Below are 56,002 nucleotides of genomic sequence, written 5' to 3'. Positions count from 1 at the left end.
GGTAGACGGGCGCCGCCGCCTGGGATGCGGACGCGCCTGGAAGGCTCGCGGCGTTCGTGACGTTCGAGATGAGATTTTGGAGGATCAGCTGCAGGGGGAACTTGTCAGGGTCGGAGATGAACAGCAGTGCCATGAACCACTCGTTCCAGTACGTGACCGCGTAGAAGAGCCCGAGCACGGCGAGGATCGGTTTGGAGAGCGGGATCACGATCTGGAAGAAGACCCGCAGTTCCCCGGCGCCGTCAATGCGAGCCGAATCGAGGATGTCCTCGGGCAGCTGTCGGAAGAAGCTGACTGCAACGAAGATGAGGAAAGGCGCCAACATCACCGGCAAGATCACCGAGAACCAGCTGTTCGAGAGGTTCAATCCCTGGGTCACCAGAAGGTAAAGCGGTACGAGTCCGCCCGTGAATAGCATCGGGATATAGGCAAAGACGGTGAGCGGTCGACTGATGCGCGGAAGCCGCCTGGCGATCACCCAAGCCAGCGAGGCGGTGCAGGACAGTGACAACGCCGTGCCGATGATGGTGATGAACAACGAAGCGATATACCCGTTGATCAGTGACTGTCCCGTGAACAGCAGTTGATAGGCGGCCACGGAGAACGGTGCCGGCCAGAAGCTGTATCCGTTGGCGGCGAGAACTGACTCGTCTGTGAATGAGCCGGCGAGGATCATCCAGAGCGGAATCAGGCAGAAGAGCCCGAAGATCGTCACACAGACATAACTGACCACCGTGAACGGTTCGAACGATCTACGACCGGGAAGCCGACTCTTCACGGGTGCCTTCGGCGGCGTCGCGCCCAGCACCGTCTCCGCTTCGAGATCGGTGATGGTCTGCGTGCGACCGGTGGCGATGAGGCTCATAGGATGCTGCTTTCCTTGTCGACGCGACGTTGCACGAGCACCGCGACCGAGACGAACACGAATCCGACCACGGACTGGAACAAACCGATTGCCGCTGTGGTACCGAAGTCGCCCACGGTGCGCAGCGAACGGAAAACGTAGGTGTCGATGACGTCGGTAGTCGGAAAGAGAGTGCCGTTGTCGCCGACGATCGCGTAAATCGTGGCGAAGTCACCGAAGAAGATGCGACCGACGCCGAGCACGATGAGGATTCCCATCGTCGGCAGGAGCAGCGGCGCTGTGACCGAACGCGCCATCCGAGCACGGCTCGCCCCATCGATTGCGGCGGCCTCGTAGACCTCTTCCGGAATCGAGGTGATCGCCGCCAGGAAGATGACGGAGGTGTAGCCACCGAGCTGCCAGACCTTGACGATGGTGAGGATCCACGGCCATGCCCCGGGTTGCGTGTACCAATTCACCTGAGGGAGGTCGAACACGTCCAGAAGGTTGTTCACCATGCCGCTTCGGCCCCCGACCCCCGCCAGCACCGCTTGAAGGATGATGCTGATCACGATCGGTGAGACGAAGTAGGGAAAGAAGATGACCGACTGTCCGAATCGCCTGCTGAAGTGACCCTTGATCTCATTCAGCATCACGGCCAAGAGCAGTCCGGCGCCGAGCGATGCCGCAAGGAAGAGCGCATTCAAGAAGATCGTGTTGATCACGATCCGGGGCGCGTCACCGCTCGAGAAGAAGTACGCGAAATTCTGCAGACCGTTCCACGGGCTGCCGAAGATTCCTTCACTGACGTTGAAGTCCTTGAACGCCACAACCAGGCCGGCCATCGGGCCGTAGGCGAACACCACGAACCAGACAACGCCCGGCAATGCAAGCAGCAGTAAGCCGAACGTTCCGCGACTCGTCGGCTTTCGACGGCGCGCCGGGCGAGTCGCTCCGGGGGCGGGAGCGCTCTTGACGGCCGCGGTGCCGGGCCCTACGTCCGCGACGGCGGTGCCTCGTTGCACTTCATGACTCCTTGTAGTCCTCACCAGTTCTTCGTGGAACTAGTTTCATAACGGCGAAGCTAGACCACCACACGAGCCATGTCAAGCGATCCATCAAGCCCGACGCGCATGCCTCCACGAAGGCGCTCGAGGGCCGAGTACGATCCCCAGCATGTCCACTCCAGACGAAGCGCAGGCGATCCGTCATGGCGGATCCCGCGGGCCTGCCCGAGTCAGCAGCGCGAATCTGCGAGACGTCGCGGCGCGGGCCGGCGTCTCGCCCGCCACGGCCTCACGAGTCTTCGGAGGCAGCCGGAGCGTCCACGTCGACACTCGTGCGAAGGTGCTGACTGCCGCGGCAGAGCTCGGCTACGTCGTAAACGGGCTTGCCAGAGCGATGACCGGCCGCGGGCCCGGTACCGTCGCATTCGTGGTCCGCTCCATGATCGGACCAACATTCGCGGCACTGGCCGCCGGCGCCGAAAGCGTTGCCACGGCGAACGGTCACTTGTTGTTGATCTCCACGACCGAAGGCGATCGGCAACGCGAGAGTGACCTCATCGCGACTTTGAGGGAACAGCGCGCACGCGCCGTCCTGTACGTCGGCTCGACAGAATCCGACGCCGAATTCGACACGCGCATCGCGAGCTATGCGAAGAATCTGGCCGACGTGGACGCGTCCCTCGTGTTGTGCGGCAGACCCCCGGTGACGACGGCACCAACGATCACGAGTGTCGACTACGACCATCGGGCCGGCGTCGGCGCTGGCATCGATGAACTGGTGCGCCTCGGCCACACTCGAATCGGCTACCTCGGCGAAGGCAAAGGCATGACGACCGCCGAGGTTCGACTCGATGGATACCGCACAGCCATGAAACGCCACCACTTGCCACATCCGAAAAGGCTCGTGCACGACGCCGCGAACAGCGAGGACGCCGGCCAAGCCGCAGCTCACGAGCTGCTGTCGATGGCCGATCGACCAACGGCGATCGTCGCGATGACAGACAACATCGCTGTCGGCACCTACCGAGCGGCGCGTGCGCTGGGCCTCCGGATTCCTGACGACCTGTCGATCGTCGGATTCGATGACGTGCCCATCGTCGGTGATCTCACTCCAGGGCTCACTACGGTTCACCCCCCGTTTTTCGAAGTCGGCGTTCGCGCGACCCGTATCGCGCTCGGACTAGAGCCCGCAGAGAATGTGCTCCTTCAACCCTCGTTCGTGCTGCGCGGTTCGACCGCGCCACCGAGGCGCATGTAGCTGCACGCTTCGTCATCTGCTGTGCTAGGAGGTCCGCCCATCGGGCGCACGGGCGCAATAGGAGGTTGCGCTCGCGACGGTTTGTAACTAGTTTCAATCCTCAGATACACCGCAACCCACGAACGGACAATGAGGATTCAATGACGAGTGCTACGGGCAGCACGACGACACTGGCATCCGCGCTCGTCGGGGTTCCGAAGCCGCCGATCGACTTCGCCATGACGATGAGTCCACCCGAACTCGCGACGCATCTGTTTGGAAACGGACTCGAGGCATTGCGCATCGAGGGCACGAGAGCGTTGCACAGCACCCCGTTCACCGTGCTCGACGACGACGCCCGACGCGCCCTCGAACAGGCCGAAGTTCTGATCGCCGCCTGGGGTGCGCCGGCCCTCAGCGACACCGACCTCGACCGCGCACCACGCCTGCGGTACTTGCTCTACGCCGGGGGCCAGGGATCCGCTTTGCTGCCCGACAGTGCAGGCGATCGAGGCCTCCAGGTGTCCAATGCCGGATGGCTCAACGCAATCCCCGTTGCCGAATTCACCGTTGCAATGATCGTGCTGGCGAACAAGAAGGCTTTCGAGGCGCATCATCTCTATCGCACCACCAGGTCACGCATCGACAGGGAGCTCGAGTTTCCGCGCGCCGGAAATCGCGAGAAGACCATCGGAGTCGTCGCCGCTTCACGCATCGGCCGGATGGTGATCGAACGACTCAGGGACCACGATCTTCGGGTGCAGGTCTACGACCCCTATCTGTCAAGTGCTGAGGCACAGCGCCTCGACGTGCGGCGCGTCGAACTCGACGAGCTGATGCGGACGAGCGACGTCGTTACACTTCATCCGCCGCTCAACGCATCAACCAAGCGCATGATCAACGCGGGCCTGCTCGCACAACTGCGCGATGGCTCCACTCTGATCAACACCTCGCGCGGCGACGTCGTCGATCAGGCTGCACTCCTCACGCAGCTGCGCACCGGACGGATCTCGGCGATCCTCGACGTCACCAGCCCTGAAGTCCTGCCACGCGATCACGAGCTTTACACGCTCCCCAATGTGTTCCTGACGCCGCACATCTCAGGCTCGATGGGCACCGAGATCCGGCGCCTTGGTGACCACGTTGCAACAGAACTCGAGCGGATCGCACTGGGCCGTCCGCTCGCGTTCCCTGAGGTCCTTCAGTGACCGACGAACTTCACATCGAGGAGCAGGTTCCGGCAGGCGCCAGAAGAGGCACCATCGTTGCCGTTCCAGGACTAGCCGAATCTGCCGGAACGTTGCGCAAGACCGCGCAGCATTGGGCGGAACGGGGATTCCGCGTATTGTCCGTAGACCCCCGTGGACACGGGCTCTCACCTCGATGGACGCCTGAACTGCTCCGGAATCATCCCGGTGACACGATCGTCGATGACCTGATCAGGGCACTGACGCCTCGGCTGGAGGGCGACTCCCTGATCCTCTTCGGTCACTCTGCGGGCGGTTCTGCAGCGGCGGCGGTTGCTGCGACACTGCCGTCGGGCCTCGTCGGCGTATTGCTGGAGGACCCCTTCTGGCGCCTTCCCATCACATCCCACCAAGACAGGAAGGTAGCGATGGGCGCGGCCGCGACCCTCGAGCACCAGCAAGCAATCACGGACTCAGAGCGTCGCGCCGAGATCACGGCCCGGTTCCCGAGATGGCCGATGGACGAGCTTGCCGAATGGTCGCTGGCAAAGCAGCGAATGGACGTCTCTCTCGTGCGCAATGGCGATGTCATCCCCACCCGCGCATGGACTACTCTCCTCACCGACCTTGCCAGGGCGTCCGTACCCGTGCATATCGTCACGGGAACGATCGCTATCGGTATCACCCCGAATCATCGAGCGATCGCACGTTCTCTCGGAGCCGACATCACTGTCGTTGATGGCGCAACGCACTTCATCCGTCGTGACAGCCGAGACGACTTCCATCGGATCGCTGACACCTTCCTCGAAAGCGTGGTCCCGACGGTATGAACACGAGAATCCCCGAGCCGGAGTGGACCGATCCGCCGTTCATCAGCATGTGGTTCGGCAACTTCTTCGAGCCGTTCTACTCGAATGCTGATGCGGTGCGCCGAGGGATCCGGGATGTCGCCGATCTCGGATTCACCTCCATCAACCTCGACTCCAAGCCGTGGGAGGACTTCTTCGCACGCTACCGCGGTGAGGAGGCGAGCCAGTATGTCGCCACTCAGGAACTGATGATGTCCGAAGCCGCGGCCAACGGCATGGACTTCACCTGTCTGGCGCTGTATCTATGTGGTGACAACCTGTACCCGGGCATCCGCGACGTGCCCCCGGTTCGCGGCGAGGAGTCGATACGACCGAACGGCGCTCCGATGGGCACCTACAAGTACTGGTCGCCGACAGCGCAGGCGACCATGGTCGAACATGTTCAGGGCCTCTTGCGTTTGTACGGCGACGGCATGCGGCGCGCTCCGGACGGCCGCGTGATCATGCAGACCATGTTCGACCCGATTCCTAAGCCCAGCTTCGATGCCGAGGGACGGGCGCACTACCTCCAGTGGCTGTCCACACGCTACAGCGGCGATATCTCACGTGTCTCCGCACGGTACGGCATCACGGCAACGAGCTTCGACGATCTCGAACCGTCCCAGTACTGGCTTCACCCAGGCGAACTCGACTGGGTCGGATGCGCGCTGCCAACCGTGGACGACCTCACGGGCCGCGGCCCGGACTTCAACCGATGGGTCGACAATCAGTCCTACCTGGGCGAAGTCATGGTTGAGTACTTCGCGACGATGCGCGACCACTGGCGATCGATGGTTCCCGAACTGTTCGTCGAACCTGTGCTGCACCAGTGGGGGTACTTCTTCAACCCACCTGGACAGCGTGACTGGCAGACGGGACAGCGTGCGCTGGACGTCTATCGCCTCGCACAACACGTCGACGGCGTACTCTTCATCACGGCACCGCTCAACGCCGAGAACCGGCCCGATGCTTCTGTGCTCAGCGTCGAAACGTCGATCGCGCGTACGGCCAACGGGGGACGCGAGTTCACGGCGGGCCTCTACCTCGGGCGTCACATCAACGAAGACGTCTATCGGTCCGTCCCGCCGGCGGAAGCCATTGCGACCCAGGTGGCCGGAGGCGCCAGAAGACTCCATGCCTACGGTTACAGCGGGCTGGATGACGGCGGTGTCATCTTCCGGATGGACCCCGTATTCAAGGATTCCCTCCGCGCGGGAACGGCGTGGGCGGCACAGGTCATGCCGTTGCTTCAGCAGCAACGGCACCGCGAGGTGGCCATCCTTTTCCCAGCGATGATGAGCTTCTACGAACCGCTCGAGCTCGACGAGAACGGTCGGCACCGAATGGATCTGCTCGGCTGGTATCAGCAGCTCACCGACCTCGGCTGGCACGTTGACATCGTGCATCCTGACCAGGTTGTGGCAGGCGCGCTCAAGGACTACAAGTACCTCGTCGTACCGACCGACAGCCTCTATGACCTTGGTGAGACCACCCAACTCGAGGCGAGCGTCCGTGCGTTCGCAGACCGCGGCGGCATGGTCATGCATGGACCGAACTGTGGCCTGGTCAAGGGCGCCTTCGGCGTCACAGAAGCACCTGTTCCCTTCGATTGCCTCCGCTGGGACGAAGATCTGATCCCACACGGATGGTCAACCGTTTCCTTCACCTCGGACGGCGAAGTGCTCGGCCGTTACATCGAGACCGGTCGCCCAGGGATCTTACGCACGTCGGTCGGAAAAGGCAGCGTTCTCTCGTTCGGCTTCGAATACGGTTACGCCTACGCGCGACGCACGATGCCGATCGTGCCACCCGCTTACGGACGTCGCGAGATGCACCCACTCGTGCTCCTCGACCGCACGCCCGTAGAGATCGAGATCGGCGCATCGCCGTCGGCGCTGATGAAACCGATCCGTGGCGTCGAGTTCGCAATCTTCGGCGACCGCGGAGTGATAGTGAACCACCGCGCCTCCCCGATCGATCTGAGCGATGTTCCGGCGCGACGGGTCATCCCCACTACGCCCTCGGCGCCGGGATCGCTCGCCGCCCACTCCGCCGCCTACGTCGAGATCCAGCTCTGAACTCCAGCGTGTACAAAGACACCAGTGGACAAACGCGGCCGCGATCTCCGTGTTCACGGTGGCGGAGGTGTGGTCTCGGGGCAGGTTGATCACGATGCGGTACTGGGTGGCCCGTTCCCGCAGGGTGATCATCGCCGAGACGAAACCGAGGCCGATGATGAGGTCGCCCTCCCAATGGCCGGGCGTCTTCTTGTCCTCAGCCTTGGCGGGGCGTTCGTGGATCATCATCATGTCTCTAATGCGCGAGCCGGTCCCATCGTGGTTGTGCCGCCACCGGTGCTTGCGGATCCGCTGCCCGGTGCGCAGCCGGGCCGCGTAGCGTTTGTGCAGCCCGGCGCCGTCTCGGGTCAGCAGGGCGCGGTAGATCGTTTCGTGGCAGATCCGCATCCGGGCATCGTCCGGGTGGGCCTTGCGCAGCCAGCTGCTGATCTCCTCCGGAGACCAGTGCCGGTTAAGCTTGCGCTGCTCTAGTTGCCGCAGTCGCGCATTGCCGAGGAGCTTCGGCGTCTTCAGGCGCGCGCGTTGCCGGTGCGCGTCGTGATCCGCGGTGGCCGGCAAGTAACTGCCGTCCGGGCCGGCGTGCCGGCCCAGCTCTCTGCTGATCGTGGAGGCCGAGCGGCCCAGCTGCGCCGCGATCTGACGCATCGAGAACCCGACCCGGCGCCGGTCCGATCAGCACCCGCTCCCGCAGCTCCAGATACCGGCCCGGACCGCCGGCAGCTGCTGCGTGAGGTGAAAGGCGAGGCGGGTTCTGGCGCAGGCGGATGCCGTACTGACGTGATACTCCGAGAATTCTGCATACCTCAACATTGGTTACCCTCTGCCGCATCAGCCGCCAGCACTCAGCGGCCAACTCCTTGCGACGCCTGAGCTTGCCGTGCAGGGCGATTGCCTGCTCCGCGTGACGGGCCGCCGTGAACAGCGCCTCCCGCTGCGCCGCCGCCTCCACGCTCCGCCGGGCCCGCGGGCCGGCCAGCCGCTGCATCTCGAACGCCTCCGCACGTGCTGTCCGCAAACTCAACCGCCGCGCGCACTCCCCGACGCGCACCCGCTCGCCGCGCAGCTGATCGAAACGACGCTGCACCCACCTCTGCCCGGTCACATGCGGGATCCCGGCCTCCCGGCTCACCGCAGCAGCAGCCATGGCCCCTTCCAACGCCGCCCAGAACCGATCCTCGACCTCGACCGGAAGCGCGCGCTGATGATACAGCCGCGGATGCGCAACCTGCGCCTCCCACTCCTCGACACGGCTCGAGCGCACTCCCATCTCCAACACAGCCTCCGGACCGCTCATCCCGCCACGCCGCAACTGGAGATACCGATCACGCAGCAGCCGGTACACCGACGAGGACGGGATGCCCGATAACCGGGCAGACTTCTTGATCCCTTCCCCGGACCTGATCGCAGCCAGAAGCCGCATCGTCGCATGAGACGACAAAGACAGATACATCAGCGAACACCTTCAATCGGGTGTTGCGTCGATCAACTGAATCCCGCGTACGCCAACTGCAACGTGATTCGTGCGGTCGTGGGTCATCGCCGCGGAAGGTCGGCGAAGGGTTTCTCGAAACGGAGACTACGAACGGAGACGACGGGACAGACAACGGCATCGATCGAGTACGAGGAAGAAACGACGGAAGCGGAACCACGGAGCAAAGGAGACCCACGGATCGAAAACGGCAATGCACGCAGGCACTTTCTGTGAGGTGCGCGCCAAAATCGGCGGTTTCGATGAAGAACAAGTGTGAGGGGTGGAATTGCGCGTTGGAAGCGGGGTAAGGCTTCGCAGGGGGTGAAGCAGGCCGTCGCGTACGCCTTCGGCGGGGTCTGCGACGCCACCCTTACTGCAAAGGACGCTGCCGGTGTGATCGCTGCCGCGGATTACGCGGACGCGTTGATGAACCGGTACATCTGCCAGAACGGCGCCATCCGGGACGATCTGCTGAGTCGGAAGCAGTTGCGGGCGTGGGTGGACGGAGTAGATCCACTCACCGATGAACGCCGCGGCCGTGACCTCGAGTCACCCGTCGCTGACTTGGTCCTTGATGCGACGGTGAACGCGCCGAAGTCGTTCTCCATCGCCGCGCTTCTCGATCCCGAGTTGAATACGGCGTATGAGGATCTGCAGGACCGGTTGCGGGACCGGATCATCCACCTCTGGCAGCAAGACCTCAACGCTCGCCGTGGTGCTGGCGGTCTCATTCGGGAGGACCTGGCCCGGGTTGAGGTGGTGGAGCTGAAGCATGAACGGTCCCGGTCGTTAGATCCGCACAAACACCGCCACCTCTGGTTGAACGTCAAAGTCCAAGGCCAGGACGGTCGTTGGTCGAACTTGGACACCCGGGTGGCGTTGCGGTTCCAGAACGTGGTGAACGCCGAAGGCGACCTCGCCGCACGCACCGACCCCGCGTGGATCCGCGCTCTCGCGGCCAAAGGATTCACGCTCAACACGGACGGCGAGATCGAGCAGCTGGCGCATTTGGTGCGGCCGTTGTCGAAGCGGTCAGCGCAGATCGAAACCAACCGGGCAAAGCGGCTGGAGTGGTGGCGGACACAGCATCCGGGTGAGTAACCGTCGCGGGATGTGTTGAATCAGATCGACCGATGGGCATGGGCCACCAACCGACCGAACAAACCAAAGGACTTGGATGAGGACGACTGGGCGGCCATCATCCGCGATGAGATCCACACCACCGACCCCACCATGACCGCACGGGCAGCGGTGGCCGTGACGCCGGTCAACGTGGCGGACATTGACCTGGACTTGGTGGCCGCGAAAGCGGTGGTGGATGCGGATGGTCGCTCCACCGGGACCGGCGGACGGTTCAGCGTGTTCGATGTCCGCGCGGGCGTCCTCCGCGCGTTGTCCTCTACGGGCTTGGTGACCGATCGCGACGATCTCACCTCCTTGGTCGACGAACTCGTCCAGCAGGCTGTGGCGGCGCACACGGTGCGGCTCCTCAATCAGGACGAGGTTGTGCCCGATCACGTGAAGCACCTCGTGGCCAGCGAGACAGTTGTGGCGAAGTACTCGCTCGCCAATCAGCTGTCGCTCTTCCCCGAGAGTGGAGAACCGCTCCCGACCGAAGCCGTGCAGAAGATCGCAGCGGTCGTTGACCCTGGCCGCGCCTTGGACTCCGGCCAGATCGACGGTGCGCGCGACATTGCAGGGACCAACACCCTCGTGACCGTGATCGGTGCGGCCGGGACCGGTAAGACCACGATGTTGAAGGTGGCCGCCACGGCTCTCAAGCTGCAGAACCGACGGATGGTCGTCGTCGCGCCGACGAAGAAGGCCGCGACCGTGGCCGGCCGCGAAGTCGGCAGCGACTCATCCTCACTCCACCAACTGCTTCACGCGTGTGGGTGGCGGTGGAACGAGGACGCGAGCGGACGCACCGTCTGGTCACGACTTGCCATCGGCGAAATCGACCCGACGACGCAGCAACCCTTCGATGGTGTCCCGGACGAGGAGTTGCAGCAGGGTGACCGGATCGTGATCGACGAGGCCGGAATGCTCGACCTCGACACCGCCAACGCACTCGTCCAACTCGCCCGCGAGACAGGCACTGGCATCGCCGCCGTTGGCGACCCGAACCAAGCCCTCCCCGTCGGTCACTCCGGTGCCATGGCACTACTCCGACACAACAGCGCGGAGATGGTCGAGCTTCTGGATGTGCATCGCTTCAAGGATCACGCATGGGGACGGTTCACGATCGAGTTGAGACGTGCTCAGACGGCAGCGGACCGCCAGAGCCTGGCAAACCGCCTGGTGGAGACCGGGCACGTCCAACTCGCCGACAACACCAGCGCGGCCGAGTCGACGATGACCGATGCATGGTTCGATGCGATGAGCCGACGGGAAACGATCTCCCTCATCACCTCCACGCACGCTGAAGCACAAGCAGTGAGTGAGGCGATCCAAGCACGACGCCTCAAGGCGGGCGCCCTCGCGACCGGGAAGGTCGCCGTCGGACAGGCCGGACAGACGCTCCTTGAGGGCGATGTCGTGCAGACGCGTCGCAACAACCGGTCTTCGGGAGTCGAGAACCGGCAGAACTGGATCCTCCACCGGATCACCAACGAGGGTCTCGTCCTGGCAAGCGTGAACGACTCAACCCAGTTCCGGAAAGTCAGCCACGACTACGCCGCACAGCACATCCACCTCGGCTACGCCTCCACCGTCTACGGTGCACAGGGAGAAACCACCGACCGCTCCCTCGTCGGACCCGGCGTCGACGCCGCCGGCCTTTATGTGGGACTCACTCGCGGACGTCTCTCCAACAACATCGTCCTCACTGCCCCGACTCCAAAGGCTGCGGCCGCTGAGCTTACGGAAATGATGCAACGTGGCAGCATCGAATCCACCATCGATGCCTCCCGCACCGCCGCACGCGACGAACTCCACCGCGCAGCAGCACCCCTGTCCGCTGGACAAGCAGGACCCGGGAGGAAGTCCGCACCAGAGCCGAGCCTCTAAGGCAGCCGATACGTACGGCAAATCGGCACTGCTACCCGATTCCGCGCCTCTATGTCGCCTTCTCGGGCAACATACGTGATTAGCGCAATCCCGTGCGCGTCCGCGAGCCGCGCGGCGTCGATGAGGCAACCGCCGGAGTGAAACACCAAGGCACGGCGCCCATCGGATGCGGACAGCGCGATCGCCCGTTGCACAAGAGGTACCTCGATGTTGCCGATCCGGTTCTGAACCAGTGCGACGTACCGTGAGCTGTACAGGTCACAGACCCCAGCGGCGACCCGCGCAGCGATAACGGTGTCCCGTTCGCCGAGGTAGACCATCCAGTCACGACAAAACTCCAGTGCAGCGACCTGTGACGAACCCACTGGTCGCGGGCCCGGACGCGAACGGGAATCGCTCATACTCCGAGGCTCCCCCACGGCTGGGACAAACACTAGCTACCGAGGACCACTGAGACTCCAGGCGCCGGGATGCGGCATCATGACACTGCTTACCGCTCGTCTGCGTAACTCATAGGCTCTTCGAGGAGCTCGTAGATAGCGGGCGAGTACCAGCGTGCGCGGCCTCCTTGGCCGTGCGTTCCGAGGCCCCGCAACCACCCGCGAGCCTCAGCATTCTTGATGAGGTTGCGGGCGCCCTGGTTTGTGAGTTCGAGTTCGCGTTCAACGGATGCCACCGTGACGAAGGGGTTGCGCACGATGAGGTCGACGAGGCGGGGCAAGCTCGAGCGTTCCTTGACGGCCTCATTGTGGTAGCGCTCGCGTATCTCGACCAGCCGGCGCGAACGGCTGACGGCGTCCTCGGCTTGCGCTTTGACGGCGTGTAGGAAGAAGACCAGCCAGCCGTCGATATCGCCCCGCTCGCGCACCGCCTGCAGTCGCTCGTAGTACTCCTCGCGATGTGTTTCGAAGTAGTTCGAAAGGTAGAGCAACGGAAGAGGGAGTCGACCCCGTTCCATGAGTAGGAGGTTGATCAGGAGCCGACCGATGCGGCCGTTGCCGTCCAGGAACGGGTGGATCGTCTCGAATTGATAGTGCATGAGCGCCGATTGCACGAGCGCCGGCAACGCCCGCCCATCCTCGTTGACGAATCGCTCCCAGTCGGAGAGTAGCTCGCCAAGGTGACGAGGCAACGGTGGGACGAATGCGGCATTCTCTGGTGTCGCGCCCGCCCGGCCGACCCACACGGGCGAGCGTCGAAACTCACCAGGTGACTTCTCCTCACCCCGAACACCTGCCAAGAGCGTCGCATGGACCTGCAGGATGAGTCGCTGGGTGATGGGCAGCTCAGCTGCCAACTCATAGGCCTGACGTGTCGCTTGGAGATATCGAAGTACCTCCGCGGTGTCGTCGTTTCCCGAGCCGGCTTCGATCTCAGACTGAAAGACCTCGGAGAGAGAAGCTTGCGTACCCTCGATCCGAGAGCTCGCCAGCGCCTCACGGCGCAAGTACGGGCCGATGAGCAGGCTCGGGTCTGCGATGAGCATGCCCAGCCCCTGAAGGAGCCCGAGAGCGGCATCTGCCTCCGACAACGCGGCGACGGCGCCGGTCGACAGGTCGAGCTGACGGGGGATGGGCTTGGGCAGGTAGTAGGTGAATCCGCTCTTGTTACCGGCTTCACGCGTAGCGCTGCCGAAGATCGAGTCCACGAAGCGTGCCGCATCCATACCCACAACTTACAAGAGAAGTGCCGCTTCACTTGGAGCGTTGCGGCTTCAGTGCAAGGCGAGTTGGAGCGTAGTCGCAGCTGTCCAACTAAAGTGGCGGTTTCGTTGGAGTTCGGCACCGACGCTCCAAGTCGAGTGAGAGTCTGGCGAACGCGTGCCGGGATCATGCCTGGCACACACCCAGTCGGTTCCGCCGGCATGTGCACACCCCTGTGTGCAGTTCCATTGATCTGCCCCGCAATCGCAGCAATCTCTGGACGCCAGGGACTGCTTCCCAAGCCGGAAAACAGTATGACTCGGCCTTGACTGTCGGGGTCATCAGAGAGAGTGGGCGCGGAGGTGCGCGCCAGATCTCCGACCAAACAAGAAGAACTAGTAGGAGTCGGTACCAGACAAAGCAGTCGGAGGAAGAGATGGGAAGCATCACAAGCTACGAGACCAGGCAAGGCCGGCGATGGCGGGTCCGCTACCGGAAGCCCGACCACTCTCAAACCGATAAGCGTGGATTTCGAACGAAGCGCGACGCTGAGCTCTTCATGGCGACCGTCGAGATCTCGAAGGGGCAAGGAACATACCTCGACCCGTCACACGCTCGCGTCACGGTCGGCGAACTCGCTACTGGATGGCTGGCGAACAAGGAGCATGCGCTCAAGCCATCCAGCTACTCCCCCATCCGCACTGCGTGGCGTGTCTACGTCGAGCCGCGTTGGTCAGGTACACCGGTCGGCTCCGTCCGACCATCAGAGGTCGAGAACTGGATCCGCGAGCTCGGACTGGGAACGGCCACTACTAATCGGGTGCGTCAGTACAAAGGCCCCCGCTCGCCAAGTGTCGTGCTTCGCGCCGTCGGCATACTCGCCGGGATACTCGACACCGCCGTTCGGGACGGGCGGATCCCGTCCAACCCGGCACGGGGGTCAAGCAACCTCCCGCGTAAGGCCTCCAAGAAGCCCCGCCGGTACTTGACGAACGAGGAAGTGTTCCGCTTTGCACAACACGCGCCCGACACGACGCGCGCCGCTCTCATCCTGACGCTCTCGTACACGGGCATCCGTTGGGGCGAGGCTGTCGCGCTACGACCCGAAGACATCGATCTCCAACGGCGGCGCATCAACGTGCGCCGTACGGCAACGGAGGTCGATGGTTACATCCAGGTCGGTCCTCCGAAGAGCTGGGAGTCGCGGTCAGTGCCGTTCCCTGCGTTCCTCGAGCCGATCCTGGAACGCCAGCTCGAGAACAAGCCCACCGACGAGCTCGTCTTCCGCGCGCGACACGGCGGATTCCTCATGCGCCCAGATACGAGCCATTCACGGCAGTCATGGTGGCTGACAGCGCTGCGAGAAGCCGGCCTCGAACGGCTCACGCCACACGACCTCAAACACACCGCTGCGAGCCTGGCCGTCAGCGCCGGTGCCAACGTCAAAGCACTGCAGCGGATGCTCGGGCACAAGTCCGCATCCATGACGCTGGATACCTACGCTGACCTCTTTGAGGACGACCTCAGCAACGTCGCCGAGCGACTCAACGAGCGCGTCGTCGCTGACAGCGGCATCACGCAGATTGTGGGCAAAATGTGGGCAAACGGTCCGTCTGCCTGAACCCGGCTCCCCGAACATCCGCGTAACTCCACGGATCTCACGACACTCGCAACGGTGCCCCTGGAGGGACTCGAACCCCCAACCGTTTCCTTAGGACGGAACTGCTCTTCCATTGAGCTACAGAGGCTGGCGCACTCATCCTACCGGTCGGTCGACATCGTTCGTGGGCTTCCAGGTGCCAGCGCTGAAGCGGAACGCAAGCGGCCTGTGCCGAGGCTATGCGTATTTCACTCAGACTATGGCTGTTGTCCGTAGCCTCGATGCCACACCCGAAGTCTCGATTCCGCAGCCAAGTCTCGATGCTGCAGCCGTAGTCTCAACGTCGCTTCAGTTCCATAGGCCCGACGTCGAGCTCGCGAGGCGGACACCGGGCGTGTGATTCCGACCGAGCGGCAGCGGGGCATCCTCACGCGGCCGGCTCCAGGTATCCCTGCCACTCGGGCTGCGCGTGCTCGACTCCTCGCACCATCCAGGCCGGATCGTGCGGCATGCGCGGTGTGAACGTGAGCGACCAGCCCATCTCGCTCGCGGTGCGGTCGCCCTTGATGTTGTTGCAGCGCAGACAGCAGGCCACGAGGTTGTCCCAGGAGTCCGCTCCCCCACGGGACTTGGGCAGCACGTGGTCGATCGTGGTCGCGTTCTTGCCGCAGTACGCGCAGCGGTGGCCGTCCCTGCGCAGCACGCCTCGGCGCGACACCGGAACGGCGCGACCGTGGGGCAGGTGGACGTAACGGGTGAGCAGGATGACCGACGGACGGTCGAAAACCGTGTCGACGGTCCAGACAGGATGCTCGGCATCCACCTCGATGATCGTCGCCTTCGCGCTCATCACCAGCGCGAGCGCTCGCTTGAAGCTCACGACGGCCAACGGCTCATATCCCGCGTTCAGCACCAGTGTGCGCATCGACATCCTCTCGATAGACCGGAATGGCTTTCCGTGTCTCTCGCGTTCGACCGCTCCGTCGCCGGGGATCCGGCGTCACAGCAACAAAAAAGGCGCCGTCACGAAGACGACGCCTAGTGATTCCACACACAGTGGTGGTGGAAGCAGTGGTGGCTGTGATGCCGATGGTTTCCCATGGGGGAAGCTTCTCCAGGACGGGCTACGGATGAACGTGGCCAGAATGACAACTGACTAGGCCAACAGGGTAACGCAGGATCGGCGCACCACGCCCTTGTGGCACGCCGATCGCTGGCCTGTGGTAGCCCGGCGTTCACCGCCCGGCCGGCAGCCGGTCACGCGACCGACCGCGTTCGCGATCAGATGCCGTATCGCACGATGTAGAAGTCGTCGGTCCAGATCGGCCGAATCGAGATGCTGCGACCCACGTCGGGCGCATCCATGATGTTGCCGTTGCCCGCGTAGAACCCGTCGTGCGCTCCGCCGAGCATGATGACGACGTCGCCGGGTTGCGCATCCTGAATGGAGATGCGCGTTCCCATCGCACCCTGGGCCGAAGCCGAGTGCGGCAGCGAGATGCCGAACTGGGCATAGACAAACATCACGTAGCCCGAGCAGTCGAAGCCGGCAGGGGTGTCGCCGCCATAGACATACGGCGTGCCGATGTACTGCTGCGCCACCGCGAACACCTGTGACAGGCTGAAGTTCGGATACGGCGGGTTCTTGAGGTAGTCGGATGCCGACGGCCCGTCGTACGCCGCCGCGTACGCCTGCATCTGCTTCGCGGCCGCCGCGCGCTCGGCTGCCGCCTTCTGGTCGGCGAGCTGCTGTTCGGTAGTGGCGCTGAACGTGTCACCGGAGGCCACGGGCCCGTCGATCGCGCTCGAGACGTGCGCGGTCTGGGAGTTCGCCTTCTTCATGTCGTCGATGACCGACGTGCCGAACGACGCCTGGTTGGAGGTGGCCGGGTTGAAGGCGTAAGCGGGGATGGCGACGGTGGCGATGATTCCGCCGGCGATGGCCATGACGGCGAGATTGGCCAGCGGCCTCAGCCGAGGTTTGCGCTTCGCGGTCGGCGTCGGCGCGGTCGTCGTGGGGACGGCAGGGCGATTCGCGGCGCGCGACATCCGCTGCATGCCGCGACGAGGGGCGGTGTCCGACTCCCTCAGGCCGCGGCGCGACGCTGCGGGGTTCAGGGAGTCGTTCGAGTTGTTGTTCGCCTTGCTGGTAGTACTCGGGTTGCGGTCTTCGGGAAGTCCGCTGGTACCTAATGTTGCCAAGGGGTGAACCTCCGGCGCTCCGCTGGCACTAGGTAGCCAACCCCGTCCGAGATCTCATGAAGAGTTCGGTTTCGCAGACTCGAGAGACGGGCAAGCGGGAGCGTCTCGAGCCGGGTCCGTCGACCGGCTTCTGGTCTGTGGACTCGTACGAGAATACGGGACCGTTATCTATTTGTCACATCGAATTCCACGCTTTTTCATGCTTTGTGGAAACCGACGCGATGGGGACGGAGAGTTGTCGATCCCCTTGCGTCCACCCATCCGAGACACGGTGGCGGTCGTCGAAGGGGCGCCGTCAGAGGGCCAAGAAGAGGGGCCAGACGGCCACGAACAGACGTCAGGCGGCCACGAAGATGTGGCTGGCCACCTCGCTGGGCAGCTCGATGGCCTCGGCGTACCCGTCGATCTGCATGGCCACATACGGGCCGGTGCGCCAGAACGCGCCGGTGGACCCCGGGAAGATCCCGGCCTGGCGCAGCTGCGCGAGCAACTCGGGCTCGAACTGCACCGGCTCCCCCAGCCGCCGGATGGTGGCCGTGACGCGCTCGCCGTCCTGCGTCGCATCCACGGTGCTGCGCACCCCGTCGAGGAACACCCGGTGGAGGCCGACGCCCTCGTCTTCGATCCGCGGGATCGGAGTGCCATACGGGGTCTCCGTCGGATGCCCGAGGATGTCCAGGATCTTGTGCTCGACCTGCTCGCTCATGACGTGCTCCCAGCGGCACGCCTCCTCGTGCACGTACTCCCACTCCAGACCGATGACGTCGGAGAGCAGCCGCTCCGCGAGGCGGTGCTTGCGCATCACGTGCACGGCCCTGCGGCGGCCCTCGGGCGTGAGTTCGAGGTGACGGTCGCCGGAGACGATGACGAGACCATCGCGCTCCATGCGGGCGACGGTCTGGGAGACCGTGGGGCCGGAGTGACCGAGACGCTCCGAGATGCGCGCGCGCAGCGGCACGATGTTCTCCTCTTCGAGGTCGAGAATCGTGCGCAGGTACATCTCGGTGGTATCGACGAGGTCGGTCATCGCTTCCCCTTGGTTCTCCGTGCGGGCGGCCGAAGGCGCCCTATCCAGCCTACCGGCGCGCGCAGACGGTCCCGTCCGCCCCGAGGGGTATCGACAGGCACCGGCGGCGCCGGCCGGCTCAAGGACTCGACCGGCCCGGCCTTAGAATCAACGCCATGCCTGCGATCGCGATTCCCGAGTCACTTCTGCCCGCGGACGGCCGGTTCGGCAGCGGCCCCTCCAAGGTGCGCCCTGCCCAGGTGGAAGCGCTCGTGGCCGCCGAATCCACACTCCTCGGCACCTCTCACAGGCAGGCACCGGTGCGAGGACTGGTCGGTCGGGTGCGCGAGGGCATCGAGACGCTGTTCCGCATTCCCGACGGATACGAGGTGGTCCTCGGCAACGGCGGTTCGACCGCGTTCTGGGATGCCGCGGCGTTCGGCCTCATCGAGAACCGGTCCGAGAACCTCGTGTACGGCGAGTTCAGCCAGAAGTTCGCGAAGGCGGCATCCGCGCCATGGCTGCAGAGGCCGCACGTGATCGAGGCGCCGGTCGGGTCCAGAAGCACTCCTGAGGCGATCGAGGGCGTCGATGTGTACGCCTGGCCGCACAACGAGACGTCGACGGGCGTGATGGCGCCGGTGCGTCGGGTGCACGGCGACCCGGGTGCACTGACCGTGATCGACGCGACGAGCGCGGCGGGAGGCGTCGACTTCGACGCATCCGAGACGGATGTCTACTACTTCGCCCCGCAGAAGAACTTCGCCTCCGACGGCGGTCTCTGGCTGGCGCTCTTCTCGCCCGCTGCACTGGAGCGCGTCGAGCGCATCGCGGCATCCGACCGCTACATCCCGGACTTCCTGAGCCTCAAGCAGGCCGTGGACAACTCGCGTCTCAACCAGACACTCAACACCCCTGCACTGTCGACGCTGATCATGCTCGACGAGCAGGTTCGCTGGATCAACGAGAACGGCGGCCTGCAGTGGGCGTCGGCTCGCACCGCCGAGTCGTCGGGCGCACTCTACGAGTGGGCCGAGTCGGTGGAGTACGCGCATCCGTTCGTCACCGATCCGGATGCCAGGTCGCAGGTTGTCGCGACGATCGACTTCGACGACGTGGATGCCTCGCGCATCGCGTCCGTGCTCCGCGAGAACGGCATCGTCGACACGGAGCCCTACCGCAAGCTCGGCCGCAACCAGCTGCGCGTGGCGACGTTCACGGCCGTCGACCCCGACGACGTGCGTCAGCTGATCCGCTGCATCGAGTACGTGGTCGAGCACATCGCCTGACCGCGACGGCCGAAAGCACGCGATGCGACTCTGGCTCAGAGACAGCGAGCGACTGCCCGATCCTCCGCCCATGAAGACGGACGACCGTGCAGCACTCGCAGTGGGCACCGTGCTGTGGGCGATCGCGGCCGTGGTCGCTCTCGTGCTGGCCGGTCCGCTCGCGGCCTCCGGGCACGGCTGGGTACTCTCGGCGACGATCGTCGGCGTCGTCCTCGGCCTGATCGGCGTCGTCTACGCGCAGGTGCAGCGCTCACAAGCTCGCCGACGCGAGCGTGCCGCCCCGCCAGCCGACGGGCAGCGGTCCGCTCGGCCGGAGGAACGCTGAGACCCTCGCTCGGACGAAGCGTGCTCGCGCACTGAAGTCAGTCCGCGGAACCCGCCTTGCGGGTTTCGCCCACGGAGCCTTCGTCGGCGCTCTCGTCGTCTGCGCTCTGTTCGTCGGCCCTCTCGTCGTCGGCACTCTCTTCGGCGTCGTCGTCGAGCGATGCCGCCTCGGCACCCGCGATGTCCTCGGCCTCGACGTCGATGTCGTCGGCCTCCTCGTCGTCATCCGCACCGGCGTCGTCCTCGTCGTGCAGGTCGATGTCGATGCCGTCGATGTCGTCGTCGTGGTCGAGGTCGTCTTCCTCGTCGAGGTCGTCGTCCTCGTCGTCCTCGAGGTCTTCCTCATCGTCGCCGTGCTCGCCGGCGGCCGCGGCGTCGGATGCGTTCTCGCCGCCGGCATCCGCGGCTCGCGCTGCCTGCTGGGCGGCCTGGTACTCCGCCAGGCGCTCCGACCACGGCACCCAGTCGGGTGCGAGCAGCGCATCCTCACCAGGCAGCAGCTCGGCCTCGAGCACGACGGGATCCGATTCCACGTCGACGCGCGCGAGCGACACCGTCCAGCGCCACCCCGGATATCCGGCCATCGTGCACTCGAACAGGAGCGAGAGCACGTGCTCGCCCTCCACCACGTGTCCGACGACCGGTCCGACCGTGGACTCGGGAGTGATCTCCAGCAGCACCGTTCTGGCCAGGTCGTGCGCCTCCAGCAGGCGCTCGTCGGCGACAACTGGCTGCGTTGGCGCAGGCCCGTCCGCGGCTGTGCTCGCCTCGGCCGTACTCACCTCGGCGTGCTCAGTCTCCGAAGCGGATGCCGCCGTCGCGCTTGCCGACTCCCCCGCGTCCTCGGTGTCAGCAGATTCGGCCGCGGCCTCTTCCGTCCGCTCGGCAGCAGCAGGTTCAGCCGTCGACGCTTCCGCGGCCTCAGCAGGTTCGGCCGTCGACGCTTCCGTAACCTCTGCCGCCACTTCCTCCGTCGCCTCGGGGGTCGGCTCCTCGGTTCCGGGCTCAGGCATCCAGATCGTCCGCCACCCGGCGAAGCACGGCCGCGATCTTGCGACCGTGTGCCGTGTCGGGGTACCGACCGCGCTTGAGGCCGGCGCCGATGCCGTCGAGCAGCTTCACGAGATCCTCGATGATCACCGCCATGTCATCTGCGGACTTGCGGTTCATCTTGCTCAGGCTCGGGCGACCCTCGAGAACGCGCACGGAGAGCGCCTGCGTGCCGCGCTTGCCCTCGGCCACCCCGAACTCCAGCCGCGTGCCAGCCTTGATCACGGCACCTTCGGGCACGGCCGACGCGTGAAGGAAGACCTCGCCACCGCCGTCTTGGGCGATGAAGCCGAAGCCCTTCTCCTCGTCGTAGAACTTGACCTTGCCGGTCGGCATGGGAGACCTCTCTCGGGATTGTCGGCGCTTTCGCGCCTCGACCCGCGTTCGCTCGGTACGAGAACGCGAGCATTCTCGTAGCTCACTCACCGCGGGTGGGTGTTGCTCGTGCAACGTCAATTATCCTTGATTCTGTGACCGACGAGACGCCTCAGCCCACATCCCGGGTGCAGCGCGCTCTCGCGTTCATCGCAGCGGGCCTCGTGATCCTCTCGATCGTGTGCTTCTTCGTGTTGATGATCGGCACGTGGCTGGGGGCGGGCGCCGACCAGGGATCCGGCAAGGGCATCTGGCCGACCATCGAGCTGCTGCCATTGGGGGCGCTCCCGCTCGCGTTCGTGCTCATCATCGTGCTGCTCGCGGTCAACCTGGTGGGACGCAGCAGGCAGAACCGGAAGGCCGGCCGGTAACGGCGGCGAGGATGCGCATCGCCGGACCCGCGCCCACATGACCAGCACCCTGTCGCTGGCCGAACGGCTCGGCGGCCTGGACGATGAGAGCCTCCACGACCTCATCGAGGGCCGCGGGCTCGCACGCTCGCGCATCGAGGACTTCTTCGACCTCGCCGATGCCCTGCTCGAACCGCCGTCCGTGCAGCATGCGCTCGCGCCGCTGCCCCGTCCCGTGCTGGCCGCGCTGGCCGCGCTCGCGGAGTGCGACGGCGCATCCAGCACCGCGCAGGTCGAACAGTGCCTGCGGGACTGGGGCGCGACCGAGATCTCGACCGCATCCGTCACAGCGGATCTCGACGCGCTCGTGGCGGCGTACCTCGCCGAGCGCACCGCGGACGGCGTCGCGTTGTATCCGGGCGTCGCCGCGCGCTTCCAGGCGTGGGCCGAAGGCGAGCGGATGCCGGGACGCAGGCTCGCGGCATCCGGCAAGCCGGCAGCGCTGGCGAGTGTGCCCGACGTCGATCGGCGCTTCGTCGATCGACTGGCGGCCGAGCGGGCGTTCGTCGCCGCGGGAGCAGTCGCCGAGTTCGTCTACGAGCTGGAGCGCGAGCCGGCGCGAGAGCTGCAGAAGGGCGGCCTGGCCCTGCCGGACACCCGGCGCATCGCGTCGGCACTCGGCATCGAGGTCGACGACGTCGCCACCGTGCACTGGCTCGCGGAGCGTTCCGGGCTGGTCTCCCGCGACGGCGTCGTGTGGCTCTCGACGGATGCGGCCGAGGCCTGGGCCGGACTCTCCACCCCGGCGCGCTGGGCGAGGCTCGCGGCGACGTGGCTCGAGTCGGTGCCCACCGACATCCGCCCGCTGATGATCGAGCGCGCGCACGCGGCCTGGGGCGACGCCCTGCGCAGCTATGCGCGGTGGAGATACCCCGCGGCTGACGCATCGCTCGACCGACGCGTGAACGAGGTCGAGACGCACGCGGAGTTTCTCGGCATCACCGCCAGCACGGCGCCGAGCACGGCCGGCATCGCGCTGCTCGAACGCGGAGCGGATGCCGCGGCGGAGGTCATGCGAGCGTCGTTCCCGGCAGAGGTCGACCGCGTGTACGTGCAGCACGACCTCTCCATCGTGGCGCCCGGGCCGCTCATCCCGTCGCTGGATGCCCGCCTGCGCACCATGGCCGACGCGGAGGGAACGGGACTCGCGGCGAGCTTCCGGGTGTCGCCGTCGTCGCTGCACCGCGCGATCGCGTCGGGCGAGACGGCCCAGTCGTTGCGCGACTTCATCGGGTCCATCTCACTGACCGGGCTTCCTCAGCCCGTCGCCTACCTCATCGACGAAGCCGCTTCGCGCTTCGGCAGGGTGCGCGTGCACACGGCCGACCCGGCGTCGGGCACGGGGTCTGCCGTCAACTCCGGCGACCGGGAGCTCTTGCGCACCATCGCCGTCGACCAGTCGCTGGCGCCGCTGGGGCTGCGCAGCCTCTCGGAAGGCGAGTTGCACAGCCGGTTCCCGCTCGATGTCGTGTACTGGGCGCTCGTCGACGCTCACTACCCCGTCGTCGCCGAGGATGCCGACGGCAACCAGCTGCGCGTGCGGCGCAGGCTCGGCCACTCGGAGCCGAGAGAGACGACGGATGCCGCGCAACTGGTCGTGCAGAGGCTGCGGGCCGCCGAGCGCGCCGACGGCGCGGACAGCACAGAGGCCTGGCTCAACCGCCAGCTGGAGTCGGCGGTGCGGTCGCGCACCACCGTGACGGTCACGGTCGCGCTGCCCGACGGGCAGGAGCACGACTATACGCTCGAGCCCACCGGGCTCGGCGGGGGCCGGCTGCGCGGCCGAGACCGCGCGAGCGACATCGAGCGCACGCTGCCCGTGGCGAGCATCCGCGCGGTGCGTAGCCCCTGAGCGGTCGCCGCCACTCCCGCCACCACCGCCGGTTGAGCCCGTCGAAACCGCGCCCCCGCCCCGCACCGCGGGTTGAGCTTGTCGAACCCGCGCACATGTCCGGGTTTCGACAAGCTCAACCCGCGGTGTTCGACAAGCTCAACCCGCGGAAGCGGCAAGCTCAACCCGCGGAAGGGACAAGCTCAACCCGCGGTGTGCGGCAAACTCAGCCCGCGGAAGCCGCACCGAGGAGGCATCGAGGCAGCGCACATAGACTCGTCTGTTATGTCTGACGGACCCCTGATCGTGCAGAGCGACCGAACCGTGCTGCTCGAGGTGGCGCATCCGCAGGCGGAGGATGCTCGGCACGACCTGGCGATCTTCGCCGAGCTGGAGCGGGCGCCCGAGCACATCCACACCTACCGCATCACGCGGCTGGGACTGTGGAACGCGCGAGCGGCCGGGCACCAGGCATCCGACATGCTGCGCACGCTGGAGACGTACTCGAAGTTCCCGATTCCGCAGACGGTCGCCGTCGACATCGAGGAGACGGTCGCGCGGTACGGCCGGCTCGTGATCGAGCGCGACAACGAGGGGACCCTCGTGCTGCGCAGTTCGGACGAAGCCGTGCTGCGCGAGGTCTCCGGCGCGAAGCGCATCGCCCCTCTGCTTCTCGAGCGAAGCGAGGACGGCACGTTCGTCGTCGCCGCCTGGGCGAGGGGTCAGCTCAAGCAAGAGCTGGTCAAGCTCGGCTGGCCGGCCGACGACCTGGCCGGCTACTCGCCCGGCACCCCGCACGAGATCTCCCTGGATGAGAGCGGCTGGCACCTGCGCGACTACCAGGTGAAGGCGGTGGAGAACTTCTTCGAAGGCGGGTCTGGCGTCGTGGTTCTGCCGTGCGGCGCCGGCAAGACGCTGGTCGGAGCAGGCGCGATGGCCACGGCCAAGACGACCACCCTGATCCTCGTGACCAACACGGTGTCTGCGCGGCAGTGGCGGGACGAGCTGCTGAGGCGCACCAGCCTCACGGCGGAGGAGATCGGCGAGTACTCGGGCCAGGTCAAGGAGATCCGCCCGGTGACGATCGCGACCTATCAGATCCTCACCGCCAAACGGAAAGGCGAGTACGCGCATCTCAGCCTGCTCGACGCGCTCGACTGGGGCCTCATCGTCTACGACGAAGTGCACCTGCTGCCTGCTCCCGTGTTCAAGCTCACGGCCGAGCTGCAGGCCAGACGGCGCCTGGGCCTGACCGCGACGCTCGTGCGGGAGGACGGCCGGGAGGGCGACGTCTTCTCGCTGATCGGGCCGAAGCGCTTCGACGCGCCGTGGAAGGAGATCGAGTCGCAGGGCTACATCTCCCCTGCAGCCTGCTACGAGGTGCGCATCGACCTGCCGGCATCCGACCGGCTCTCCTATGCGGCAGCGGCGGATGACGAACGCTACCGGCTCGCCGCGACCGCGCCGGCCAAGCTCGACGTGGTTCGCGCGCTCGTCGCACGGCACGCTGGCGAGCGCATCCTCGTCATCGGCCAGTACCTCGACCAGATCGACGAGCTCGCGGATGCCCTCGGCGCCCCGTCGCTCACCGGCGCGACGCCCGTCGACGAGCGCGAGCGTCTGTACCAGGAGTTCCGTGACGGCACCACGCCCGTGCTCGTCGTGAGCAAGGTGGCGAACTTCTCGGTCGACCTGCCGGAGGCGACGGTGGCCATCCAGGTGAGCGGATCGTTCGGCTCCCGCCAGGAGGAGGCGCAACGCCTCGGCCGGCTGCTGAGGCCGAAGGAGTCCGGTCTCTCGGCGAACTTCTACACGCTCGTGGCCAGGGACACCGTCGACCAGGACTTCGCCCAGAACCGCCAGCGCTTCCTCGCGGAACAGGGCTACAGCTACACCATCGTCGACGCCGGCGACCTCGCCGCCGCCTGATCCACCGCCTGATCGCGGCCTGATCGCGGCCACCGTACCCGGACCGCTCGCGGCGCATCCGCCCGCCTCCGGCTCACGCGCTCCGGCCCGCTCGCGCGCTCCCGCTCCGACCCGCTCTGGCGCTCTCGAAGACAGGCAGGAAGGCGCTCTCCTCACCGGAACAGGCAGAATCGGCCTGTTCCCGGTAATTCTGCCTGTTTTCGCAGTGACACGCGCCCGGCAAGTGGCGGCAGACGAATGCCTCGGCGGCGAGCGGCCGGCTCAGCGCTCGCGCACGTACCGCAGCAGCAGCGTGTCGTCCGAGCGCAGCACCTGGGCGAGCCGCATGTCGAGCGGCAGCTGCGGGGCCCCATCGATGATGCGCTTGCCGAGGCCGCCCTCCAGCACCGGGCTGACCGTGAGGCACAGCTCATCCAGCGTGCGCTCCGCCACGAACGTGCCGAACAGGTGCGGTCCCCCCTCGCAGTGCACCCGGCGCAGCCCCCTGTCGGCGAGAGCGTTCAGGGCCGCCGTCGTGTCGAGGGATGCCTCGCCGCACACGATCACGTCCGCCACCTGTTCGAGCGCGCTCTTTCGCTCCTCGGACGCCGCGGCCGTCGTCAGCACGATCGGCCGGACGGGTGCCTGCGTGAAGACGTCGCTACCGGGGTCGAGGTCGGCCGCGCCTGAGACGATGGCGAGCGTGGGCTGCGGGGCGAAGCCGTTCGCCTTCCGCCACGCTTCGGACTCGGGGTCGACGCGCATGCCGCCGTATCCCTCGACGCGGATGGTGCCCGCTCCGACGAGCACGACGTCGCACAGCCGGCGAAGCAGCGCGAAGACGCGCTTGTCTGCGGCATCCGAAAGACCGCCGGAACGTCCGGCCTGGGTGGCCGACCCGTCGATCGACGAGACGAAGTTCACGCGCACCCAGGCATCCGAGACGCCGTCCTCGTAACCCGCGATGACCGCAACGTCGTCGAGGTCGGACGCCGGCGACGGCCACAGCGCGTCGATCGCGGGCCGTTCACTCCTCATTGAAGTCACCCATGTTGTGCTTGAGGTACGCCGGCTCCCGCAGACCGAGAATCGCCTCCGTCATCCGCACGGCGGCCACAGACTCGCGCACGTTGTGCATGCGCACGATGCGGGCGCCCTGTGTGACGCAGAACACGGCAGCGGCGAGCGAGCCTTCCAGCCGGTCCGCGCGATCCACATCGAGCGTCTCGCCGATGAAGTCCTTGTTCGAGACGGCCGCCAGCACGGGCAGCCCGAGCGCCGCGATCTCGTCGAACCGTCTCGTGAGCTCGAGGGTGTGGAGCGTGTTCTTGTTCAGGTCGTGGCCGGGGTCGATCACGATCCGCGACTCCGGGATGCCGATGGAGACCGCCAGCTCGACCCGCTCGCTGAGGAACGCGATCACCTCGCCCACCACGTCGTCGTACTGCGGTCGCGGATAGACCGTGCGCGGCTCGGCAAGGCTGTGCGTGATGACGAGCGTCGCGTCGCTGTCGACGACCGCCTCCGCGAGTGCCGGATCGTGGATGCCCGTGGTGTCGTTGATCACGTCGGCCCCCGCCACGATGGCGTGTCTGGCCACCTCGGGCTCGAATGTGTCCACCGAGATGACGACGTCGGACTCACGCCGCAGAGCCTCCACCACCGGGACGACGCGCGCGATCTCCTCCTCTACCGGAAGAGCCGGCCCCGGCTTGAACGGCACCCCGCCGACATCGATCCAGTCGGCCCCGTGCTCCACCGCCGTGAGGCACGCACGCACCGCGGCATCCAGAGCGAACGTCGCGCCGCGGTCGTAGAACGAGTCGGGCGTGCGGTTGACGACGGCCATCACAGCGACTCGCTGAGAGAAGTCGAAGGTGTGCGCGCCGATCGTGCGCTGCGGCGAGCGCAGCGGCGGCAGGTAGACGCTCACGCGCCCGCCACGAGGTCGCCGAGTGGAACGCTCGGATCGGCCAGACGGCTCTCGTCGACGGGACGCGCGGCGCGGATCAGCGCCTGGACGTCCTCGTTCACGTCCCACACGTTGACGTTCATGCCGGCCACCACCCGGCCGTCCGGAGTCACCCAGAACGACACGAACTCGCGACCGGGAACATCCCCGCGGTACACGACGTGGGCGTCTTCCATCAGCGGCCGGTACCCGGAGTACTCCATACCCAGGTCGAACTGGTCGGTGTAGAAGTACGGAACGTCGTCGTACTCCACGCCGCGGTCGAGCATGTTGAGGGCGGCCGTGCGGCCCGTGCCGATCGCGTTCGCCCAGTGCTCGCTGCGCAGCCGCTGGCCGACGACCGGATGCATCGGGTCGGCCGCGTCGCCGACGGCGAAGACGCCGTCCACTCCCGTGCGCATCCCGGCGTCGACGAGGATGCCCTTCTCGGTCTGCAGGCCGGCGTCCTGCGCGATGCGCACGAGCGGCTGGATGCCCGTGCCCACCACGACGACATCCGCTTCGACCTCGCCGCCGTCGTACCGCACGCTGGTCACGCGTCCATCCGAGACCCCGAATCCCTCGACACCGGCTCCGCGGATCAGCCGAACGCCATGGTCGAGGTGCAGCTGGGCGAACACCTCGCCTAGCTCGTCCCCCAGGGCCGTCGAGAGCGGCACCTTGGCGTGCGAGACCACCGTCACCTCGTTGCCGAAGCCTCTGACGGTCGCGGCGACCTCCATGCCGATCCATCCCGATCCCACGACCACGACCTTCTTCTCGCCGTCCTCCGTCGCCTCGCGGATGCCGCGGGAGTCCTCGATCGTGCGCAGATAGTGGATGCCGTCGGCATCGCCGCCGGGCACGTCGAGCTTCTTGGGCGTGGCACCCGTCGCGATGAGCAGGCGGTCGAACGGGACGCTGCCGCCGCCCTCCAGCTCGACGCTCCTGCCCCGCAGGTTCAGGGTGCGAGCGTGCTGCCCGGTGCGCACCTCGACGTCGTGGTCGCGCCACCAGTCGTCCTGCTGCACCCACAGCTCGGACTCGTCGAGCTCCGCGAGATATCCCTTCGACAGCGGCGGCCGGATGTAGGGCTTGTGCGCCTCTGCCACGATCAGGGTGAGGTGGCCGTCGTAGCCCTCCTCACGCAGCGTCACGGCGGCGGTCCCCGCCGCGAGGCCGCCTCCCACGATGACGAATTCCGGTGTGGACATCGCAACCCCTTCCGTGCCGGACGCATGCCGGTCGGCTATTCGCCTGCCTCGATTCTTCAACAGCGGGCCCTCCGTCGTGCAATCCCTTCGCGCTGTGCACGATTACCGCTAAGGGCACCCCCTGCTCGCACACGCGCAGCCAGCGGATGCCGTACGACAGACTCACAGAAAGATCCCAGCCAACGCGCAGAGACTGGGCGCATGAGCACCGGACCCCGCATCCTCATCGTCGACGACGAGCCGAACATCCGCGACCTCCTCACCACCAGTCTTCGATTCGCCGGGTTCGCGGTGCGAGCCGTCGGCAACGGCGCCCAGGCGATCAGCGCGGTGCTGGAGGAGGAGCCCGACCTCATCATCCTCGATGTCATGCTCCCCGACATGAACGGGTTCGGGGTCACGAAGCGGCTGCGGGGCGCCGGATACACGGCGCCGATCCTGTTCCTCACCGCGAAGGACGACACGGAGGACAAGATCACGGGCCTCACGGTGGGCGGCGACGACTACGTCACCAAGCCGTTCAGCCTCGATGAGATCGTGGCGCGCATCAAGGCCATCCTGCGCCGCACCATGCAGGCCGACGACGACGCGATCATCCGCGCCGGCGAGCTCACGATGGACCAGGACACGCACGAGGTGTTCGTCGGCGACACCGCGATCGAACTCTCCCCCACCGAGTTCAAGCTTCTGCGCTACCTCATGCTCAACCCGAACCGGGTGCTGTCGAAGGCGCAGATCCTCGACCACGTGTGGGAGTACGACTTCAATGGGGATGCCGGCATCGTCGAGAGCTACATCTCCTACCTTCGCCGCAAGGTCGACGCGCACTCCAGCGAGCCGCTCATCCAGACGAAGCGCGGTTTCGGCTACATGCTCAAGGCCGCGAAGGTCTGAGAACGCCGCGCACGGCTTCGCCCAGCTTGACCGCCTAGGCTCCCATCCTGTGATGCCAGCCCTGCCGCCGAGAACGCAGCGCCGATGAGCACGGTGTTCGATCGGTGGAACTCGATCTCGCTTCGCACGAAGATCACGGGCGTCACGGTGCTCGTGCTCACGTTCGGCCTGCTGGTGGCCGGCCTCGGAACGATGCTGCTGTTCAAGCCGGTGCTCATCAACCTGTTCGACCAGCAGCTGGAGGCCATCGCCTCCCAGCCGGACAGCATCAACGCCATCCTGCCCAGCGACGGCAAGAAGAGCACGGGTCCGGTCATCGGGCAGAACAACACCGCCAGCTTCTACGTCGCGCTGTACGGCGCCGACGGATCGCTGCTCGCTCAGAACTGGAGCTCGGTGCCGGACGGCAAGAAGCCGGCCGTACCCGCGCACCTCACGCTCGACGAGGGTGCCGCCTGCGCGAACCGCAGCGCCGCGTGGCTGCAGAGCCGTGACGGCCTCAGCAACTTCCGCAGCGTGTGCGCCGTCGTCCAGCTGCAGAGCGCGACGCCCACGTACGGCACGGCGCTGATCGCCGTCTCCACGTCGCCACTGGACATCACGCTGGCGAGCTACCTGTCCATCTTCTTCAGCTTCGGGGTCATCGTCGTCATCATCGGTGCCTTCCTGACCAGGGCGCTCGTCACCACCACGTTCCGGCCGCTACGCGAAGTCGAGCGCACGGCGGCCGAGATCGCCGACGGCGATTTCAGCCAGCGGCTCGGCGGTGCGACCCCGAACACCGAGGTCGGAAGGTTGAACCGTTCGCTGAACACGATGCTCAACCGCATCGACCAGGCCTTCAAAGACCGCGCACGCACGATCGATCAGATGCGGCGCTTCGTCGGGGATGCCAGCCACGAGTTGCGCACACCGCTCGTGTCGGTGCGGGGTTACGCGGAGCTCTACCGGATGGGCGCCCTGCAGACGCCCGACGAGATCGCCCAGGCCATGGACCGCATCGAGAAGGAGGCCGTTCGCATGGGCCTCCTGGTCGAGGACCTGCTGGAGCTCGCACGACTGGATCAGACCAGGCCACTCACGCTGACGCTCGTCGACCTCGTCCCCCTCGCGCACGACGCGGCACTGGATGCCAACGCCGGCAACCCGGATCGCACCGTCTCGGTCGTGCTGTCGCTGCCCCCTCTCCCGCCGCCTCCGCCGGGACCGTCGGCCGCGGAGGCCGCTGCGGATGCGCAGGCCGACGAGGAAGCGGAGGAGCAGGCATCCGGCTCCCGCGGCCCCGCACAGCGGTCGCGCAACGCCACCGGACCGATCGGATTCGCCGGCGCGACGCTCGCCAGGCTCCGTCGTCGTCAGCGCAAGACCGAGCCGGGCCTCGAGACCGTGCCGCTGGAGCTCGCGGACATCCCGGAGACGCCGACGGTGCGGCCGCTCGTGATGGCCGACGAGAACAAGCTTCGGCAGGTGCTCGCCAACCTGATCGGCAACGCCGTTCGATACACGCCTGCGGGAAGCCCGCTCGAGATCGGCGTCTCCGTCGATCCCGACCAGCACGTGGCCGTGCTCTCCGTCATCGATCATGGCGAGGGCGTTCCGCCGCAGATCAGGGAGAAGATCTTCCAGCGGTTCTGGCGGGCCGACACGTCACGCACTCGCGAGACGGGCGGCAGCGGGCTCGGGCTCGCGATCGTCGCATCCATCGTGGTCGCGCACCACGGCACCGTCGACGTGGTCGAGACGCCGGGCGGTGGTGCCACGTTCCGTGTGAGCCTCCCGCTGGTCGAGCCGGGCGCCGAAGCCGCGAACGACTAGCACTCCGCGTGCGCTAGCGGCGGCGTGGCTGCAGCGTCCGCGAAACGGACGGCGCGGCACCCTCTCCGCGCCGGCAAACCTGTCCAGCAGACGCCAGCCGCCTCGCCGAAGGGGCGACACCTCCCGCTTTGGCAAGCACAACGAACCGATACCGCCCGGGTTCTGGCAAGGTTGGGCCCGCGACACTACTCCCTCTTTGGCAAGCCGCACAGGCCCAGACTGCTCTCCTTCTGGCAAGAGCACGGCGGTTCGCCGCACGGTGGCGCGAGGAGAGCGCTACCGTGACGCGATGCGCGACGACGAGCTCAGGCGACTGCTGACCGAGAGCAACCCGTGGTGGACGGCCGCCGCACGCGGCGCCGATCCGACCGCATGGGTGGCCGGCAATCGCACGCTGCGCGAGCGCACGCGCTACGAGCTCGGCTACCGTGCAGGCATCCTCGACGACGTCGCCAGCACCGAGCCGGACGGCCGGCTCGTCGTTCTGACCGGGCCGCGCCGCATCGGCAAGTCGGTGGCGCTCCTGGATGCCGCCGCGAACCTCTGCACGCTGCCCGGGCTCGACCCGAGACAGGTCGTCTACGTGCCGTGCGACACGATGCGCAGCCGCGACGTGACCCGCACGCTGACGCTCGCCCGGATGCTCACGCGCTCTGTGGATCAGCCCAAGCCGCGACCTCGGGTCTGGCTGTTCGACGAGATCAGCATGGTCAGCGGCTGGACCAGCGTCCTCAAGCTGGCCAGGGACACCACCGCGTTCGGGGACGACACCGTCGTGGTCACCGGCAGCAGGTGGGCGCAGTCCGAAGACATCCAGGGCAATCTGCTCGCCGGTCGCGCCGGATCCAGCGGCTCGCACCGCATCAGGCAGCTACTGCCCATGACGTTCCGGGATTTTCTCACCGCGGCGTATCCGGGCCTGCCCGTCGTGCCCGTGGTGAACCCTGCCGAGCTGCAGAGCGAGCACGTCCGCGCCGCGCTCGACGAGGTGCAGTTCGTCGTGGACGACCTCGATCTCGCCTGGCAGGACTACCTCACGTGCGGCGGCTTCCCGCGTGCGGTCTTCGAGCACACGCGCGCCGGCGCCGTCTCGGACGGGTACGCCCGCGACCTGCACGCATGGCTCCGCCGCGATGTCGACCCGGATGCCCCCACGAACACCACGACGACCCTGTTGCGCGGCATCAGCGACCGCATGAGCAGTCCGATCAACCTCACGACGACGGCGCAGGATCTCGGATACTCCAGTCGTCCCACCTTCACCGCACGCGTTGATCGCCTGATCAGCACGCACGCCGCGCTGCGCTGCAATCAGGTGCGCGAGCAGGGCGACCGTGTGGTCGGCGCGCACTACAAGCTGTACCTGTCCGATCCGCTGCTCGCCTGGATCCCGACCATCGTGAGCCCCGGCCTGCCGACGCCGGACTTCACCCGCCTCACGGAGTCGGCGATCGGCATCACGCTGGCCCGAGCGATCGAGGCGCTGGATGAGGGCCGGTGGCTCTCCGACGACTCGGTGGGCTACGCGCGAACGGAATCGAACAACGAGGTGGACTTCGCACCCGTGCGCGTTCCGCTCGCCGGCGCGCACGCCACCACGGTGCCGATCGAGAGCAAATGGGTCGACACCGGCTGGCGCGGTGAGGCACGCGTCATCGACGGCAAGTACGGCCGGGGCATCATGGCGACGAAGTCGGTGCTCGACCTGGAAGGGGATGTCTGGGCCGTTCCCGCGCCCCTCGTCGCGCTGCTTCTCGCCTAGTCCGACGTCCCAAGGCTCCCCGAGTCAGCCCGGCTCCCAGGGTCAACCGAGGTCAGCAAGACTCCCGGAGTCCGCCGGGGTCAGCAAGACTCCCGGAGTCCGCCGGGGTCAGCCCGACTCTCAGAGTCGGCCGGGCTCAGCCCGGCTCCCGGAGTCAACCGCGGTCAGCGCGATCAGCCCGACTCTCCTCGATCCTGAACGGTCTCCTCCTCCCCTGCCGCTGCGGCCGAGGCGTCGTCCCCGACCTGCGTCTGGCCGCTTCGGCCGTAGGCAGGACCTCCGTAGCGTCGTCACCGGAACAAGGCCGGCACCGCGCATCCGGCGGGCACCGGCCTCGCACATGGGCACGTGCCTCGGCACGACTCGCGCCGGCGTGCGAGGGCACGACAGAACATCGACAGGAGGAACCATGACGACATATCGGGTGGACAGCGATCAGATGATCGCCACGACCGCGGCCGTTCGCGGCTCGATGAGCCGCATCCAGAGCGAGGTCGCTGGGCTGCTCGGGCAGCTCACGGGGCTCGAGGGAACGTGGAGCGGACAAGCGTCGCAGTCGTTCCAAGGCGTCGTGACCCGCTGGCGGGCCACACAGCAGCAAGTCGAGGAGTCGCTTGCTGCGATCAATCTGGCGCTCGGCCAGGCCGGGCAGCACTACGCAGAGGTCGAGCTGACCAACGCGAAGCTCTTCGCGGTGTGATCCATGACGCAAGAAGGGCGCCCCGAGGGGCGCCCTTCCGCTGGTGGAGCAAGCCGTCGCGGCATCACCGCTTCGGCCGAGGCGGACTTCGAAGAAGTCCGGACTTTCTAGAAGTCCATGCCGCCTGCCTCGCCGCCGGGAACCGGAGCGTTCTTCTCCGGCTTGTCGGCGACGACAGCCTCCGTGGTGAGGAACAGACCGGCGATGGATGCGGCGTTCTGCAGAGCGGAACGCGTCACCTTGGCCGGGTCGATGATGCCCTGCGCGAGCAGGTCGCCGTACTCACCCGTCGCGGCGTTGAGACCGTGACCGGCGGGCAGCTCTGCCACCTTCGCGGCGACCACACCCGGCTCGAGGCCGGCGTTGAGAGCGATCTGCTTGAGCGGAGCCTCGATCGCGACCTTCACGATGTTGGCACCGGTCGCCTCGTCACCGTCGAGCTCGAGCGTGGCGAACGCCGCCTTGCCCGCCTGGATGAGCGCGACGCCACCACCGGCGACGACACCCTCCTCGACGGCAGCCTTGGCGTTGCGCACGGCGTCCTCGATGCGGTGCTTGCGCTCCTTGAGCTCGACCTCGGTCGCGGCGCCGGCCTTGATGACGGCGACACCGCCGGCAAGCTTCGCCAGGCGCTCCTGCAGCTTCTCGCGGTCGTAGTCGCTGTCCGTGTTCTCGATCTCGTTGCGGATCTGCTGCACGCGGCCGGCGATCTGCTCCGGGTCGCCCGCGCCCTCGACGATCGTGGTCTCGTCCTTGGTGATGACCACCTTGCGGGCCTGGCCGAGCAGGTCGAGGGTGACGTTCTCGAGCTTGAGTCCGACCTCCTCGCTGATGACCTGACCACCGGTGAGGATGGCGATGTCCTGCAGCTGGGCCTTGCGGCGGTCACCGAAGCCGGGGGCCTTCACGGCGACCGACTTGAAGATGCCGCGGATCTTGTTCACGATCAGCGTGGCCAGGGCCTCGCCGTCGACGTCCTCGGCGATGATCAGCAGCTGCTTGCCCGCCTGGATCACCTTGTCGACGATCGGCAGAAGGTCCTTGATGTTGGAGATCTTCTGGTTCGCGATGAGGATGTACGGGTCCTCGAACACCGCCTCCTGACGGTCGGGGTCCGTCACGAAGTACTGCGACAGGAAGCCCTTGTCGAAGCGCATGCCCTCGGTGAGCTCGAGCTCGGTGCCGAACGTGTTCGACTCCTCGACCGTGACGACGCCTTCCTTGCCGACCTTGTCGATCGCCTCGGCGATGATCGCGCCGATCTCGGGGTCGGCAGCGGAGATGGATGCCGTCGCGGCGATCTGGTCCTTGGTGTCGACGTCCTTCGCGGCGGAGAGCAGCTGCTCGGTCACCGCGGCGACGGCCTTCTCGATTCCGCGCTTGAGGCTGATCGGGTCTGCCCCGGCCGCCACGTTGCGCAGGCCCTCGCGCACCAGCGCCTGGGCGAGCACGGTCGCGGTCGTGGTGCCGTCACCGGCGACGTCGTCGGTCTTCTTCGCGACCTCCTTGACGAGCTCAGCGCCGATCTTCTCGTACGGCTCCTCGAGCTCGATCTCCTTCGCGATGGACACGCCGTCGTTCGTGATGGTGGGAGCGCCCCACTTCTTCTCGAGCACGACGTTGCGACCGCGCGGGCCGAGGGTCACCTTGACCGCGTCGGCGAGCGTGTTCAGGCCACGCTCGAGGCCGCGACGAGCCTCCTCGTCAAAAGCAATGATCTTTGCCATGTTGTTTCTCGTCCCTCCCGGACGTTACGCGAAAGAATCAACGTTTAGCACTCAGCTGAAGCGAGTGCTAAAAGGATTCTGGCACTCGACCCTCGCGAGTGCAAGGCGAGCGCCTGGGAGGTGCGAGGCTCAGGCGTGCCTGCGCCTCGTCAGCAGCCGGGCCACGCGGTTGCTCGCCAGCCCCACCGCTGCCGCGCCCGCTGCGCCCAGGCCGGCGAGTGCGCAGAAGATGCCGAGCGCGGCCGCGAGCGGGCCATCGCCCGCGTAGCCGCCGACGAGGAACGTGATCGACACCGCGAAACCGAAGGCGGCGCTGGCGACGAGCGCCGTCACCACGTGCCGGACGACGGAGCCGATGAGCAGGCATCCAATCGCCCAGGGGATCAGAACGAGCGCGGAACCCGAGAAGATCGCGTGCGCGCTGAGCGAGCCGAGGGCGACGCCGCACGCTGCCGCGAGCACAACCGCGCCGACGCGCATCCAGCTGCCACGTCGGATGCTCGTCATCGCACCCGCTCGGGCGTGAGCGAGTGCGACGTCGCGACGAGCAGCCGGGCGGCGAAGTAGACGCCGAACGCCAGCGCCACCGCTCCTTGCGTGTACCAGAGACCCTGCCCCCACTGGCCGCCCAAGGCGACATCTGCCGCGCCGCCCGCCAGGAGCGCGGCACCGGCGCCGCCGAACGCCGTGGCGCCGATCGCGGACACGACGATGGGAGGCACCCTGCGACGGGGCGTCCTGCCGAATCGACGCACGAGCAGGAGCACGACGGCGACGAGCCCGATCAGCACGAGGCCGCCGACGGCCGCGGCGAGAGAGAACAGGAAGGAGTCGTCCGACGCCTCCAGGGTGGCTGCGGTCTTGCAGGTAGCCGCGCCCGGCTGCACAGCGAGCCAGTGCGCGCACTGCTCAGCAGTGAAGCGATCTGTTCCGGGCGCACCGTAGACCCACGCGGTCGAGGTGAGGAACGACACCACGCGCGCCAGGATGGTCGCCAGTGCGATCGCCGCGAAGCCTGCTGCGCACAACGTCACGGCCGCCCTCGTCAAGGCCAGGACGAGCTCGCCCACCGTTCGGCCCTCGGCGGCCTTCGCCACCTGCGCCGGCGACCCGAACGCCGCGATGGCGGCCTCCTGGGCGGCATCCTCCGGCATGCCGGCGGCGACGGATGCGGCAGCCGCGTCACGGAGATGCGCCTCGGCCTCCACCAGCATGCTCCTGGACTCGGCAGACCGCCCGTGCAGCCGAGCGAACAGCGCGTCGAGATACTCGTCGATGCGGTCGCCGCCGCTCATGCTTGCACCCCCAGCACGTTGTCCACGGCCGCCGAGAATCGCTTCCACTGCGTCGACTGATGCGCCAGTTCCCGCTCGCCCGCGTCGCTCAGCCGATAGACGCGCCTTCGCCTTCCGTCGATCGCCTGCCAGGAGCTCTCCACGAGCCCTCTCGATTCCAGCCCGTGCAGAGCGGGATAGACGGTGCCCTCAGCGAGGTCGAACTCCTCGCCGCTGCGGGCCTTGAGCGCAGCGATCACGTTGTATCCGTGCGCCGGCCCGGCACTCAGCACGCCGAGGAGCAGAAGGTCGAGGTTGCCCCGAATCCGATCGTGTCCCATACCTAGGAAGTCTAGGTGTGGGACAACTCCGGCACAACACCCTTGATCGAGGGCGGCCCACCGTCGGTCGAGGGAACGGCGCCGTTGGTCGAGGGAACGGCGCCGTTGGTCGGGGGAACGGCGCCGTTTGTCGGGGGAGCAGGGGCGCGACGGGAATGCGATGGTGACGACCGGAGGTCAGCAACACAGCGCGGCACAGAGCGACGATGAGGCGCGAGCAAGAAGAGGCAGCACACAGAAAGAGGGGGCGCCGAGATCGGCACCCCCTCCACTATCCATGTTCGCGGTCGTCAGGCGGGACGCACCGATTCCGCCTGCGGACCCTTGGATCCGGTGCCGACCTCGAAAGTCACCTGCTGACCCTCTTCAAGGACCTTGTAGCCGTTCATGTCGATGGCGGAGTAGTGAACGAAAACGTCCTGTCCCCCACCGTCGACGGTGATGAAGCCGTAGCCCTTCTCAGCGTTGAACCATTTGACGGTTCCGTTCGCCATCTGTTACTCCCATTGCCTTCACGCAACGCCGCATGGTCGCGGACGTTGAACCCCGATAGTAGCGGTCGGCCTAGTCCAGGACGAGAGGCGTGTCCAGATTGAGACAATCGGTTACTTCACGCCCGCATCGACGGCGTGTCGCGCGGGTGTTCACGGGGTTTCGTCACTCGTGCGTCGGCACGTAATCCAGACCAAGCACGACAGTGATGTCGGCACCGGATGCCGCGAAGTCCTGCGTCTCCTGGATCGGCGCTCCGGCCAGCTCCTGTGACACGGCGAGGGCTGCGGCTCTGTTCTTCGGGTCGCCGTAGTAGACGGTCGTCTTCTTCACGTCCGTCGAGCTCGCGTTGGCCGGCGTGATGTTCTGCCAGCCCGCGGCCTTGAGCGTCGTCGTGGCATCCGCTGCGAGGCCCGTCCTGTCCGTTCCGTTGAGCACGATGAGGTTCAGGGCCGGGTTGACCGCCGGCGTGATGGTCGGCGTCGGCGTGGGAGTGGAAGTCGGAGACGAGGATGCCGATCCGCTCGCGAACGGCAGCTTCACGTTGAGCGTGCCGTTGATCGCGAAGATGCCGAGCGCACCGAGACCGACGATGACCACGACGGCGACGGCGCACCACGCCACCCAGATCCAGCCGTATCCCTTCGGCCGCGGTGCTCGGTGCGCGCCGATGCGATCCAGGTCATCGGGGACCTGATCGAAGCGATCGGTCGGGAACTTCGCGGCCATGGGCGGGGTACGGATCCTTGAGGTCGGGCGGCGTCGAAACGGGCGGGTCGTCGGGTGATTCGAACGGCTCGTGGTCAGCGGGGCAGACGCAGGCCGTCCTCCCGCGCCCTGAGTCGCGCGGCGCGAACGCGTTGCAGTCGACGCACCAGCATCGGGTCATGCACAAGCGCCGCCGGTGACTCGATCACGCGGCCGAGCACTTGATAGTACCTGGCCGCGGAAAGACCGAACTGATCGCGGATCGCCTGCTCCTTGGCGCCGGCGTGCTTCCACCAACGTCGCTCGAACTCGAGGATGGCACGGTCGCGGTCGGAGAACTCTGCACCCGCGTCGCTGACGGCATCCGCTTCGTCCGAGGCTCCTTCGCGCGCATGCTCGGGTTCACCCACCGCGCATCACCTCCCGCCGACGAGGGTCATTGTAGGGTCGCCGCTTGTGCGCGCCGCCGTGCCATGCCGTAGCACTCCGACATGCGGAACAGTCGCCGGGGTTCGGTCGTTACCCTTGGTGTGCGCAGCGGCGCAACCGATGGATGCCTGCTGCCGGGAAAGGATGGACAGCTATGACGTACGCGGTCTCCAAGTCGAACGACCAGTGGCGCGAGGAGCTCTCCGGGGAGCAGTATGCCGTGCTGCGCGAGGCGGCGACCGAACGTCCGTGGAGCGGCGAGCTGCTCGACGAGAGCCGGGCGGGCATCTACACGTGCGCGGCGTGCGGTGCCGAGCTTTTCAAGAGCGGCACCAAGTTCGACTCCGGATGCGGCTGGCCGAGCTTCTATGAGTCCGTGCGGCCCGAGGCGGTCGAGCTTCTCGAGGACACCTCTCTCGGCATGGTGCGCACGGAAGTCCGGTGCGCGAACTGCGGCTCGCACCTCGGTCACGTCTTCCCCGACGGGTTCGGCACGCCGACAGGCGACCGGTACTGCATGAACTCACTCTCGCTGGGCTTCACTCCCGTTGCCGATGAGCAGGCAGGCGCCTAACACGAGTGCCCGCGACGCGATCGCCGCCCGGCGATCGCGGTCGAAGGTGACGGATGACGCGCCGACGCACGAGCAGGTGCTCGGCCTCGTCGCCGCTGCCGCTCGCGTGGCCGACCACAGCTCCTTGCGGCCGTGGCGGCTCATCGAGCTCCGTGGAGACGCGCGCGTGCGGCTGGGCGAGGCCATCGCCGAGGCGGAAGGCAAGGCGGAGCCGTCGACGAAACCCCTGCGTGCTCCGCTGCTCATCGCCATCGTCGCGAGCAGGCGGAAGAGCGAGAAGGTGCCGGCATGGGAGCAGGATGCCGTGGCATCCGGTGTGGCCCACATGCTGAGCCTGCTTCTCGACGAGGCCGGCTGGGGTGTGATGTGGCGCACCGGCCACTACACGCGCTCCGATCCGGTGGCCCGCACGCACGGTCTGGAGGAGAACGAGCGCCTGCTGGGATGGCTCTATGTCGGAGGCAAGCCGCCGCGCGCCGAGGGCAAGGGCGACGGCGCGCCGAAGCTGATCGACGCCGAGAAGGTGGTCAGCGTTCTGGAGTAGACGCTGACAGGTTGAGCCGGCTGCGGGACTCGAACCCGCAACCTACGCTTTACAAGAGCGTTGCGCTACCGATTGCGCCAAGCCGGCAGAGGGCGTGCCCTCGGGACCATATTACGGGGCTGTCGATCGGCGACGTGCGGCAGGACGGCTCCCGGCCCAGGGCAGAAGTGCGCCGCGATCCACCGTGGCGGTTCGGCCGCTCGAGTTCGGCCAGGTTCGGCCGCTCGAGGTCGGCCAGGTTCACCTCCGGTCCGCCATCCCCGACGTGGGTTTCGACAAGCTCAACCCACGGGAGGCCGCGGGTGTCGGCGCAGGGTCAGCCGTTCGAGGTGGCCGTCGGCGTCGGGGTGGGCGTCGGCTTCTGCGTGGAGTACGTGTCGGCCTGCGCCTTCACGATGAACGCGCGGAACTCGTCGGGGTCGGTCAGCGAGCCCTGGTACTGCTTGCCGTTGACGAGCACGAGCGGTGTGCCCTTCAGTTGCTTCACGCTCGAGTTCGGGATGGGACCGGTGAGCGTGCGGTCGAGCGCGTTCTGCGCCCACGAGTCGAACCGGCTGTCGTCGATGCACTTCGACACCGAGTCGTAGTCCTTCACGCCCGCCCGCTTCACGAGCTGCTTGATCTGGGCGTCGGTGAGACCCGCCGTGTTCTCCTTCGGCTGGTTCTCGAACAGCTGCCGGTTGAATTCCCAGAACGAGTTCGGGTCGTAGTTGGCGACGCACGCAGCAGCGTTGTCGGCGCGCAGCGAGTACTTGGTTCCTGCCGAGTGGCTGGCGAGCAGCGGGATGGGATGGATCTCCACGGTCGCGGCGCCCGAGTCGACGAGCTTGCCGATCTGGTCCGCGTTGGTGCGCTCGAACTCGCCGCAGTACGGGCAGAGGTAGTCGATGTAGGTGACGATGCTGACGGTCGCGCCAGTGGCATCCGGCTTGTTCACGACGGGCTTGGCATCCGGAGCGGTGGCAGGCGTGCGTTGCGCCTTCATGCCCTTGCCGATGAGGATGCCATCGCTCGCCATGTTCGCCGGACCGTGCGACGGCGGGTGGATCGAGGAGACGATCACGACCGCGACGACCGCAGCGACGGCCAGGACCACCACGACGATGCTCGACCTGACGACGGCCCGCCTGCGACGCTCCTGCTTACGGTGTGCGTCGCGCAGCTGGCGTGCCTTGTCACGTGCTGCGGCGCGGCGTTCTCCATTGGACGGGCGGCGTTCGACATCGCCGTTGGTCATTCGATCTCACTTCAGGTGCGAAAGCTGTGTCAGGTTCGGGGGGCATGCGGCAAGGCGGCACGCGAACGCCACAACCCTAGAGCCGCACTCTGGGAAATGCCCAGACGAGCGCTGCGGAGAGGCGCAACACGACCGGGGTGAACGCTGCGTCTCCGCCCAACGACCCGAACCCGATTCGGCGCATCCTCGACTCTTGTCGTAGCATCGGTCCTGGTCATCGGCGACCGATGGCCATACAACATCCATCACAACGGATCGTCCGGCACGTACCTGCCGGTGAAGGAGACACACCATGGCAACAGTGACTTTCGACGATGCGACGCGCATCTATCCCGGTTCGACGCGTCCCGCCGTCGACAAGCTGAACCTCGACATCGCCGACGGCGAGTTCCTCGTTCTCGTCGGCCCCTCCGGCTGCGGCAAGTCCACGTCGCTGCGTATGCTCGCCGGTCTTGAGGAGGTCAACGAAGGCAACATCTTCATCGGCGACCGCAACGTCACGGATGTTCCGCCGAAGGACCGCGACATCGCCATGGTCTTCCAGAACTACGCGCTGTACCCGCACATGACCGTCGCGGAGAACATGGGCTTCGCCCTGAAGATCGCCGGCGTGAAGAAGGAAGAGCGCGCCCAGCGCGTGCTCGAGGCCGCCAAGCTGCTCGACCTGGAGCCCTACCTCAACCGCAAGCCGAAGGCCCTGTCGGGTGGTCAGCGTCAGCGCGTTGCGATGGGCCGCGCGATCGTGCGCAGCCCGCAGGTGTTCCTCATGGACGAGCCGCTGTCGAACCTCGACGCCAAGCTGCGCGTGCAGACGCGTACCCAGATCGCGTCGCTGACGCGCCGCCTGGGTGTCACCACCGTGTACGTGACGCACGACCAGACCGAGGCCCTGACGATGGGCGACCGGATCGCCGTGCTGAAGGATGGCGTTCTGCAGCAGGTCGGCACGCCGCGTGAGCTGTACGCGGAGCCGAACAACGTGTTCGTCGCGGGATTCATCGGAAGCCCCGCCATGAACCTGTTCGCTGCGGACGTCACCGACGGTGGCATCCAGTTTGGCACCGCTGTCGTGCCGGTCGACCGCGAGGTGCTGGCCAAGGCGGGCAAGCAGGTCACGATCGGTGTGCGTCCCGAGGACGTCGTCGTCTCGACGAGCGCGAGCAACGGCCTCACGGTCGCCGTCGACCTCGTCGAGGAGCTCGGCGCCGACGGCTACCTCTACGGTCACACCGAGGTCGACGCCAAGCGAGTCGACATCGTCGGCCGTGTCGATGGCCGGGTGCACCCGAACGCGGGCGAGACCGTCTACATCACGCCGAAGCCGGGCCACGTGCACATCTTCGATGCCGAGAGCGGCGAGCGCCTCGGCGGCGCCGTGGTCGACTGACCTTCGCGCATCCCATCATCGAGGCCCCCGGTTCCGAGTTCGCTCGGGCCGGGGGCTTCGCTGTACCCCTCGGGGGAGCGCGCACGCCCTAGGCTTGATGGCTATGGCCGGCTCCGTCAACATCACCGCGGCAACCGTCGATCCCGCGCTCCTCGACCTGCCCTGGAACCTGCCGTTGGACAAGTGGTCCAACGAGCACATCGCGTTGCTTCCCAAGGGCATCTCGCGTCACCTGGTGCGCTTCGCGAACCTCTCCGGGTACGTCATCGCCATCAAGGAGACGACGGGAGAGATGGCCAGACGCGAGTACGACATGCTGCGCACGCTCCAGCGCCTGGATGTGCCGTGCGTCGAGCCGGTGGCCGTGATCGAGGGACGGTCGGATGACTCCGGCAAGCCGCTGAAGCCCGTGCTCGTGACGCGGCATCTCAAGTTCTCGCTGCCCTACCGCGCGCTCTACTCGCAGACCCTGCGACCCGACACGGCGACCCGTCTCGTCGACGCTCTCGCGGTGCTGCTCGTGCGCCTGCACATGGTGGGCTTCTTCTGGGGCGACGTCTCGCTCTCCAACACGCTGTTCCGCCGCGATGCCGGCGCGTTCGCCGCCTATCTCGTGGATGCCGAGACCGGCCAGCTCTACGAAGGCGGCCTGTCGAACGGCCAGCGCGAGAACGACCTCGAGATCGCGAGGGTCAACATCGCGGGCGAGCTCATGGACATCCAGGCGGGCGGTCGCCTTGCCGAGGAGGTCGACCCGGTCGACGTCTCCGGCGGAATCGTCGCCGCCTACCGGGTGCTCTGGAAGGAGCTCACCGGCAGCGAGTCCTTCTCGGCATCCGATCGCTGGCGCATCGCCGAACGCGTGCGCAGGCTCAACGAGCTCGGCTTCGACATCGAGGAGCTCGCCATCCGCAGCACCGGCACCGACAGCGGCACCGTGCGCATTCAGCCGAAGGTCGTGGATGCCGGTCACCACCAGCGGCGTCTGCTGCGGCTCACGGGGCTGGACACCGGCGAGAACCAGGCGCGGCGCCTTCTGAACGACCTGGACTCCTACGCGGCGACGGTGGCCAAGCAGGGCCTGGACGAGGAGGCCATCGCCCACGAGTGGCTGATGAGGGTGTTCGAGCCGGTCGTGCGGGCCATCCCGGCCGAGCTGCGGGGCAAGCTCGAGCCGGCCGAGGTCTTCCACCAGCTTCTTGACCACAGGTGGTTCATGTCCCAGGAGCAGGGGCGCGACGTTCCGCTCGCGGAGGCGCTGTCGTCGTACATCAACGACGTGCTCCGTCATCGCCGCGACGAGGCGACGGTGATCGCCCCGGTCACCGAGGCCTTCACCGTGCCCGTCTCCGTCGTCGACGACGAAGCGGACGACGAGGACTGGATGTCCAAGGTCTGAACGCAGGCCGCGCTCAGCCCGCCGACGGCATCGCCTCCCATCTGATCGTGCCGTCCCTCGCCGCGGTGACCGTGACGGTGAGCGGGCGTCCGTCGACGTCGCGAACGGCATCCTTCGCCAGCGTGAGGCCGTGCAGAGCGATGCCTTCCACGGTCGAGCACGTCTCAGCCACCCGGTTCCCTCCCGCGACGGCCACGAGGCAGTATTCGTCGTCGAGCCGCTTCGCGGCGTAGAGCGTCGCGCTCTGTTGCATCGTGACGCTGCCCGCGACCAGGTGGAACGACGTGGGAACGAAGCCGCTCGTCACAGCGGCCGGCAGATCGTCGACCCTGGGCGCCGTTCTGAAGAACTCCTGGATGGCGGGACCGGGAAGCGGTCGGAAGGCGTCGTCGGGGATGATCGTCGTAGTCGCGGCTGCCGGCGTGGACGGCGCGTGGTCTCCCCCGCCGATCGCTGCGGAGATGCCGGTCGCCACGAGCACGCCGAGCACGAAGGCCCCGGCACCGATCAGCACGGGTGCTGCTCGCCTCACCACCGAGGGGCTGCGACCCCGCCCGCCGGTGGTGCGGCCGCTGTCGCCCTCGCCCTGGTCCTCGTCCTCGCCCTCCGCGGGCTGCTCGCTGTCGCGGCTGCGGGCATCCGCTGCATCGCCGACACGTGCCGCGTCGTTCCGGGCAGCCGCGCCGATCGGATGCATCCGGGAACCACCGAGGCCCCTGTCCACCGCGTCCCGGTCCGAAGCGGTGGACACTTCGGCGGGGTGCAGCCGGTCGAACTCGGCGAGCGCCCACTCGCTGGGCGTCATGCGCACCGGCGTTCCGGTGCTCGGGTCACGGTACTCCTGGGGCTCCTCCGCCGCTCCCTCCCGCGAGTACACGCGCGCGAGCAGTCGTTGTCGATCGTCCATGATCAGCACCTTTCGGGGCGAGCAGTCCCCTCCAGGCTAGGCCGGGCCGCCGCTGCCGGCCGTCGGCACCGGCGGCGGATGGCGCGGACTCAGCGGGCGGACGCCTCCGCACGCCGCTTCGCGATCTCGTACAGAGTGACGCTCGCGGCGATGCCGGCGTTGAGCGACTCCGTCGCGGACGAGATCGGAATCGAGACGATCGCGTCGCACGTCTCGCTCACCAGCCGGGACAGCCCCTTGCCTTCGCTCCCGACGACGATGACGACGCCGCGGTCGGCGAGCTCGAGATCGTGCAGCGAGACGTCGCCGTCCCCGTCCAGGCCGAGCACGAACAGCCCGCGCTTCTTCAGTCCCTTCAGGGTCTGCGTCAGGTTGGCCGCCATCGACACCGGGGTGCGAGCGGCTGCTCCCGCCGACGTCTTCCACGCCGACGCCGTCAGGCCGACCGAGCGACGCTGAGGAACGATCACGGTCTGCCCGCCGAAAGCCGCCGTCGAGCGGATGATCGCGCCTAGGTTGCGCGGATCCGTCACACCGTCCAGCGCGACGAACAGGGGCGTCTGGCCGGCGCTCAGCGTGGCGTCGAGCACGTCGTCGGCATGCCGGTACTCGTAGGGCGGCACCTTGAGCGCCACGCCCTGATGCACCGCGTCCCTGCCGGAGAGCCTGTCCAGCTCAGGACGCATGACCTCCAAGACGGGGATGCCCCGCTTGGTGGCCGTGCTCATGATCTCCTTGACCCGGTCGTCCAGCTCGATCCGCGCCGCGATGTACAGCGTGGTGGCGGGGATGCGTGCGCGCAGCGCCTCGAGCACCGAGTTGCGGCCGGTGACGATCTCGGAGTCGTCGGAGGTGGCTCTGCGCGCGGTCGTCCCGCCTCCTGTGTTGGACCGCTGGCCACCGCGAGCGGCCGCCTTCGCCGACGCACGATCGGCGAGCGCCTTGCGCTTGGCCGCCACGTGATACGGCCGGTCCTCCGCCTTGGGCGTCGGTCCCTTGCCCTCGAGCGCCTTGCGGCCGTTGCCGCCCGTGCCCTTGGTCGGGCCCTTCTTCGATTTGCGCACGGCACCCGCGCGCGGCTTATTCGCCATCGATACTCCAATGCGCACCCGTCGGGGTGTCTTCGATCGTGATGCCCGCCTCGGCCAGCTCCGAGCGGATGCGGTCGGCAAGGGCGAAGTCCCGGGCCTGGCGTGCCGCCTGCCGGTCGGTGAGAAGCCGGCGCAGCAGGGCATCCAGAGCCGTGCGCGCCCGGGTGTCCCCTCGCGCCGCCTGCCACTGCGGGGACAGCGGATTGATGCCGAGCACCTCCGTCATGGCCTCGACCTGTCCCCTCGCCGTCGCTGCAGCGCCGAGGTCCTCGCCGTCGAGCGCCTGGTTGCCCGCGCGCACGGTGTCGTGCAGCACCGCCAGCGCCTGCGGAACGGCGAAGTCGTCGTCCATCGCCCTGGCGAACTCCTCGGGGATCACCTCGGCGCCGCTGGAGGCGAACCTCGTGCCGGCCAGGCGCCGGTCGACGCGCTCGAGGAAGCCCGAGATTCGCTCCATCGCCGCCTCCGCCTCGGCCAGCGAGCTCTCCGTGAAATCGATCGTGGAGCGGTAGTGCGCCGAGCCGAGGTAGTAGCGCACGACGAGCGGCCGCGCGGTGCCCAGCAGGTCGGCCGCGTAGACGGAGTTGCCGAGCGACTTCGACATCTTCTGGCCGGAGATGTTCACGAGGCCGTTGTGCACCCAATATTCGGCGAACGCGTTCCCGGCCGCGGTCGACTGGGCTACCTCGTTCTCGTGGTGCGGGAAGCGCAGGTCGAGGCCCCCGCCGTGGATGTCGAAGTGCGGGCCGAGATAGCGGGACGACATGGCGGAGCACTCGATGTGCCAGCCCGGGCGCCCCGGTCCCCACGGGCTCTCCCACGCGGCCGACTCCGGCTCGTCGTCCTTGCGGCCTTTCCAGAGCGCGAAGTCGCGGGGGTCGCGCTTGGCCCGCGGGTCGGCATCCGTCGCCGGCTCCATGGCATCGATGCTCTGCTTCGTCAGCTCCCCGTAGTGCGGCCAGCTGTGCACGTCGAAGTACACGTCGCCGGAGGCGTCATCGGCCACATACGCGTGCTCGCCCTCGATCAGGCGCGCGATGAGCTCCTGCATCTGCGGGATGTTCGCCGTCGCACGCGGTTCGTAGGTGGGCGGCTGGATGCCGAGGGCGCGGTATCCCTCGTCGAACTCGCGCTCGTAGCGGTAGGCCAGCGCCCACCACTGCTCGCTGCTGCCGGATGCCTGCGCGGCGGCGGCGTTGATGAGCACCTTGTCGTCGATGTCGGTGACGTTGCGCACGAGTGTGACCTCGTATCCGCGGTAGTTGAACCATCTGCGCATCTGGTCGTAGACCAGCGCGGAGCGCAGATGCCCGATGTGCGGGGAGGACTGCACGGTGGGGCCGCAGACGTAGATGCCGACCTTGCCGGTCTCGATCGGAACGAAGTCGCGCAGTCCCGCGGCTCTCGTGTCGTACAGTCGGATTCCCACAGAGTCAGCTTATGGGGCGTCGGCTGGCAACAAGCGCTGTCGCGATCGCCGTTACGCCCTCGCCCCGACCGGTGAAGCCCAGGCCGTCGGTGGTGGTCGCCGACACGGAGACGGGCGCGCCGAGGATGCCGGACAGCACGGCCTCCGCCTCGGTGCGTCTCGGCGAGAAGCGGGGCTGGTTGCCGACGAGCTGCACGCTCACGTTCGCCACCCGCCAGCCGGTCTCGGCGAGCCGTTCTCGAACGGCACGAAGGAACACGTCGCCGTGCGCGCCGGCGAAGCGCGGATCGTCCGTGCCGAACACGGACCCGATGTCGCCGAGCCCAGCGGCGGACAGCAGCGCGTCGACGATCGCGTGCGCGACCGCGTCTCCGTCGCTGTGGCCGGCGAGCGCCGGCACTCCCGGCCAGGCGAGACAGGCGAGCCGCAGCTCGCCGCCGTCGGCGAACGCGTGGGTGTCCGTTCCGAGCCCGACGCGCTGCGTGAGAGCCGAACCGCCGAACAGCTGCTCGGCTCTGGCGAGGTCGGCAGGCGTCGTGATCTTGAACGCCAGCGCAGCACCGGCCACGATGCGCACTGGGTGCCCGATGGCGGCGACCAGTGCCGCGTCGTCCGTCGCCTCCTCCTTGGCGGCCGCGTACGCCGCCTCGAGAATGCCGCGTGGAAACCCCTGCGGCGTCTGCACGGCGACCAGCTCGGAACGGTCGACGGTGTCGACGACGCGCGCTGCGGCATCCGTGCGCTTGATGGTATCGCTCACGGGGAGGCCGGGTACGACGCCTTCGCCGCCCGCGTCGACGGCCTCCACCACGGCGTCGAACTGCTCGGATGGCGTGAACGCGCGCGCGGCGTCGTGCACCAGCACGACCTCGATCGCCTCGTCGAGCACGGCCAGGCCGGCCGCGACGGATGCCTGCCTGCTGGCACCGCCCGCCACGACGACCGCTTCAGAGGCGAGAGGTCGCAACAGCTCACGCACCTCGTCGGCCCGCTCGGCAGGCACCACGGCCACGAGACGGGCATGCGAACTCATGCCGTTCACGGCATGTACGGCGTGCTCGAGCAGCGTCAGGCCGCCGACGGACACGAACGCCTTCGGCAGTCCCGCGCCGAGTCGTGTTCCGGAGCCTGCGGCCACCACGATGACCGCCACGCGCGGCGAGAATGCGCTCATGCCGATGAGCGTAGTGCGAGCTCGGTCGCAGCGACTACGAGGCGAGGACCTCGTCGAGCACGCTGGAGGCCTGCTCCTCGTCGGTCTTCTCCGCCAGGGCAAGCTCCGAGATGAGGATCTGCCGCGCCTTGGCGAGCATACGCTTCTCTCCCGCGGACAGTCCGCGGTCCTGGTCGCGACGCCAGAGGTCGCGCACGACCTCCGAGACCTTGATCACGTCGCCGGAGGCGAGCTTCTCGAGGTTCGCCTTGTAGCGGCGGGACCAGTTGGTCGGTTCCTCGGTGAACTGGGCGCGCAGCACCTCGAACACCTTGTCGAGGCCCTCTTTGCCGATCACGTCCCTGACCCCGACCAGGTCGACGTTCTCGGCCGGAACCTCGATCGTCAGGTCGCCTTGGGTGACGTTGAGCTTGAGGTAGACCTTCTCTTCACCCTTGATGATTCTCTTCTTCACCTCGGTGATGGTTGCGGCACCGTGGTGCGGGTAAACGACAGTCTCGCCGACCTCGAAAAGCATAGATAGCAGTCCCTTCAGCAGCGTCTAGGATACCACAGCAGGGCCGTGCTATCCTGTGCCGCCGGTCGGCCGCCGACCGCGATACGGTAGGCTCGAAAGGCAATCCGCGGTGTTCGTAACAGGCCGATCCGGCCGGCCCGGTGCGACTTGGAGGATCTGAAGTGAAGGCGCGCGTAGCGGCATCCATCGTTCTCGCTCTCGGACTCACGGCGGGCATGTCGGGCTGCACCCTGCTCACTCCGCAGGACACCCTGTACATCAAGGAGACCGCTCACGGCGTGAACGGATCCGTGGGCAAGATCGACATCCGCAACGCGGTCATCGTCTCCAACACCAGGGGCACGATCGGCAACCTCGTCGTCACCTTCGTCAACAACGAGGACAAGGCGCACTACCTGACGGTCCACCACGGTTCGTCGTCGCACGACATCGCCATTCCGGCTGACGGCATCAAGAAGGTCGGCGGCGAAGGACGGCGCATCGAGTTCACGGGGCTGGACGCGAAGCCAGGCTCGCTGACCGACGTCTACTTCACATACGCTGATGCGACGGGCGCCCAGATCCAGGTGCCGGTGCTGTCGTCGACGTTCCCCGGATACGAGGCGTTCGCTCCCACGCGGTGACGCCCGCGCCCGCCAGGGGTCGAAGCGCGAGGCTCCCCGTCGCTCGCGGCCAGGTTCGCGCCGCGGCGGCACGCTACGTTCGCGCCACGGGGCATGCCCGCTCGCGACGCCGCCATGCCGCCTTCTTGCGGCGCGTCAGCGCGAGCTCTGAAGGACCTGCGCGCCACCCGGAGCTGAGCCGTCAGCTGTCCTCGAAACGGTAGCCCAGCCCGCGCACGGTGACGAGCATCTGCGGCTCCGACGGGTTCTGCTCGATGCGGGAACGGATGCGCTTGATGTGCACGTCGAGCGTCTTCGTGTCGCCGAAGTAGTCGCTGCCCCACACCCTGTCGATCAGCTGTCCCCTGGTGAGCACGCGGCCGGCGTTGCGCAGCAGCAGCTCCAGCAGCTCGAATTCCTTGAGCGGCATGGGCGTCTCGACGCCGGCGACCGAGACGGTGTGCCGGTCGACATCCATGCGCACGCTGCCCGCCTCGAGGATGCCGTCGTCGAACGGCGCCTCCTCCGTCCGCCGCCGCAGCACCGCCCGGATGCGTGCGAGCAGCTCCCTCGTGGAGTACGGCTTGGTGACGTAGTCGTCGGCCCCCAGCTCCAGACCGACGACGATGTCGACCTCCGAGTCCTTCGCCGTGAGCATGATGATGGGAACGTTCGAACGCGAACGAAGCTGCTTGCACACCTCCGTTCCTGGTATGCCGGGAAGCATGAGGTCGAGCAGCACGAGATCGGCACCTTCGCGATCGAACTCGGTGAGCGCGGCGACGCCGTCGGCGGCCACTGCCACCTCGTATCCCTCTCGCCCGAGCAGGAAGGCGAGCGGCTCGCTCAGCGACTCCTCGTCTTCCACGAGCAGGATGCGGGTCATATCGGTCGTTCTCCTTGGGTCATGGCGGTCTCCGATGGCCGGTCGGACTCGTCGGGCGCCTGCGGCTCCGATGTCGGTCCTTCCGCCTCGGGGAGCCGGATGGTGAAAGTGGATCCGCGGCCGGGCTGCGACCACACGCGCACCTCGCCGCCGTGATTCTGCACGGCGTGCTTCACGATCGAGAGGCCGAGGCCGGTGCCGCCTGTCGCTCTCGAACGGGCCTGATCGACTCGATAGAAGCGTTCGAAGACGCGGTCCTGGTCCTCAGGGGGGATGCCTGGCCCCTGGTCGGTGACGGAGATCTCGACGACTCCGTCGTTCAGTCGGGTGCCGATGCCCACTCTGGTGTTCTCGGGCGAGTAGCGCACGGCGTTCGAGATGAGGTTGTGCACGGCCGTGGTGAGCACGTTCTCGTCGCCGAACACGGCGGCACGGGAGCGCTTGCCGGAGGCGAGCTCGATGCCCCGCGAGTCCGCGAGCACCCGGTTCTGGTCGATGGCGGCGGCGACGACGTCGTCGATGGAGACGCGCTCGGCATGCGGAACGATCTCCGCCGCCTGCAGCTTGGAGAGGTCGATGATGTCCTGGGTCAGTCGCCCGAGGCGTGCTGCCTCGCCGGTGAGCCGGGCGGCGAAGTGCCGCACCTGCTCCCCGTCGTCCGGCGCGCTCGCGAGCGCCTCGGCGAGCACGCTGATGGCGCCGATCGGCGTCTTGAGCTCGTGACTGATGTTCGCCACGAAGTCGCGACGCACCTGCTCCAGCCGCACGGCCTCCGTCCGGTCGTCCGCGAGCAGGAGGATGTAGCGGGAGCCGAGCCTGGCGACGCGCACCGTGAGCTGCACCGTGGCATCCCCTAGCGAGCTCCTGGCCAGTTCGAGGTCTTCGGCGACGGGCTCTCCCGTTCGCCGCACCTCGTCGACGAGCTCGACGAGTCGCGGCTGGCTGAGCGCCGCGTTCCAGACGAGTCCGAGGCTGTACGCACCGGCCGAAGCCCGCACCACGTTGTTGCTCGGATCCACCACGATGCCGGCGGTCGGAAGGGCTTCCAGCACCTGGTCGACGCCGTCGGGCACCGTGGGGTTCACGATCTCCGTCGCGCGATGGCTGCGGGATGCCGCCGAGTACAGCAGCCACACGAATCCGGCGCCGACCACGAGGCCGAGTGCCAGAGACAGCAGCACCAACCAGGTGGAGTCCATAGTCAGAAGGCTACCGTCGCCGCCCGAGCGGCCTTGACGGAGAACCCCCTGATGGGCCCGCCTTTGCGGAATGTTCCGGCGTCGGACACCGCCCGTTAACCTGACACAGGGACCATGACGTGCGGACCGGATCGACCGGCCGTCCAGCGTGCCGCCGGGAGGGCGAACTTTTCAATGCGAGACGTATTCCAGCACGAGATGCGCGAGGTGCAGGACCGCCTCGTCGAGATCGCCGAGCTCGTCGTCCTTTCGATCCGCAATGCGACGCAGGCGTTCAACGACGGGGATGTCTCGCTGGCGGAGACCGTCATCCAGAACGACCAGAGGATCGACGCGCTCACCGTGGTGCTCGACGAGCTCTCGATCCAGATCCTGGCCAGGCAGAATCCCGTCGCCCGCGATCTGCGCATCGTGGTCAGCGCACTGCGCATCAGCGCGTCGCTCGAACGGATGGGCGACATGGCGGAGCACATCGCCCAGCTGGCCCGCTACCGCTTCCCCGACAAGGTCGTGCCGAAGAGCCTGCGCGGAACGTTCGCCGAGATGGGGCGACTCGACGTAGTGATCGCCGAACGTCTGGTCGAGTTGCTGCGCACGCAGGAGCCGCGCCTCGCGGACGAGATCCGCAACCAGGACGACGAGATCGACGAGCTGCACATCAGCGTCTTCGACAAGGTGCTCGGCGAGACGTGGAAGGGCCAGGCCGTCGACACCGTCGACGCCACGCTCGCATCCAGGTATCACGAGCGCTTCGCGGACCACGCGGTGTCCATCGCGAAGAAGGTGCAATACCTCGTCACCGGCGACTGGGTGCCCGAGGCGTCCTGACCGCCGAGCGCTCCTGACGTGCCCGGGGCTCGTGCTACTTCGCCGCGCCCTGGGCCGCTACCGCCGCTGCACCCGCGGCGGCCGCCTCCGGGTCCAGGTACTCGCCCGGACCGAGCGGCAGGAAGTCCTCGTCCAGCCGGTACACGAGCGGGATGCCGGTGGGTATGTTGAGCCCGGCGATGTCGTCGTCGCTGATGCCGTCGAGGTGCTTCACGAGTGCACGAAGCGAGTTGCCGTGCGCCGTGACCAGCACCGTCTTGCCCGCCGCGAGATCCGGGATGATGTCGGATCGCCAGTACGGCAGCATGCGCGCGATCACATCCTTCAGGCACTCGGTGCGTGGCAGCTCCTCGTCGGTGAGGTCCGCGTAGCGCGGATCTCCGGCCTGCGACCACTCCGCGTCGTCCGCGAGGGGAGGCGGCGGCACATCGAACGACCGGCGCCACAGCATGAACTGCTCGTCGCCGTACTTGGCCTTCGTCTCGGCCTTGTCCAGTCCCTGAAGCGCTCCGTAGTGGCGCTCGTTCAGACGCCACGAGCGGCGCACCGGCACCCAGAGCCGGTCGGCGGACTCGAGCGCCAGATCGGCAGTCTGGATGGCGCGCGTCAGCACCGACGTGTGCAGCACGTCGGGAAGCAGGCCCGCGGATGCCAGCAGCTCGCCCGCGTGCGCCGCTTCCGTCCGCCCCTTCTCCGACAGTCGCACGTCGACCCAACCGGTGAAGAGGTTCTTCTGGTTCCACTCGCTCTCGCCGTGGCGCAGCAGTATCAGGGTGTAGGGGGCAGGCATACGTCAAGAATAGTGGAGGCGGAACGACGACTATCGAGGGGAGAGCCGTGACCGGGAGGCACGCGCGGGCCGTCGGCGCGATCACCAGGGGAACGACGAACACGAACCGGCTGCGCCGGGTCGACCGCTGGACCGCCGCGCAGCCCGCGCTCAGGCGCGCGGAGGATCCCCTCGTCGTCGACCTCGGCTACGGCGCCAGCGGCGTCACCGTGTTCGAGCTCGAGCGCCGGCTGCGGCGGGTGCGGGACGACGTGCGGGTGCTGGGACTGGAGATCGACCCGGCCCGCGTGGCGAGGGCATCCGATCAGCTCGAAGGCGTGCGCGCCGGTGCCACGCCGTTCGGCCCGGATGCGCACGTGTCGTTCGCGCGCGGCGGTTTCGAGGTGCCGACGCCCGACGGCGAGCGAGCTGCCATGATCCGTGCGTTCAACGTGCTGCGACAGTACGACGAGTCCGACGTGCCGGAGGCGTGGGCGCTGATGCGCTCACGGCTGCAGCCCGGCGGCCTGTTGGTCGAGGGCACGTGCGACGAGCTGGGCCGCATCGCGAGCTGGGTGGCAGTGTCGCCCGAGGGCCCCATCTCGTTCACCGTCTCGCTGCAGCTGACCGGGCTCGAGCATCCGTCGATCGTCGCCGAACGCCTGCCGAAGGCGCTGATCCACCGCAACGTGCCCGGCGAGAGGGTGCACGAGTTGCTCGTCGCGCTGGAGGCGGCGTGGGCGCACAGCGCTCCCCTGTCGCCCTACGGGCCCGTGCAGCGCTGGATCGGCACGGTCGAGCGTCTGCGCGAGCGCGGATGGCCGGTGCTGGCAGGGCGGTCGAGATGGCGGCTGGGCGAGCTCAGTCTGCCGTGGGAGCTGGTGGCTCCCGCCTGACGGCACCCTCCCTGCTGACCGCGCCCAGCCTGGGGATGCGCGGAACATGCGCCTCCGCGCCCGCGTCGGTCGGCACGATCGGCTCCTGCGCCGCGGCGACGACCCCGTCGGCGGTGCGCACGACGAGGTCGATCGAGGGATCCGTCGACCTCTTCACCACGGCCAGCGCAACGGGTCCCAGCTCGTGGTGCACCGCGGACGAGGTGATCCGCCCCACGACGGCATCGCCGGCCAGCACCTCGGCCCCGGCCGGCACCTGGATGCCCTCGGATCCGTCGAGATGCAGGAACACGAGCCTGCGCGGCGGGTGCCCGAGATTGTGCACCTTGGCGATCGTCTCCTGTCCGCGATAGCAGCCCTTCGTGAGGTGCACCGCGGTGCGCAGCCAGTCCAGCTCGTGCGGGATGGTGCGCTCGTCCACCTCCGCCGCAAGGCGCGGCCGCCATGCCGCGATGCGGAGCGCCTCTGCGGCGAGCGTGCCGGCAGCGGCCGGCTCGCCCGCTGCCACCTTCTCCACCAGCGTGCCGAGCGAGTCCCTCGGCACGAGCGTCTCGAACCAGCGGTATCCGCTGCCCGGATACTCGTGAGCGCCGCCGTCGCCGGCGGCGGCAGGTCGCGCGTACTGGTGGCCGCCTTCGACAACGCTCTGCCAGGGGTCGTGCCAGCTGAGCGGGATGCCGCGAGGCGCCGCTGCCACCGCGGCGACGGCATCCGGCAGACCCATGCTCCCCACCGTGGCGAAGTCCGCCGTGCGGTCGACAGGCTCGACCCGGAGCATGAACCGCATCTTCTGCAGGAAGTCGAGCACGGCATCCGTGTCGGCGCGCTCGACGAGCAGCCACGTGGTCTCGTCGTCGTCCACGATGTGCAGAGCGTGCTCGATGTGGCCGGCCGGGTCCAGGAGCAGGGCCTCGGCGGACTGCCCGGGAGGGAGCGTGCGCAGGGACTGGCTGCTCATGGAGTCCAGCCAGCTGAGCCGGTCTGGCCCTGACACGGCGACGACACCGCGCGTGGAAAGGTCGACGACGGCCGCGCCCTGCTGAAGGGCACGTTGCTCGGTGAGCGGGTTGCCGTAATGCGCAGGCACTCCGGAGTCGGCCGCATCGTCCGCGGCCTCGACGGCGCCCGGCAGCGCGAAGAACGGTGAACGGGTCATTCGCTGCCCCGGCCGGCCTGCCGCGTGCCTGCCCGACCGCTGCCCGCTTCGTCGGAGTCCAGCGCGCTCGTTCCCGCCAGGTCGGTGCGGGCCAGTCGCGCCGACGCATGAGTGCGCAGCTCCTGGCCCAGTGCCGCGATGTCCCAGGCCCACAGCAGGTGCGATTCGACGAGACCGTACAGCCGGGTGGCGGCCGAGTAGTCCTTGGCCCCCGAGGTGCGCAGCACGGCATCCGTGGCCAGATCGATGCGCGGACCCTTCACCTGGCCGACGTAGAGCTCTGAGATGCCGTCGGGATGCAGGATCTGCGCCTCGATCTCGAACCCGCCCGACGACGTGCGGAGCGTCTCGACGGACTGCGCGGTGTTGAAGGGGCGGACGTCCGATCCGGGAAGAAGGCCGGGACCGGCATCCTCGGGCAGCAGCGTTCTGCTGAGACGCCAGTATCCGAGCTCCGTCGCCAGCGGGGTCTGCTGCTCGTCGAGGAGCCACGTGTACGAGCTGTAGTTCAGCGCCGGGAGCCCGTCGTGGCTGAAGCTGATGCGCTGCCCGAACTCGCGCTCGACATGGTCGTCACCCACCACGTAGTCGAGCACGCCTGTGCCCTCCCAGACTCCGATGAGCCACGAGAGAGGAACGAGCTCAGCGGGGAGCCCTTCTGGCAGCGAGATCAGCGCTGGCCCCGGAACAGGTTGTAGACGACCAGAACCGAGACGCCGGCGATCGCCAGCACCGCCAGCGACAGCAGCCCGACGAAGACGAGCTCGAGGGTGACAAGCAT

Annotated in this window: 52 protein-coding genes, 2 tRNA genes and 1 pseudogene (1 of these 55 running past the window's edge); 23 read left to right on the top strand and 32 right to left on the bottom strand. The window is 67.4% G+C overall.

Going from position 1 to position 56,002, the window contains the following annotated elements; genetic code table 11:
• Both VHB92_RS14475 and VHB92_RS14470 read right to left on the bottom strand, forming a co-directional pair.
• Window positions 1-865 carry the 5' portion of a carbohydrate ABC transporter permease gene (locus VHB92_RS14475; protein ID WP_325454469.1) on the bottom strand. The gene continues 110 nt to the left of window position 1, outside the view, so 865 of the gene's 975 nt are visible here — the first part of the coding sequence; its start codon is at window positions 863-865; its stop codon lies beyond the left edge, outside the window.
• The gene (locus tag VHB92_RS14470; RefSeq protein WP_325454468.1) at window positions 862-1,689 is read right to left on the bottom strand and encodes an ABC transporter permease subunit; all 828 of its coding nucleotides are present in this window, start codon (window positions 1,687-1,689) and stop codon (window positions 862-864) included. The genes VHB92_RS14475 and VHB92_RS14470 overlap by 4 nt, the downstream gene beginning before the upstream one ends.
• Before the next feature lie 331 nt (window positions 1,690-2,020).
• Between VHB92_RS14470 and VHB92_RS14465 the strand changes: the two genes are divergently transcribed.
• The 4 genes from VHB92_RS14465 to VHB92_RS14450 all read left to right on the top strand — a co-directional run bounded on the left by VHB92_RS14465 (window position 2,021) and on the right by VHB92_RS14450 (window position 7,201).
• Window positions 2,021-3,109 carry a LacI family DNA-binding transcriptional regulator gene (locus VHB92_RS14465; RefSeq protein WP_325454467.1) on the top strand — a complete coding sequence of 363 codons (1,089 nt, stop codon included), beginning with the start codon at window positions 2,021-2,023 and terminating at the stop codon, window positions 3,107-3,109.
• A 218-nt stretch (window positions 3,110-3,327) separates the two neighbouring features.
• Window positions 3,328-4,296 (top strand): hydroxyacid dehydrogenase, encoded by a 969-nt coding sequence (locus tag VHB92_RS14460; RefSeq protein ID WP_325454466.1) that lies wholly within the window; start codon window positions 3,328-3,330, stop codon window positions 4,294-4,296.
• Window positions 4,293-5,105, top strand: a complete 813-nt coding sequence (locus tag VHB92_RS14455; protein ID WP_325454465.1) for an alpha/beta fold hydrolase — start codon at window positions 4,293-4,295, stop codon at window positions 5,103-5,105. The genes VHB92_RS14460 and VHB92_RS14455 overlap by 4 nt, the downstream gene beginning before the upstream one ends.
• 47 nt (window positions 5,106-5,152) lie before the next feature.
• A complete protein-coding gene (locus VHB92_RS14450; RefSeq protein ID WP_325454464.1) occupies window positions 5,153-7,201 on the top strand; it encodes a beta-galactosidase trimerization domain-containing protein in 2,049 nt (682 codons plus the stop codon).
• Between the two features lie 90 nt (window positions 7,202-7,291).
• Here VHB92_RS14450 and VHB92_RS16700 read toward each other — a convergent pair.
• Window positions 7,292-7,846: pseudogene (locus VHB92_RS16700) on the bottom strand (IS30 family transposase); the annotation flags it as partial.
• A gap of 1,147 nt (window positions 7,847-8,993) precedes the next feature.
• On the opposite strand from VHB92_RS16700, the gene VHB92_RS14435 reads away from it, so the two are divergent.
• Window positions 8,994-9,773 (top strand): relaxase domain-containing protein, encoded by a 780-nt coding sequence (locus VHB92_RS14435; RefSeq protein WP_325454461.1) that lies wholly within the window; start codon window positions 8,994-8,996, stop codon window positions 9,771-9,773.
• A gap of 72 nt (window positions 9,774-9,845) precedes the next feature.
• Window positions 9,846-11,681: an ATP-dependent DNA helicase gene (locus VHB92_RS14430; protein WP_325454460.1), complete on the top strand. Its 1,836-nt coding sequence runs from the start codon at window positions 9,846-9,848 to the stop codon at window positions 11,679-11,681.
• A gap of 490 nt (window positions 11,682-12,171) precedes the next feature.
• Here VHB92_RS14430 and VHB92_RS14425 read toward each other — a convergent pair whose 3' ends face one another.
• Window positions 12,172-13,347 carry a Fic family protein gene (locus VHB92_RS14425; RefSeq protein ID WP_325454459.1) on the bottom strand — a complete coding sequence of 392 codons (1,176 nt, stop codon included), beginning with the start codon at window positions 13,345-13,347 and terminating at the stop codon, window positions 12,172-12,174.
• A gap of 413 nt (window positions 13,348-13,760) precedes the next feature.
• On the opposite strand from VHB92_RS14425, the gene VHB92_RS14420 reads away from it, so the two are divergent.
• Window positions 13,761-14,945 carry a tyrosine-type recombinase/integrase gene (locus VHB92_RS14420; protein WP_325454458.1) on the top strand — a complete coding sequence of 395 codons (1,185 nt, stop codon included), beginning with the start codon at window positions 13,761-13,763 and terminating at the stop codon, window positions 14,943-14,945.
• 55 nt (window positions 14,946-15,000) lie between these two features.
• On the opposite strand, the gene VHB92_RS14415 is transcribed toward VHB92_RS14420, so the two are convergent.
• From VHB92_RS14415 to VHB92_RS14400, 4 genes are all read right to left on the bottom strand, one after another.
• Window positions 15,001-15,072, bottom strand: a tRNA-Arg gene (locus VHB92_RS14415).
• 279 nt (window positions 15,073-15,351) lie between these two features.
• Window positions 15,352-15,849, bottom strand: coding sequence for an HNH endonuclease (locus VHB92_RS14410; protein WP_325454457.1), 498 nt, complete (start codon window positions 15,847-15,849; stop codon window positions 15,352-15,354).
• Between the two features lie 356 nt (window positions 15,850-16,205).
• Complete coding sequence (locus VHB92_RS14405; protein WP_325454456.1) at window positions 16,206-17,126, bottom strand: C40 family peptidase; 921 nt, start codon at window positions 17,124-17,126, stop codon at window positions 16,206-16,208.
• A 337-nt stretch (window positions 17,127-17,463) separates the two neighbouring features.
• Entirely contained in the window at window positions 17,464-18,153 is a 690-nt protein-coding gene (locus VHB92_RS14400) for a metal-dependent transcriptional regulator (protein WP_325454455.1), read from the bottom strand.
• A 155-nt stretch (window positions 18,154-18,308) separates the two neighbouring features.
• Here VHB92_RS14400 and serC point away from each other — a divergent pair, with 155 nt between their 5' ends.
• Window positions 18,309-19,421, top strand: a complete 1,113-nt coding sequence (gene serC, locus VHB92_RS14395) for a phosphoserine transaminase (RefSeq protein WP_325454454.1) — start codon at window positions 18,309-18,311, stop codon at window positions 19,419-19,421.
• A gap of 22 nt (window positions 19,422-19,443) precedes the next feature.
• Window positions 19,444-19,746 (top strand): DUF2530 domain-containing protein, encoded by a 303-nt coding sequence (locus VHB92_RS14390; protein ID WP_325454453.1) that lies wholly within the window; start codon window positions 19,444-19,446, stop codon window positions 19,744-19,746.
• 37 nt (window positions 19,747-19,783) lie between these two features.
• Here the strand turns inward: VHB92_RS14390 and VHB92_RS14385 are convergent, their stop codons facing one another.
• Both VHB92_RS14385 and VHB92_RS14380 read right to left on the bottom strand, forming a co-directional pair.
• The gene (locus VHB92_RS14385) at window positions 19,784-20,758 is read right to left on the bottom strand and encodes a DUF3027 domain-containing protein (protein ID WP_325454452.1); all 975 of its coding nucleotides are present in this window, start codon (window positions 20,756-20,758) and stop codon (window positions 19,784-19,786) included.
• A complete protein-coding gene (locus VHB92_RS14380; protein WP_325454451.1) occupies window positions 20,751-21,131 on the bottom strand; it encodes a cold shock domain-containing protein in 381 nt (126 codons plus the stop codon). The genes VHB92_RS14385 and VHB92_RS14380 overlap by 8 nt, the downstream gene beginning before the upstream one ends.
• 134 nt (window positions 21,132-21,265) lie before the next feature.
• Between VHB92_RS14380 and VHB92_RS14375 the strand changes: the two genes are divergently transcribed.
• The 3 genes from VHB92_RS14375 (at window position 21,266) to VHB92_RS14365 (ending at window position 25,340) form a co-directional block, all read left to right on the top strand.
• Window positions 21,266-21,541: a hypothetical protein gene (locus VHB92_RS14375; protein ID WP_325454450.1), complete on the top strand. Its 276-nt coding sequence runs from the start codon at window positions 21,266-21,268 to the stop codon at window positions 21,539-21,541.
• Between the two features lie 37 nt (window positions 21,542-21,578).
• On the top strand, window positions 21,579-23,432 hold the full coding sequence (locus VHB92_RS14370) for a helicase-associated domain-containing protein (RefSeq protein WP_325454449.1): 1,854 nt from the start codon (window positions 21,579-21,581) through the stop codon (window positions 23,430-23,432).
• A gap of 264 nt (window positions 23,433-23,696) precedes the next feature.
• Window positions 23,697-25,340: a DNA repair helicase XPB gene (locus tag VHB92_RS14365; protein ID WP_325454448.1), complete on the top strand. Its 1,644-nt coding sequence runs from the start codon at window positions 23,697-23,699 to the stop codon at window positions 25,338-25,340.
• Between the two features lie 261 nt (window positions 25,341-25,601).
• Here VHB92_RS14365 and VHB92_RS14360 read toward each other — a convergent pair whose 3' ends face one another.
• From VHB92_RS14360 to VHB92_RS14350, 3 genes are read right to left on the bottom strand one after another with little or no spacing between them, the layout of a single operon-like run.
• Window positions 25,602-26,357 carry a pyrimidine reductase family protein gene (locus VHB92_RS14360; RefSeq protein ID WP_325454447.1) on the bottom strand — a complete coding sequence of 252 codons (756 nt, stop codon included), beginning with the start codon at window positions 26,355-26,357 and terminating at the stop codon, window positions 25,602-25,604.
• Window positions 26,347-27,252 carry a dihydropteroate synthase gene (folP, locus tag VHB92_RS14355; RefSeq protein ID WP_325454446.1) on the bottom strand — a complete coding sequence of 302 codons (906 nt, stop codon included), beginning with the start codon at window positions 27,250-27,252 and terminating at the stop codon, window positions 26,347-26,349. The genes VHB92_RS14360 and folP overlap by 11 nt, the downstream gene beginning before the upstream one ends.
• Window positions 27,249-28,484 carry an NAD(P)/FAD-dependent oxidoreductase gene (locus VHB92_RS14350; RefSeq protein WP_325454445.1) on the bottom strand — a complete coding sequence of 412 codons (1,236 nt, stop codon included), beginning with the start codon at window positions 28,482-28,484 and terminating at the stop codon, window positions 27,249-27,251. Before VHB92_RS14350 ends, folP begins: the two co-directional genes overlap by 4 nt.
• 201 nt (window positions 28,485-28,685) lie before the next feature.
• On the opposite strand from VHB92_RS14350, the gene VHB92_RS14345 reads away from it, so the two are divergent.
• The 4 genes from VHB92_RS14345 (at window position 28,686) to VHB92_RS14330 (ending at window position 33,655) form a co-directional block, all read left to right on the top strand.
• Window positions 28,686-29,378 carry a response regulator transcription factor gene (locus VHB92_RS14345; RefSeq protein WP_325454444.1) on the top strand — a complete coding sequence of 231 codons (693 nt, stop codon included), beginning with the start codon at window positions 28,686-28,688 and terminating at the stop codon, window positions 29,376-29,378.
• A gap of 84 nt (window positions 29,379-29,462) precedes the next feature.
• Window positions 29,463-31,193, top strand: a complete 1,731-nt coding sequence (locus tag VHB92_RS14340; protein WP_325454443.1) for a HAMP domain-containing sensor histidine kinase — start codon at window positions 29,463-29,465, stop codon at window positions 31,191-31,193.
• 289 nt (window positions 31,194-31,482) lie between these two features.
• A complete protein-coding gene (locus VHB92_RS14335) occupies window positions 31,483-32,955 on the top strand; it encodes an ATP-binding protein (RefSeq protein WP_325454442.1) in 1,473 nt (490 codons plus the stop codon).
• Window positions 32,956-33,364: 409 nt separating this feature from the next.
• Entirely contained in the window at window positions 33,365-33,655 is a 291-nt protein-coding gene (locus VHB92_RS14330) for a WXG100 family type VII secretion target (protein WP_325454441.1), read from the top strand.
• 107 nt (window positions 33,656-33,762) lie between these two features.
• On the opposite strand, the gene groL is transcribed toward VHB92_RS14330, so the two are convergent.
• The 7 genes from groL to VHB92_RS14295 all read right to left on the bottom strand — a co-directional run bounded on the left by groL (window position 33,763) and on the right by VHB92_RS14295 (window position 38,607).
• On the bottom strand, window positions 33,763-35,382 hold the full coding sequence (groL, locus tag VHB92_RS14325; RefSeq protein ID WP_325454440.1) for a chaperonin GroEL: 1,620 nt from the start codon (window positions 35,380-35,382) through the stop codon (window positions 33,763-33,765).
• A 129-nt stretch (window positions 35,383-35,511) separates the two neighbouring features.
• Window positions 35,512-35,889: a hypothetical protein gene (locus tag VHB92_RS14320; protein ID WP_325454439.1), complete on the bottom strand. Its 378-nt coding sequence runs from the start codon at window positions 35,887-35,889 to the stop codon at window positions 35,512-35,514.
• Window positions 35,886-36,677 (bottom strand): permease prefix domain 1-containing protein, encoded by a 792-nt coding sequence (locus VHB92_RS14315; protein WP_325454438.1) that lies wholly within the window; start codon window positions 36,675-36,677, stop codon window positions 35,886-35,888. Before VHB92_RS14315 ends, VHB92_RS14320 begins: the two co-directional genes overlap by 4 nt.
• Window positions 36,674-36,997 (bottom strand): PadR family transcriptional regulator, encoded by a 324-nt coding sequence (locus tag VHB92_RS14310; protein ID WP_325454437.1) that lies wholly within the window; start codon window positions 36,995-36,997, stop codon window positions 36,674-36,676. Before VHB92_RS14310 ends, VHB92_RS14315 begins: the two co-directional genes overlap by 4 nt.
• Window positions 36,998-37,287: 290 nt before the next feature.
• Window positions 37,288-37,491: a cold-shock protein gene (locus VHB92_RS14305; RefSeq protein ID WP_022900747.1), complete on the bottom strand. Its 204-nt coding sequence runs from the start codon at window positions 37,489-37,491 to the stop codon at window positions 37,288-37,290.
• A 163-nt stretch (window positions 37,492-37,654) separates the two neighbouring features.
• Window positions 37,655-38,218, bottom strand: a complete 564-nt coding sequence (locus VHB92_RS14300; RefSeq protein WP_325454436.1) for a LytR C-terminal domain-containing protein — start codon at window positions 38,216-38,218, stop codon at window positions 37,655-37,657.
• 74 nt (window positions 38,219-38,292) lie between these two features.
• Window positions 38,293-38,607 carry a DUF3263 domain-containing protein gene (locus VHB92_RS14295; protein ID WP_325454435.1) on the bottom strand — a complete coding sequence of 105 codons (315 nt, stop codon included), beginning with the start codon at window positions 38,605-38,607 and terminating at the stop codon, window positions 38,293-38,295.
• Between the two features lie 173 nt (window positions 38,608-38,780).
• On the opposite strand from VHB92_RS14295, the gene msrB reads away from it, so the two are divergent.
• Window positions 38,781-39,200, top strand: a complete 420-nt coding sequence (gene msrB / locus VHB92_RS14290) for a peptide-methionine (R)-S-oxide reductase MsrB (protein ID WP_325454434.1) — start codon at window positions 38,781-38,783, stop codon at window positions 39,198-39,200.
• Window positions 39,181-39,744, top strand: coding sequence for a nitroreductase family protein (locus tag VHB92_RS14285; RefSeq protein ID WP_325454433.1), 564 nt, complete (start codon window positions 39,181-39,183; stop codon window positions 39,742-39,744). Before msrB ends, VHB92_RS14285 begins: the two co-directional genes overlap by 20 nt.
• A gap of 14 nt (window positions 39,745-39,758) precedes the next feature.
• Here VHB92_RS14285 and VHB92_RS14280 read toward each other — a convergent pair.
• Both VHB92_RS14280 and VHB92_RS14275 read right to left on the bottom strand, forming a co-directional pair.
• Window positions 39,759-39,831 (bottom strand) — tRNA-Thr (locus tag VHB92_RS14280).
• A gap of 229 nt (window positions 39,832-40,060) precedes the next feature.
• Complete coding sequence (locus VHB92_RS14275) at window positions 40,061-40,981, bottom strand: DsbA family protein (protein ID WP_325454432.1); 921 nt, start codon at window positions 40,979-40,981, stop codon at window positions 40,061-40,063.
• Window positions 40,982-41,273: 292 nt separating this feature from the next.
• Here VHB92_RS14275 and VHB92_RS14270 point away from each other — a divergent pair, with 292 nt between their 5' ends.
• Window positions 41,274-42,368: a sn-glycerol-3-phosphate ABC transporter ATP-binding protein UgpC gene (locus tag VHB92_RS14270; RefSeq protein ID WP_325454431.1), complete on the top strand. Its 1,095-nt coding sequence runs from the start codon at window positions 41,274-41,276 to the stop codon at window positions 42,366-42,368.
• Between the two features lie 103 nt (window positions 42,369-42,471).
• On the top strand, window positions 42,472-43,767 hold the full coding sequence (locus tag VHB92_RS14265) for a DUF4032 domain-containing protein (RefSeq protein ID WP_325454430.1): 1,296 nt from the start codon (window positions 42,472-42,474) through the stop codon (window positions 43,765-43,767).
• A 13-nt stretch (window positions 43,768-43,780) separates the two neighbouring features.
• On the opposite strand, the gene VHB92_RS14260 is transcribed toward VHB92_RS14265, so the two are convergent.
• The 5 genes from VHB92_RS14260 to VHB92_RS14240 all read right to left on the bottom strand — a co-directional run bounded on the left by VHB92_RS14260 (window position 43,781) and on the right by VHB92_RS14240 (window position 48,885).
• Window positions 43,781-44,674, bottom strand: coding sequence for a hypothetical protein (locus VHB92_RS14260; RefSeq protein WP_325454429.1), 894 nt, complete (start codon window positions 44,672-44,674; stop codon window positions 43,781-43,783).
• Window positions 44,675-44,763: 89 nt separating this feature from the next.
• The gene (gene rlmB / locus VHB92_RS14255) at window positions 44,764-45,765 is read right to left on the bottom strand and encodes a 23S rRNA (guanosine(2251)-2'-O)-methyltransferase RlmB (RefSeq protein WP_325454428.1); all 1,002 of its coding nucleotides are present in this window, start codon (window positions 45,763-45,765) and stop codon (window positions 44,764-44,766) included.
• Complete coding sequence (gene cysS, locus VHB92_RS14250) at window positions 45,755-47,194, bottom strand: cysteine--tRNA ligase (protein WP_325454427.1); 1,440 nt, start codon at window positions 47,192-47,194, stop codon at window positions 45,755-45,757. The genes rlmB and cysS overlap by 11 nt, the downstream gene beginning before the upstream one ends.
• 4 nt (window positions 47,195-47,198) lie before the next feature.
• A complete protein-coding gene (ispD, locus tag VHB92_RS14245; protein ID WP_325454426.1) occupies window positions 47,199-48,368 on the bottom strand; it encodes a 2-C-methyl-D-erythritol 4-phosphate cytidylyltransferase in 1,170 nt (389 codons plus the stop codon).
• A 34-nt stretch (window positions 48,369-48,402) separates the two neighbouring features.
• A complete protein-coding gene (locus VHB92_RS14240; protein WP_170024789.1) occupies window positions 48,403-48,885 on the bottom strand; it encodes a CarD family transcriptional regulator in 483 nt (160 codons plus the stop codon).
• Between the two features lie 161 nt (window positions 48,886-49,046).
• On the opposite strand from VHB92_RS14240, the gene VHB92_RS14235 reads away from it, so the two are divergent.
• On the top strand, window positions 49,047-49,508 hold the full coding sequence (locus tag VHB92_RS14235) for a hypothetical protein (RefSeq protein WP_325454425.1): 462 nt from the start codon (window positions 49,047-49,049) through the stop codon (window positions 49,506-49,508).
• Between the two features lie 181 nt (window positions 49,509-49,689).
• Here VHB92_RS14235 and VHB92_RS14230 read toward each other — a convergent pair whose 3' ends face one another.
• Together VHB92_RS14230 and VHB92_RS14225 are read right to left on the bottom strand one after the other, a co-directional pair.
• Window positions 49,690-50,373: a response regulator transcription factor gene (locus VHB92_RS14230; protein WP_325454424.1), complete on the bottom strand. Its 684-nt coding sequence runs from the start codon at window positions 50,371-50,373 to the stop codon at window positions 49,690-49,692.
• On the bottom strand, window positions 50,370-51,572 hold the full coding sequence (locus VHB92_RS14225) for a sensor histidine kinase (protein WP_325454423.1): 1,203 nt from the start codon (window positions 51,570-51,572) through the stop codon (window positions 50,370-50,372). Before VHB92_RS14225 ends, VHB92_RS14230 begins: the two co-directional genes overlap by 4 nt.
• Window positions 51,573-51,746: 174 nt before the next feature.
• On the opposite strand from VHB92_RS14225, the gene phoU reads away from it, so the two are divergent.
• Entirely contained in the window at window positions 51,747-52,400 is a 654-nt protein-coding gene (gene phoU / locus VHB92_RS14220) for a phosphate signaling complex protein PhoU (RefSeq protein ID WP_325454422.1), read from the top strand.
• A 34-nt stretch (window positions 52,401-52,434) separates the two neighbouring features.
• Here phoU and VHB92_RS14215 read toward each other — a convergent pair whose 3' ends face one another.
• Window positions 52,435-53,190 carry a phosphoglyceromutase gene (locus VHB92_RS14215; protein ID WP_325454421.1) on the bottom strand — a complete coding sequence of 252 codons (756 nt, stop codon included), beginning with the start codon at window positions 53,188-53,190 and terminating at the stop codon, window positions 52,435-52,437.
• 47 nt (window positions 53,191-53,237) lie between these two features.
• Between VHB92_RS14215 and VHB92_RS14210 the strand changes: the two genes are divergently transcribed.
• Window positions 53,238-54,065 carry a class I SAM-dependent methyltransferase gene (locus VHB92_RS14210; protein WP_325454420.1) on the top strand — a complete coding sequence of 276 codons (828 nt, stop codon included), beginning with the start codon at window positions 53,238-53,240 and terminating at the stop codon, window positions 54,063-54,065.
• Here the strand turns inward: VHB92_RS14210 and VHB92_RS14205 are convergent.
• Both VHB92_RS14205 and VHB92_RS14200 read right to left on the bottom strand, forming a co-directional pair.
• Window positions 54,031-55,221: a YgfZ/GcvT domain-containing protein gene (locus tag VHB92_RS14205; protein ID WP_325454419.1), complete on the bottom strand. Its 1,191-nt coding sequence runs from the start codon at window positions 55,219-55,221 to the stop codon at window positions 54,031-54,033. The two genes, VHB92_RS14210 and VHB92_RS14205, sit on opposite strands and share 35 nt — an antisense overlap.
• The gene (locus tag VHB92_RS14200) at window positions 55,218-55,895 is read right to left on the bottom strand and encodes an FABP family protein (protein WP_414653118.1); all 678 of its coding nucleotides are present in this window, start codon (window positions 55,893-55,895) and stop codon (window positions 55,218-55,220) included. Before VHB92_RS14200 ends, VHB92_RS14205 begins: the two co-directional genes overlap by 4 nt.
• Between the last annotated feature and the right edge of the window lie 107 nt (window positions 55,896-56,002).

This window comes from Humibacter sp. (genome assembly GCF_035547335.1).
GTDB lineage: Bacteria > Actinomycetota > Actinomycetes > Actinomycetales > Microbacteriaceae > Humibacter.
Note: the sequence above shows the minus strand (reverse complement) of the source record. Positions and strands in the feature narration are given on the sequence as shown.

Bases quoted from the DNA above. Each gene is read 5' to 3' on its own strand.
- VHB92_RS14470 (WP_325454468.1), bottom strand. From the start codon at position 1,689: ATGGCCGGCCTGGTTGTGGCGTTCAAGGACTTCAACGTCAGTGAAGGA.
- VHB92_RS14465 (WP_325454467.1), top strand. From the start codon at position 2,021: ATGTCCACTCCAGACGAAGCGCAGGCGATCCGTCATGGCGGATCCCGC.
- VHB92_RS14460 (WP_325454466.1), top strand. From the start codon at position 3,328: ATGACGATGAGTCCACCCGAACTCGCGACGCATCTGTTTGGAAACGGA.
- VHB92_RS14450 (WP_325454464.1), top strand. From the start codon at position 5,153: ATGTGGTTCGGCAACTTCTTCGAGCCGTTCTACTCGAATGCTGATGCG.
- VHB92_RS14425 (WP_325454459.1), bottom strand. From the start codon at position 13,347: ATGGATGCGGCACGCTTCGTGGACTCGATCTTCGGCAGCGCTACGCGT.
- VHB92_RS14420 (WP_325454458.1), top strand. From the start codon at position 13,761: ATGGGAAGCATCACAAGCTACGAGACCAGGCAAGGCCGGCGATGGCGG.
- VHB92_RS14410 (WP_325454457.1), bottom strand. From the start codon at position 15,849: ATGCGCACACTGGTGCTGAACGCGGGATATGAGCCGTTGGCCGTCGTG.
- VHB92_RS14400 (WP_325454455.1), bottom strand. From the start codon at position 18,153: ATGACCGACCTCGTCGATACCACCGAGATGTACCTGCGCACGATTCTC.
- serC (WP_325454454.1), top strand. From the start codon at position 18,309: ATGCCTGCGATCGCGATTCCCGAGTCACTTCTGCCCGCGGACGGCCGG.
- VHB92_RS14390 (WP_325454453.1), top strand. From the start codon at position 19,444: ATGCGACTCTGGCTCAGAGACAGCGAGCGACTGCCCGATCCTCCGCCC.
- VHB92_RS14385 (WP_325454452.1), bottom strand. From the start codon at position 20,758: ATGCCTGAGCCCGGAACCGAGGAGCCGACCCCCGAGGCGACGGAGGAA.
- VHB92_RS14380 (WP_325454451.1), bottom strand. From the start codon at position 21,131: ATGCCGACCGGCAAGGTCAAGTTCTACGACGAGGAGAAGGGCTTCGGC.
- VHB92_RS14370 (WP_325454449.1), top strand. From the start codon at position 21,579: ATGACCAGCACCCTGTCGCTGGCCGAACGGCTCGGCGGCCTGGACGAT.
- VHB92_RS14365 (WP_325454448.1), top strand. From the start codon at position 23,697: ATGTCTGACGGACCCCTGATCGTGCAGAGCGACCGAACCGTGCTGCTC.
- VHB92_RS14360 (WP_325454447.1), bottom strand. From the start codon at position 26,357: ATGAGGAGTGAACGGCCCGCGATCGACGCGCTGTGGCCGTCGCCGGCG.
- VHB92_RS14350 (WP_325454445.1), bottom strand. From the start codon at position 28,484: ATGTCCACACCGGAATTCGTCATCGTGGGAGGCGGCCTCGCGGCGGGG.
- VHB92_RS14345 (WP_325454444.1), top strand. From the start codon at position 28,686: ATGAGCACCGGACCCCGCATCCTCATCGTCGACGACGAGCCGAACATC.
- VHB92_RS14340 (WP_325454443.1), top strand. From the start codon at position 29,463: ATGAGCACGGTGTTCGATCGGTGGAACTCGATCTCGCTTCGCACGAAG.
- VHB92_RS14335 (WP_325454442.1), top strand. From the start codon at position 31,483: ATGCGCGACGACGAGCTCAGGCGACTGCTGACCGAGAGCAACCCGTGG.
- VHB92_RS14330 (WP_325454441.1), top strand. From the start codon at position 33,365: ATGACGACATATCGGGTGGACAGCGATCAGATGATCGCCACGACCGCG.
- groL (WP_325454440.1), bottom strand. From the start codon at position 35,382: ATGGCAAAGATCATTGCTTTTGACGAGGAGGCTCGTCGCGGCCTCGAG.
- VHB92_RS14320 (WP_325454439.1), bottom strand. From the start codon at position 35,889: ATGACGAGCATCCGACGTGGCAGCTGGATGCGCGTCGGCGCGGTTGTG.
- VHB92_RS14315 (WP_325454438.1), bottom strand. From the start codon at position 36,677: ATGAGCGGCGGCGACCGCATCGACGAGTATCTCGACGCGCTGTTCGCT.
- VHB92_RS14310 (WP_325454437.1), bottom strand. From the start codon at position 36,997: ATGGGACACGATCGGATTCGGGGCAACCTCGACCTTCTGCTCCTCGGC.
- VHB92_RS14305 (WP_022900747.1), bottom strand. From the start codon at position 37,491: ATGGCGAACGGAACCGTCAAATGGTTCAACGCTGAGAAGGGCTACGGC.
- VHB92_RS14300 (WP_325454436.1), bottom strand. From the start codon at position 38,218: ATGGCCGCGAAGTTCCCGACCGATCGCTTCGATCAGGTCCCCGATGAC.
- msrB (WP_325454434.1), top strand. From the start codon at position 38,781: ATGACGTACGCGGTCTCCAAGTCGAACGACCAGTGGCGCGAGGAGCTC.
- VHB92_RS14285 (WP_325454433.1), top strand. From the start codon at position 39,181: ATGAGCAGGCAGGCGCCTAACACGAGTGCCCGCGACGCGATCGCCGCC.
- VHB92_RS14275 (WP_325454432.1), bottom strand. From the start codon at position 40,981: ATGACCAACGGCGATGTCGAACGCCGCCCGTCCAATGGAGAACGCCGC.
- VHB92_RS14270 (WP_325454431.1), top strand. From the start codon at position 41,274: ATGGCAACAGTGACTTTCGACGATGCGACGCGCATCTATCCCGGTTCG.
- VHB92_RS14265 (WP_325454430.1), top strand. From the start codon at position 42,472: ATGGCCGGCTCCGTCAACATCACCGCGGCAACCGTCGATCCCGCGCTC.
- VHB92_RS14260 (WP_325454429.1), bottom strand. From the start codon at position 44,674: ATGGACGATCGACAACGACTGCTCGCGCGCGTGTACTCGCGGGAGGGA.
- rlmB (WP_325454428.1), bottom strand. From the start codon at position 45,765: ATGGCGAATAAGCCGCGCGCGGGTGCCGTGCGCAAATCGAAGAAGGGC.
- ispD (WP_325454426.1), bottom strand. From the start codon at position 48,368: ATGAGCGCATTCTCGCCGCGCGTGGCGGTCATCGTGGTGGCCGCAGGC.
- VHB92_RS14240 (WP_170024789.1), bottom strand. From the start codon at position 48,885: ATGCTTTTCGAGGTCGGCGAGACTGTCGTTTACCCGCACCACGGTGCC.
- VHB92_RS14230 (WP_325454424.1), bottom strand. From the start codon at position 50,373: ATGACCCGCATCCTGCTCGTGGAAGACGAGGAGTCGCTGAGCGAGCCG.
- VHB92_RS14225 (WP_325454423.1), bottom strand. From the start codon at position 51,572: ATGGACTCCACCTGGTTGGTGCTGCTGTCTCTGGCACTCGGCCTCGTG.
- phoU (WP_325454422.1), top strand. From the start codon at position 51,747: ATGCGAGACGTATTCCAGCACGAGATGCGCGAGGTGCAGGACCGCCTC.
- VHB92_RS14215 (WP_325454421.1), bottom strand. From the start codon at position 53,190: ATGCCTGCCCCCTACACCCTGATACTGCTGCGCCACGGCGAGAGCGAG.
- VHB92_RS14205 (WP_325454419.1), bottom strand. From the start codon at position 55,221: ATGACCCGTTCACCGTTCTTCGCGCTGCCGGGCGCCGTCGAGGCCGCG.